Consider the following 57,671-nt stretch of genomic DNA (forward strand, 5'->3'; position numbering starts at 1 on the left):
GGCGGCGCGCAGCCGCCCGCCGAACGCCTCGCGCAGCTTGGTGTAGACGAGCTTGTCGGCGGCGGCGTGCTGGGCCTTGAGGGCGAACGGCACGGACGCGGTGCCGGTGCGGCGGAAGTTGTCCTGGGAGGTCTTGGCGTAGTCGCGGGCGATCCCGGCCGCCCACTGGAAGATCTTGTACTTGGCGCCGCCGCCCTCGCGGGCCTTCTGCGCGACCCCGTTGTAGACCTTCTCGAAGATCCGCGGCACGCCGCACATATAGGTGGGCCGGACGACCGGCAGATTCTCAATGATCTTGTCGACCCGGCCGTCCACGGCCGTCGTGTGTCCGACGTAGATCTGCCCCGCCGTCAGCACCTTGCCGAAGACATGCGCGAGGGGCAGCCACAGGTACTGCATGTCGTCCGGGTAGAGCAGCCCCTCCTGGGTGCCGATGGCGATCGCCATGTAGGACCAGGAGTCATGCGCCAGCCGTACGCCCTTGGGGCGGCCGGTGGTACCGGAGGTGTAGATGAGCGTCGCCAGCTGGTCGGCGCGCAGCGCGTCCGTCCGCTCCCGTACGGCGTCGGGGTGCTGGGCCAGGTGCGCCGCGCCGCGCTTCTCCAGCTCGGCGAGGGAGAGCACCCAGCCCTCCGGGTCGCCCCCCGAGGGGGTCGCGTCCTCGGCCTCGATCACCACCACATGGGCGAGGTCGGGCAGCTCGTCGCGCTTCTCACGGACCTTGGCGAGCTGGGCGCCGTCCTCGGCGATCAGGACCCGGCTGCCGGAGTCGGCGAGGATGAAGGCGGTCTCCTCGGCGTTGGTGCTCGGGTAGACCGTGGTGGTCGCCGCGCCCGCGCACAGCACACCGAGGTCGCCGAGGATCCATTCGACACGCGTCGAGGAGGCGAGCGCCACCCGCTCCTCGGGATGGACGCCGAGGGTGATCAGCCCGGCGGCGATGGCGAAGACCCGGTCCGCGCTTTCGCGCCAGGTCAGCGGGCGCCACTCGTCCGGGCCCCGGCCGGAGGCGGGCGGCACCGGATAGCGGTACGCCTCCTTGTCCGGTGTCGCCGCGACGCGCTGGAGGAAATGCGTCGCCAGGGACGGCGGCCGGTTCTCGAGCAGATTCTGGGTGTCGGTCACGGCATCCTCCGGGGCCCGCCTCAGTGCTTGGTGACTCGCGAGTAACCTTCGCGTGGCGATCAGCGTAAGGGCCGGAACCGTACTGCGTAAGGGGTTCCGGGCCTCGTAATTCGAATGAGGAAGACTTCCCCGTCCATCGAGCGTCACACGACAACGGGCCCGGCGCCTCCTTAAGCGCCGGGCCCGTTTCGACTACGACTACTTCTTCCCCTTGCTGTCGCCGCCGCCCGCGTCGTCGGAGGACAGCACCGCGATGAAGGCCTCCTGCGGCACCTCCACGCTGCCGACCATCTTCATCCGCTTCTTGCCTTCCTTCTGCTTCTCCAGCAGCTTCCGCTTACGGGAGATGTCACCGCCGTAGCACTTGGCGAGGACGTCCTTGCGGATGGCGCGGACGGTCTCGCGGGCGATGACCCGGGAGCCGATGGCGGCCTGGATCGGCACCTCGAAGCTCTGCCGCGGGATCAGCTCGCGCAGCTTGGCGACCAGCCGGACGCCGTACGCGTACGCCTTGTCCTTGTGGGTGATCGCGGAGAACGCGTCGACCTTGTCGCCGTGCAGCAGGATGTCGACCTTGACCAGGTCGGAGGCCTGCTCACCGGTGGGCTCGTAGTCGAGCGAGGCGTAACCGCGGGTCTTGGACTTCAGCTGGTCGAAGAAGTCGAAGACGACCTCGGCGAGCGGGAGCGTGTAGCGGATCTCCACCCGGTCCTCGGAGAGGTAGTCCATGCCGAGGAGCACGCCGCGGCGGTTCTGGCACAGCTCCATGATCGCGCCGATGAACTCGCTCGGGGCGAGGATCGTGCCCCGGACGACCGGCTCGTGCACCTTGTCGACCTTGCCCGCGGGGAACTCACTGGGGTTGGTCACCGTGTGCTCGGCGCCGTCCTCCATGTCCACCCGGTAGACCACGTTGGGCGCGGTGGCGATCAGGTCGAGGTTGAACTCGCGCTCCAGGCGCTCGCGGATGACCTCCAGGTGCAGCAGCCCGAGGAAGCCGACCCGGAAGCCGAAGCCGAGGGCGGCGGAGGTCTCCGGCTCGTAGACCAGCGCGGCGTCGTTGAGCTGGAGCTTGTCCAGGGCCTCGCGCAGCACCGGATAGTCCGAGCCGTCCAGCGGGTACAGGCCCGAGAACACCATCGGCTTGGGGTCCTTGTAGCCGCCCAGCGGCTCCTCGGCGCCCTTGGTGAACTGGGTGATCGTGTCGCCGACCTTGGACTGGCGGACGTCCTTCACACCGGTGATCAGATAGCCCACCTCGCCGACGGACAGGCCGTCGGAGGCGGTCATCTCGGGTGAGTTGGTGCCGATCTCCAGCAGCTCGTGGGCGGCGCCGGTGGACATCATCCTGATGCGCTCACGCTTGCTGAGCTTGCCGTCCACGACCTTCACGTACGTCACGACACCGCGGTACGCGTCATAGACGGAGTCGAAGATCATCGCGCGGGCGGGCGCGTCCTTGACCCCCACGGGCGGCGGGACCAGCCGCACCACCGTGTCCAACAGCTCGTCCACGCCCTCGCCGGTCTTGGCGGAGACCTTGAGCACGTCGGAGGGGTCGCAGCCGATGAGGTGCGCCAGCTCGGCGGCGAACTTCTCGGGCTGGGCGGCCGGGAGGTCGATCTTGTTGAGGACCGGGATGATCGTGAGGTCGTGCTCCATCGCCAGATAGAGGTTGGCGAGGGTCTGGGCCTCGATGCCCTGGGCCGCGTCGACCAGCAGGACGCAGCCCTCACAGGCCGCCAGCGAACGCGAGACCTCGTAGGTGAAGTCCACGTGGCCAGGGGTGTCGATCATGTTGAGCACATGGGTGACCGGCTGCGGCTCGCTCTGCTCCTCGGTCAACGCCCAGGGCAGCCGGACCGCCTGGGACTTGATCGTGATGCCGCGCTCGCGCTCGATGTCCATGCGGTCGAGGTACTGCGCGCGCATCTGTCGCTGCTCGACCACACCGGTCAGCTGAAGCATGCGGTCGGCAAGCGTCGACTTGCCGTGGTCGATATGCGCGATGATGCAGAAGTTACGGATCAGAGCCGGGTCGGTACGGCTCGGCTCCGGCACATTGGTAGGGGTCGCGGGCACGCAGCGTCCTGTGTCTAGGCGGGACTCGGTCTTCTCGGTTTGTCCATGGTCCCATGAACGGCGACCGCTTCCGGGTTTGGGAGGCCAGCAGCGCTGCTGGTAATCTGGCCGACTGTGTCTTACGCGACCCTCTCGCGCGGGACGCGAACGCACGACAGACAGCGAAACCATCGAACCTGCGAAGGCTCTTTCACGTGGCGAACATCAAGTCCCAGATCAAGCGGAACAAGACGAACGAGAAGGCGCGACTGCGCAACAAGGCCGTCAAGTCCGAGCTGAAGACCGCCATCCGCCGGACCCGCGAGGCCGTGGCCGCCGGTGACGCCGAGAAGGCCACCGCCGCCGCCCGCGCCGCCGCGCGCAAGCTGGACAAGGCCGTCAGCAAGGGCGTGCTCCACAAGAACAACGCCGCCAACAAGAAGTCGGCCATCGCGCAGCAGATCGCCGGCCTCAAGGGCTGACTCTTCCGGGCCACCCGCACGGGTGACCCACCGGGGCGACTCCTCGCCCCCACCCCGCCGTGGGGAACATCCGAGCCCTCTACCTCGGATCACGGACAGCCTTCGTAGTACGCCACGCTACGTTCAATGCCCCCGGGCCCACTCCGGGGGCATTGCTGTATCCAGATGCTCCCTGCGCAGCGGGGGGAATTTGGTGTTTCCGCGGGTATGTTCACGTCATGTCGATACCGGGGGATACACCCAATCCGTACGGGCCGCCGCCGCAGCCACCTCAGCCGCCGCTCCCGCCCCAGCAGGCCCCTCAGCCGCATGTTCCGGCATATGCGCAGCCGACCATGCCGGGAGTGCCAGGCCCACCCCCGGGGCCCGTGGGCGGCGGGTACGGGGCGTACGGAGCGCCCTCCCCGATGCCGCCCGGGCCCGGTGTCGGTACTGCTCGCGGAAAGGGCTGGCTGTGGGCGCTCGGCGGGGCAGTCGTCGCCTCGGCGGTCTGGGCGGGCGTGCTGTTCGCGACCGGAGGGTTCGACGGTGAGCCGGACGCCGACCTCGCGGGCTACGGCTACACCAGCAATCTGTGCGCCTCGACGGACGTCGAGGCCATCGAGGACGCCGGATACGAGCAGAAGGACTCCACCAGCTCGTCGAATCCCCGGCACAGCTCCTCCCGGGCCCCGGCCCTGGACTCTATGAACTGCAGCATCGACTTCGAGCCGACCGACGCGTCCACCAGCGACTACTCCTCGGAATGGCTGTCCACGACGGCCGGTCTCCACCGGAAGACCGACCCGGAGCCGGAGTTCGAGGCCCAGTACCGGCAGTACGAGGACCAGCGGACCGCCAGCTCCTCCTACAAGGTGAGCGAGGTGGACGGCCTCGGCGACGAGGCGTACGTCGTCACCCAGCAGAGCACCGGCAGCAGCGACACCGGGGCGTATGTGATCCTCGGCGTGCGGGAGGGCTGGATGACCTACCAGTCGACGTGGTCGGAGTACGTATCCAGCTCGTCGAGCGCCGACCCCATGACGACGGAGGAGGCCACCGAGATGCTCGAAAAGAGCGCCCGGGCGACCCTGGCGAAGCTGAAGGAGTAGGCCGAACCGGGGCTTCTGGAGCTACTTAGCGGCCCGCGCGGGCGGCACGGGCGATGGCGACGACGGCCTTCTCCAGGGCGTATTCGGGGTCGTCCCCGCCGCCCTTGACGCCCGCGTCGGCCTCGGCGACCGCGCGCAGCGCGACCGATACCCCGTCCGCCGACCAGCCGCGCATCTGCTGCCGCACCCGGTCGATCTTCCAGGGCGGCATGCCCAGCTCACGGGCGAGATCACCGGGGCGGGCACCGCGCGGGGCGGAGGCCAGCTTGCCGATGGCGCGGACGCCCTGGGCCAGGGCGCTGGTGATCAGCACCGGGGCGACGCCCGTGGCCATGGCCCAGCGCAGCGCCTCCAGCGCCTCGGCCGCCCGCCCCTCGACGGCACGGTCGGCGACGGTGAAGCTGGACGCCTCGGCCCGGCCCGTGTAGTAGCGGCCGACGACGGCCTCGTCGATCGTGCCCTCGACATCGGCCGAGAGCTGGGACACCGCGCTGGCCAGCTCGCGCAGATCGCTCCCGATGGCGTCCACCAGCGCCTGACAGGCCTCAGGTGTCGCGGACCGGCCGCCGGTACGGAACTCCGACCGGACGAACGCCAGCCGGTCGGCGGGCTTGGTCATCTTCGGGCACGCCACCTCGCGCGCCCCGGCCTTGCGGGCGGCGTCGAGCAGCCCCTTGCCCTTGGCGCCACCGGCGTGCAGCAGCACCAGGGTGATCTCCTCGGCGGGGGCGCCGAGGTAGCCCTTCACATCCTTGATCGTGTCGGCCGACAGATCCTGTGCGTTGCGCACCACCACGACCTTGCGCTCCGCGAAGAGCGACGGGCTGGTCAGCTCGGCGAGGGTGCCGGGCTGCAGGGCGTCGGGCGTGAGGTCGCGCACATCGGTGTCGGGGTCGGCGGCACGGGCGGCCGCCACCACCTGCTGCACGGCGCGGTCGAGCAGCAGATCCTCCTGGCCCACGGCAAGGGTCAGCGGGGCGAGGGGGTCGTCGGATGTCGTCTTCCTGGCCATCGCGGACAGCATCCCACGGACCGCCGACAGCCCGGACTTCCGTGCCGTCCGTGCCGTCCGTATGCCCGACAATGTTCCGGTGATGGATGGAGGACTGAACGGCGTGCGCCATGTGCTGGTACTGCCCGAACGCGACGCGGCCGAGGAGGTGGCCGAGGCGCTGCCCGAACGCTTCGGCATCGCGGAGGAGCCCCAGCTGGTGCGCGACGCCCTGGCAGGTGAGGACGACGCCGAGGACGCCCAGTGGCTGGTGGTCGTCGAGGACCCCGCCGCGCGGCTGGACCCGGCCGCGCTGGACGCCTTCGCCGAGGAGTACGAAGGCTGGCTGGAGACCGACTGACCGCCGTTCCCTGGCGCAGCCGCCGTCCTGAAGCAGCCGCCGTCCGCTGCCCGCCCGTTCGCTACCCGGTGACCAGCGCCAGCGCGAAGCCGTCGTACCCCTTCTCGCCGACTGTCTGCACCGCCGTCGCCGTCAGCCGGGGCTCCCTTGCGATCAGCTCCGTGAAGCGCCGTACGCCCTGGACGCGGGGGTCCGTGCTGGCGGGGTCGGCCACCTCCCCGTCCCGCACCACGTTGTCCCCGATGATGAGGCTGCCGGGCCGGGTGAGCCGCAGCGCCCAGGCGAGGTAGTCGGGGTTGCCGGGCTTGTCGGCGTCGATGAAAACCACGTCGAAGGGGCCGTGCCCCTCCTCGGCCAGCCGGGGCAGCGACTCCAGCGCCCGGCCGGTGCGGATCTCGACGACCTCGCCCAGCCCCGCCCGCTCCACATTGGCCCGCGCCACCTCCGCGCACCGGGGGTCGGCCTCCAGGGTCACCAGCCGCCCGCCGTCGGGCAGCGCCCTGGCCAGCCAGATCGTGCTGTACCCGCCCAGGGTGCCGATCTCCAGGATCGTGCGCGCCCCCTGGATCCGGGCCAGTAGCTGCAGCAGCTTTCCCTGATTGGGGGCCACCTGATGCGGCGGCAGCCCGGCGGCCGCGCTGTGCTCCAGGGCGGCGTCCAGGGCCGGATCCGACGGCGCCAGAAGGCCGTTGAAGTAGTCATCGACCTTGGTCCACTGTGCGAGCGACATGAACGAGCTTCCTTTCGGAACCGGTTGAGTCCGCCCCTGGAACCTACTGGCACCCGGCGCCCCCAGCTCCCGCCTCTCCCTCTACTCCCACCAGCCACCGCCCGCAGTCGCGGGCCGGTCACCGCGATCGGCCCGTCCCGGTCGGTCCGCAGCACGGCGGCACCCCGGGTTTCCAGGGCCGCGACGGTACGAGGTGATGGATGTCCATACGGGTTGTCCGCGCCGCAGGAGATCAGGGCGATCCGTGGGCGCAGCCGGTGGATCAGCCGTGGGTCCTGGTAGGCCGAGCCATGGTGGGCGACCTTGAGCACATCCACCGGGGGCAGCGCCGGATGTGCCGTCAACAGCGCCTGCTGGGCGGGGGGTTCCAGATCGCCGAGGAGCAGCAGGGTCAGGCCCGCCGTACGGACCAGCAGGGTCACACTCGCGTCGTTCGGCCCCTCCAGTGGCGGGGCGGCGGCCGGGTTGGCGGGGCCTGGCCACAGGACCTCCCAGGACAGCGAGCCCGACCGGCGCCGCTCCCCCGGCACGGCCGTCACCACGGGCACCCGTGCCGCCGCGGCCAGGCGCCGCACGGCCGCGGCCTGGCCGGGCGGTTCCGCCAGGCCGGTCGTCTCGATCGCCCCCACCGAGCGGCCGCGCAGCGCCCCGGGCAGCCCGGCCACGTGGTCGGCGTGGAAGTGAGTGAGGACGAGGAGCGGGACGCGGACCACGCCCAGCGTCCGCAGACAGCGGTCGACGGCCCGTGGTTCGGGACCGGCGTCCACGACGACGGCCGTGCCGGGGCCCGCCGCCAGGACCAGGGCGTCCCCCTGGCCCACGTCGCAGGCCACCATGCGCCAACCGGGCGGCGGCCACCCGGTGATGACCCGGGTCAGCGGCGCGGGCCGGACCACCGCGAGCAGCAGGAGCAGCGCGCAGGCCGCCCCTAGCCACCGGTGCCGCAGCAGGTGGCGCCCCAGGAGGACGGCGACCAGGGTGACCGCCGCCAGCAGCAGCCCACCGGGCCAGCCGCCCGGCCAGCCCGCCTCCGCGCCGGGTAGCCCCGCGCCGGTCCTGGCCACCCCGGCGATCCACTCGGCAGGCCAGCCCGCGGGCCAGGCAATCCACCGGGCGACCGGAAGCGCGAGCGGGGCCACCGCGAGCGCGGCGGAGCCGAGGATCATGGCGGGTCCCACCGCCAGCTCGGCGAAGAGATTGCAGGGGATCGCCACCAGGCTCACCCGCGCGGCCATCATCACCACCACCGGGGCGCATACCGCCTGCGCCGCGGCGGCGGCCGCCAGCATCTCGGCGGGCCGGGGTGGCACTCCACGGCGCCGCAGGGCGGCGCTCCACCCCGGTGCGAAGGTGAGCAGCGCGCCGGTGGCCAGGACGGACAGCAGGAACCCATAGCTCCGGGCCAGCCACGGGTCGTACAGCAGCAGCGCGAGGACCGCGGCGGCCAGGGCCGGGAGCAGGGAGCGGCGGCGCCCGGTGCCGATGGCCAGCAGCGTGATCAGGCCGCATGCCGCCGCCCGCAGCACGCTGGGGTCGGGTCTGCAGACGATCACGAAGCCGAGGGTGATCGCGCCGCCGAACAGGGCCGTCGTCCGGAGCCGTATGCCGAGCGCTGCGGCCAGCCCGCGCCGCTCGGCCCGCGCGGCGAGGTGGGGAGGGCCGGTCAGCAGTGCCAGCAGCAGCGTGAGGTTGCTCCCGGAGACGGCCAGCAGATGCGTCATGTCCGTGGCCCGGAACGCCTCGTCGAGGTCCGGCGGTACCCGTGAGGTGTCCCCCACGACCAGCCCCGGCAGCAGCGCCCGCGCGTCCGGGGACAGCCCGTCGGTCGCCGTCCGCAGCCCGGCGCGCAACCGGCCCGCGAACCGCTGGACCGAGCTGGGCGCCCCGATGACGCGCGGCGGCCCGCCACCACCGCGCACCACCGCCGCGACCCGGTCTCCCTCGTGCAGCGGTGGCGCCAGGCGGCCGTGCACCCGCAGCCGCGTGGACGGCAGCAGCCGCAGCCACGCCGCGCGCTGCCGGGCCTCCGGGCGGACCGTGACCAGGACCGGGGCCCGGGTGTCCGTCGTCGTGCCGTCGGGCCCGGTGATCCTGGTGGCCTCGGCCTCGACCACCACCGAGACGGGCGCCAGCGCGGCCCCGCGCACCCGGGGGCGGCTGAGCCTCGGATCGCGCGTGACCGTCACCTCGGCCGTCGCCTCGGCGAACTCCCCGGCCAGCGCCGGGACCGGTCCGCGCCGCACATCCGCCGCGTGCAGCGCGGCGACCGCCCCTGCTGTGGCCCCGCACAGCAGGACCGCCGCCACGGCCCCCGCCGTCCGCCGACGGGTCCGGCCCATGGCGGCCCGGCGCCGACGGATCCCGTACAGCAGGACGGCCGCCGCCAGGAAGGCTCCCGCGCAGGCCACGGCCACCGTGCGGCCCGATGTGCCCAAGGCGATCGCCCCCGCGGCCCAGGCCGCCAGCGCGGGCGGCACCAGGCGGAGGTCCGCCGGGCCCTCCTGGCGGGGATCGGACGCCCCGCGCGGAGAGGCGGCGGCCGCGTGCACCTCGGCACGGGTGCGGGTGGTTGGTAGGGACGTCATGGCTGAACCAGCGGGCGGAGATCGGCGAACCGGCGGTCGCCGATGCCGTTGACCTCGCGAAGCTCATCGATGGAGCGGAATCCGCCGTGCTGGGTGCGGTAGTCGAGGATGTGGCGGGCCAGGACCGGGCCGACCCCCGGCAGGGTGTCGAGCTGTTCCGCCGTCGCCGAGTTGAGGCTGATCACCCCGGCGGCCGGTGCGGCGGGTCCGGGCCCTGCTCCTGGTCCGGGGACCGGGCCGGTGGCGGCGGGGCCTGCCGGGGCCTGGTTCGCCGGGGCGCCGACCACGATCTGCTCACCGTCCACCAGGGGTCGGGCGCGGTTCAGTCCGCTCGTGTCCGCGCCCGGCCGCGCCCCGCCCGCCGCCTTGAGCGCGTCGGCGACCCGTGCCCCGGACGGCAGTTGGCGCAGCCCCGGATGGCGGACCTTGCCCGTCACATCGACCACGACCGACCGACCGCCGCCCGCCCCGGCGGCTGGACGCACCCCGTCCGTCGGTCCGGGGCTGGCGGCCGCCGCGCGCGCGGGCTCGGGCTCGGGCGCCCGCACGGTCTGCGGGCGGCCGCTCCAGAAGTGGTAGACGGCGAAGGCCACCGCGACGACGAGGGCGACCGCGAGCGCGGCGACGGTCCGTAACTCCATGCCGCAGCGCAGCTGAAGCCACAACGGAAGGCGTTCGCGCAGCGCCAGCCACATCCGTTCACGGCGGCGAAGCGGCGAGCCGGACCCGCGGCCGGTGTTCTCCTCGGGGGCGTCCTCGTCCCCGCCGTCCGGCACGGCCCAACGCGGCGCGCGCCGCCGGGCCTGGCCGCCGGACTCCCGTCCCGAGGGCACGCCCACGTCGTCGACCGAGCCGACACCCGCTCCCAACGCGGCCGTCGGCTCCACGCCCGGAACGGCGGCCGCTCCCGACCCCCGGACGGACGCCCGCCTCGACCCCGGCGCCACCCCCGAACCGGGTGCCGGATTCGGAGGGGCGACCGGGCTTGGAGACGGCTCCGGAACTGGCACGGTCCCCCGACTCGCAGCAGGCCCCGCACCCTTGGCGGCCGCCCGCCTCGACGCAAACACCGCCCCCAGGTCAGACACGCCTCCCACGCCCAAGTCCGCCCGGCCAAACCCGGACGCCTGCCCCGAGGCGGGCACCGCACCCGAGACCGAGGCCGCCCCTGAGCCAGATGCCCGGCCCGCCCCAAACGCCTGGACCGGAACGGACGCCGGAACCGGGGCGGACGCCAGAACCGAGGACTTGGTCGAGGTCCAAGCGGACGCCGGAGCCGAAGCAGACCCTGGGCCCGGGGTGGGGACTGGGCTTGCGGCGGGCGCCGAAGCCGAATCGAGCACGGCTGGAGCGAAAGCCGGACCCCGAGCGGGCGCCGGGACTGAAGCGGGGGCTGGGCCTGCGGCGGATGCCGGACTGGAAGCGGGCGCCGGGGCTGAGGCAGAACCCGGGTCCCGAGCAGGCAGCGGGATCGGAGCGGACGCTGGGCGGGAGGCAGGAGCCGAAGCCGAGCCAGGAGCAGAAACCCGACCCCAGGCAGGCACCGAACCTGGAGCAGGCACCAGGCTGGCGGCAGGCGCCTGAGCCGAACCGGACACCGTGCCAGGAGTAGGGGCGCGACTCCACACGGGCACCGGGCCGCGAGCAGAGACCGGACCCCAAGCAGGCACCGAGACCGGAGCGGGCACCAGGCTGGCGGCGGGCGCCGCAGCCGAACCGGACGCCGGGCCAGGAGCAGAGGCCCCACCCCGAGCAGGCAGCGGGCCAGGAGCAGAGGGCCGGGTGGGAGGCGGGGGTGGCTGTGTGGCGGGGGGTGTTGGGGGGTTGGGGCTTCGGATCGGTGGGGTGGGGAAGAGGGCCGCCGCGCGGGCGTGGCGGGGTGGTGGGGCCGGGCAGCGCGGGGCCGTGAGACGGCGGTGGGGGCGGGCCTCGCGGTGGCGGCCTCGGGCCGGGCGGGCGATAACTGTGTGTGATCGGGTCCTCATGCCACCCGACGGTAGGCACCTGCGCCCGATCCCGCTGAGCGGTCCCGGATTCCGGGGATAACCCGGGGTTTGTGGAAAAGTCCGTCACCCGGGCAGGTGATCAGCGCGGCGAGACCACCGCGCCCAGCAGCCCCGGCCCGGTGTGCGCCCCGATCACCGCGCCCACCTCGCTCACGTACAGCTCCACGAGCCCCGGCACCCGCTCCCGCAGCCGCTCCGCAAGGGCGGTCGCGCGCTCGGGCGCCGCGAGGTGCTGGACGGCGATGTCCACCGGGCTCCGGCCCGCCCGCTCCACCACGATCTCCTCGAGCCGGGCGATCGCCTTGGAGGCGGTGCGGACCTTCTCCCGCAGTTCGATCCGGCCCTCATCGACCTGGAGCAGCGGTTTGACCGCGAGTGCGGAGCCGAGGAGGGCCTGCGCCGCGCCGATGCGGCCGCCACGGCGCAGATAGTCGAGGGTGTCGACGTAGAAGTAGGCGGCGGTGCCGTCGGCCCGCTTCTGGGCCGCCGCGACCGCCTCGTCCAGCGTGCCGCCGCCCTCCGCGGCCCCGGCCGCCGCCAGGGCGCAGAAGCCGAGCGCCATCGCGACCATGCCGCTGTCCACCACCCGCACCGGTACGGGCGCGTCCTGCGCGGCGAGCACCGCCGCGTCGTAGGTGCCGGAGATCTCGGCGGACAGATGCAGCGAGACGATGCCGGTCGCGCCCTCCGCCGCTGCCGCGCGGTAGGCGTCCGCGAAGGTCTCCGGGCTGGGCCGGGACGTGGTCACCGGCTTGCGCTTCTGCAGGGCCTCCGCGAGTGACAGGGCCGAGACCTCGGTCCCTTCCTCCAGTGCCCGGTCTCCGAGCACCACCGTCAGCGGGACGGCGGTGATGCGATGCCGCTCCATCGCCTCCTGCGGCAGGTAAGCCGTTGAATCGGTCACGATCGCGACATGGCGGGACATGACTGGGAGATTATCCGGGGAGGCCCCGGGCCGACAGCGCGACCCCACCGACGATCACCGACCCTACCGGTAAGTCCGTGGTCAGGCGGTGTTCTCGGGGCGGGCGGACTTCTGCCAGGAGTACGGCTGCGGCCGCGGCGCGGTCCCCAGGGAAGGCGGTTCCTGCTGGGGTGCTTCCTGCCGGGGCGATTCCTGGCGCGGCGATTCCTGGCGCGGCTGTTCCTGCCGGGACGCGCGCTCGCCCGCGGGCTCCGGCGCCGGCTCGGCCACGGTCCAGTGCCGCAGCGCCCCCGCCTCCATCTCGATCTCGCGTCCCAGCGCGTCCAGCTCGTCGTGGGCGAACCGCTGGGCCCGCTCCCGCACCGCCCACCGCAGCGAGTCCGCGGAGTGCGTGATCCGCTCCGTACGCTCCCGCAGCTCCGGGAGCAGGGCGGCGAGGCGGGCCCGGTCGGGCTCCCGCTCCAGCCGCTTGAGGTCGTCGTCCAGCTCGCGGCCGTGTTCGCCGAGCCGCCGGAACAGGTCCAACGACTCCACCACGGAGCGGTCTTGGCCCGCCACCGCCTGCAGGGCCTGCTCGGTGGCGGACATCGACGAACGCAGCGACAGCCGCAGCTCGGCCAGCTCACCGGCCGCGCCCGGGCGGGAGAACTGGCGGGCCCGGAGCCGGGTGTCCTCGACCGTGCGGCGGGCCTGGTCCACGGTGCGGTCGAGACCGCGCTTGGCCGTCCTGACCACCCGCACGGTGACATAAGCGCCGGTCACCATGAACATGATGAAAAGCAGCAACAGGATCCAGATGGCTTCCATGTGCGCTCCTTCGGGCGGCGGTCACCGCGGTGGCAGCTGTCCTCCCAGCGTAAACGGACCGGGCGGGCCGAGGGTTCCTGACGAACCCCCAGCCCGCCCTTACGGGTATCCCCCGAGCCCCGAGCGGTCAGGCCGGAACGATGTTCACCAGCTTCGGCGCCCGCACGATCACCTTGCGGATGCCCGCGCCGTCCAGCGCCGCGACCACCGCCGGGTCACCCAGGGCCAGCGCCTCCAGCTCCTCGTCGGAGACCGACGGGGCGACCTCCAGCCGGGCCTTGACCTTGCCCTTGATCTGGACGACGCAGGTCACCGTCTCGTCCACGACGTACGCCGGATCGGCGACCGGGAAGGGCTCGTGGACGACCGACGCCTCGTGCCCCAGCTTGCGCCACAGCTCCTCGGCGATGTGCGGGGCCAGCGGCGCGATCAGCAGCACCATCCGCTCGGCGACCGAGCGCGGCACCTCGCGCACCTTGGTGACGTGGTTGTTCAGCTCGGTGATCTTGGCGATGGCGGTGTTGAAGCGCAGCCCCACCATGTCCTGTCGGACCCCGTCGATCGCCTTGTGCAGGGCGCGCAGCGTGTCCTCGTCGGGCTCCGCGTCGACGACGGTGACCTCGCCGGAGGCCTCGTCCACGACGTTCCGCCACAGCCGCTGCAGCAGCCGGTACTGGCCGACGACCGCGCGGGTGTCCCACGGGCGCGAGACGTCCAGCGGGCCCATGGCCATCTCGTACAGGCGCAGCGTGTCCGCCCCGTACTCGGCGCAGATCTCGTCCGGGGTGACAGCGTTCTTCAGGGACTTGCCCATCTTGCCCAGCAGACGGGTGACCTTCTCGCCCTCGTACCAGTACGCCCCGTCGCGCTCCTCGACCTCGGCGGCCGGGACGGCGATGCCGCGGCTGTCCCGGTAGACGTAGGCCTGGATCATGCCCTGGTTGTACAGCTTGTGGAACGGCTCGGCCGACGAGACATGGCCCAGGTCGAACAGCACCTTGGACCAGAAGCGGGCGTACAGCAGGTGCAGCACCGCGTGCTCGGCGCCGCCGACGTACAGGTCGACACCGCCGTGCGGCTGCCCGTCGCGCGGACCCATCCAGTAGCGCTCGGTGCCGGGGTCGACCAGCCGCTCGCCGTTGTTCGGGTCCAGGTAGCGCAGCTCGTACCAGCAGGAGCCCGCCCAGTTGGGCATGGTGTTGGTCTCGCGGCGGTACGGGCGCGTGCCCCGCCCGTCGCCCAGGTCCAGCTCCACGTGGACCCACTCCTCGTTCCGGGACAGCGGGGTCTCCGGGGAGGTGTCGGCGTCGTCGGGGTCGAAGGTGCGCGGCGAGTAGTCCTCGACCTCGGGCAGCTCCAGCGGCAGCATCGACTCGGGCAGCGGGTGGGCCACGCCGTCCTCGTCGTAGACGATCGGGAAGGGCTCGCCCCAGTAGCGCTGGCGGCTGAACAGCCAGTCGCGCAGCCGGAAGTTGACGGTGCCCTCACCGATGGAGCGGGCCTCCAGCCATTCGGTGATCCGGGCCTTGGCCTCGGTCACGCCCAGGCCGTCCAGCGAGATGCCGTCACCCGCCGAGTTGACGATCTTGGCGTCGTACGAGGCGAAAGCGTCGTCCCAGGTCGACGGGTCGGTACCGCGATCGTCAGAGGGCTCGACGACGCAGCGCATCGGCAGCTCGAAGGCGCGGGCGAAGGCGAAGTCACGGCCGTCGTGCGCCGGGACGGCCATGATCGCGCCGGTGCCGTAGCCCATCAGCACGTAGTCGGCGATGAAGACCGGCACCCGGTCGCCGCTGACCGGGTTGATCGCGTACGCACCGGTGAAGACGCCGGTCTTGTCCTTCGCCTCTGCCTGCCGCTCGACATCCGACTTGGCCGCGGCCTGCTTGCGGTACGCGTCCACAGCGGCGGCCGGGGTGGCGTGGCCCCCGGTCCACACGTCGTGGGTGTCCTCGGGCCAGGCGGCCGGGACGATGGAGTCGACCAGGTCGTGCTCGGGCGCCAGCACCATGTAGGTCGCGCCGAACAGGGTGTCCTGGCGGGTGGTGAAGACCGTGATCTTCGCGTCGGCGTGGTCCTGCACCGGGAAGTCCACCCGGGCGCCCTCGCTGCGGCCGATCCAGTTGCGCTGCTGCAGCTTGATGGCCTCGGGCCAGTCCAGCGCGTCCAGGTCGTCCAGCAGCCGGTCCGCGTAGGCGGTGATCCGCATGTTCCACTGGCGCAGCTTGGCCTTGAAGACCGGGAAGTTGCCGCGCTCGGAGCGGCCGTCCGCGGTGACCTCCTCGTTGGCCAGCACGGTGCCCAGGCCGGGGCACCAGTTGACGGGCGCGTCCGAGGCGTACGCCAGGCGGTAGCCGCCCAGGACGTCCGCCCGCTCGGCCTCGGTCAGCGCGTCCCAGGGGCGCCCGTCGGGGGTGGCGCGCTCACCGGAGGCGAACTGCTCCACCAGGATGTCGATCGGCCGCGCGGTCTTCGCCTCCGGGTCGTACCAGGAATTGAAGATCTGCAGGAAGATCCACTGGGTCCACTTGTAGTAGTCCGGGTCGATCGTGGCGAAGGAGCGGCGCGGGTCGTGGCCCAGGCCCAGCTGTCGCAGCTGGCGCCGCATGTTGATGATGTTGGCGTCGGTGCTGGCCCGGGGGTGGGTGCCGGTCTGCACCGCGTACTGCTCGGCGGGCAGGCCGAAGGCGTCGAAGCCCAGGGTGTGCAGGACGTTGTGGCCCGTCATGCGGTGGTAGCGGGCGTACACATCGGTGGCGATGTAGCCCAGCGGATGGCCCACGTGCAGCCCCGCACCCGAGGGGTACGGGAACATGTCCATGACGAACTTCTTCGGGCGGGCGACGACGTCGGCGTCACCGGTCAGGTCCCCGCCCGGGTTGGGAGCGTTGTACGTGCCGTTCGCGTCCCAGAAGTCCTGCCAGCGGGCCTCGATGTCAGCGGCCAGCGCGGCCGTGTAGCGGTGCGGCGCGGCCACCTCGGCTGCGGCATTGGTCTCGCTCATGATCCTCAAAGCTCCATTGGTCGTCTCTGCCCGCGGTACAGGCCGATTCCCTCTTGTCCGGTGAAACAAAAAGGCCCCTCACACAGGAGGGGACGCCGCGCCGATGCCGACCGAAGATGATCGCGGTCGGGACTGATCAGCGCGGCCCGCTAAGCAGAAGGCGTACGGCACGCATGGGGTCAGGTTACCGCAGGGCACCGAGGACCCGCATCGAGGTTGTACGCGAGTGGGGCGCGAGCGAGGAAACGAGAAGCGGGCCGTCCGCTTCGGACGGCCCGCTCCTGGGATTGTGGAGCTAAGGAGAATTGAACTCCTGACCTCCTGCATGCCATGCAGGCGCTCTACCAACTGAGCTATAGCCCCAGGTCTTGCTGTTCCGCCCGGGTTTCCTGTCCGGTTCCCCTCGGCGGCATCGCCTACATTACACGGACGCCCCGGGCTTTAGCCAAATCGATTGCCGCGCGGGTCCTGACCAGTGCCCTCACGCCGTCGCGAACGAGTAGAAACGCTTCAGCGTGCAGTGCTCTTCGAGGAGCCGACCGTAGATCGGCTCGCCCTCCAGCTCCCGGTAGGTCTCGATCGGGTCGCCCTTGATGATCAGCGCCTGGGCGCACTCCGCGCACCAGTACTGGTAGTCGGAGTTGAGCGGCTCCATGTCGCGGACGATGGGTGTGCCGCCGCCACACCAGTCACATTTCCGGCTGTGTGCTCCCATGTCACTCAGCTCCAGCTGTGGCCGCAGGCCGTACACACGTAGGAAACACCGCCGTTGTCACCGAGTACCTGAGCCACATGACCGGAGCCGCAGGCCGGGCATTCGATGCCCTCCCGAGCTGCCTCGGAAAGGTCCTCGAACGCGTCGAGGATGCTGGTCGGCATCCCACCCGTCCCTCCCCATCGGACTATCGGCCCTGCGCCCCCGCCGGCGGTCCGATTCTGCCACGGGGCGACGCCCAGGTCAGCGGAGATGCGAACAGACGCCTCACCAGACTCATCAGCGCCTCGCACACCGCCACTTCCGCCGAGCCTCGCGCGCTCGGGCGGTGTCGTCCAACCTACCCAGGAAGATCGCACCGAACCCAGCCACCCCGGCGACAGGCCGAGTTGAGCCGACGTCAACAGGGGGCGGCCACAGGCGAGACGGGCCACGCACACACGCCGCGCGCACAAAAGCGGCGATCCCGCCTCCCGGTGAGGGAGACGGGATCGCCGCCATCTGTGGAGCTAAGGAGAATTGAACTCCTGACCTCCTGCATGCCATGCAGGCGCTCTACCAACTGAGCTATAGCCCCGCTGCTCTCCGCGCCGCTGCGCTTCGAACAAGAAGGAGCTTAGCCGGTGACCAGCCGGAAAAGGAAATCGGGCCGGGAGGGGGCCGCCGGTCGTCGCTTAGGCGTCGTCACCGAGGACGGGCTCGGGGAGCGATCCGGCGTTGTGCTCCAGCAGCCGCCAGCCGCGCGCGCCCTCGCCCAGCACCGACCAGCAGCAGTTCGAGAGGCCGCCGAGCGCCTCCCAGGTGTGCGGCTCCAAGCCGAGCAGCCGCCCGATGGTGGTGCGGATCGTGCCGCCGTGACTGACCACCACGAGGGTGCCGCCGTCGGGCAGCTTCTCGGCGGCCTCCAGCACGACCGGCGCCGCCCGGTCGGCGACCTCGGACTCCAGCTCGCCGCCGCCGCGCCGCACCGGCTCGCCGCGCTTCCACGCCGCGTACTGGTCGCCGAACCGCTCGATGATCTCCTCGTGCGTGAGCCCCTGCCACTCACCGGCGTAGGTCTCCCGCAGCCCCGCGTAGTGGTCGACCGTGAGCCCGGTCACGGTCGCCAGCTCGGCGGCGGTCGCCACGACCCGCTTGAGGTCGGAGGCGACGATCGCGTCCGGCCGCAGCCCGGCCAGCAGCCGGGCCGCGCGGTGGGCCTGGGCGACGCCGGTGTCGGTCAGCTCGATGTCCAGCGAGCCCTGGAAACGGCGCTCGATGTTCCAGGCCGTCTGGCCGTGCCGCCACAGGACTATGCGGCGGCCGCGGCCGCTCATGGTGCCGTTCAGCTCAGCTCACCGCCCGCACCGCCGTCCGGGCCCTGCGCCTGCGCGTACTCCTCCGCCTTGCCGCGGGTGGCCTGGGCGTCGGCCGGAAGCTCCAGCTGCGGGCAGTCCTTCCACAGCCGCTCCAGGGCGTAGAAGACGCGCTCCTCGCTGTGCTGGACGTGCACCACGATGTCCACGTAGTCCAGCAGCACCCAGCGGGCCTCGCGGTCGCCCTCGCGGCGCACCGGCTTGGCACCCAGGTCCTTGTTCAGCCGCTCCTCGATCTCGTCGACGATCGACTTGACCTGGCGGTCGTTGGGCGCCGAGGCCAGCAGGAAGGCGTCGGTGATCGAGAGCACGTCGCTGACGTCGTACGCGATGATGTCGTGCGCGAGCTTGTCGGCGGCTGCCTGGGCGGCGGCGTTGATGAGCTCGATGGAGCGGTCCGTGGCGGTCACAAGCGAGGCTTTCCGGTCGGTGGGGACCCTCAGGGTCTGGCCCCCCAAGGGTCTCACGCCCCACCGACACGGCTCGCGGCCATTACCCCGTGACCGCCGTGACACCGGTTACGGAGGCCGCGACTCAGCCCTGGGGGTCGTAATCCGCGCCGAGGACCACCGTCACATCCGCGTTGGCCGCGCCCTTGCCCTTGGCGACCGAGGTCGCGGGCAGTCCGAGGGTCTTGGCGACCTCCTTGGCCTGCCCGGCCTGCTTGGCGTCCGCGTACGTCACCCGCGAGGTCTGCTGCGGAGAGCCGCCCTCGGTGGCCGCGACGACCGTGAAACCGCCGTTGACCAGCGCGACCCGGGCGGCGCCCGACGCGTCCTGGCCACCGCCCGCGCTGGTCACGCTCACCCGCGCCGCGGAGCCCGGGTCGGTGTTCTTGACCGTGCCGCCGAGGACGCTCTTGACGACCCGGTCGGTCGCCCGGGCACTGAGCGTGCCGTCGCTCTGGACCGGCAGCATCATCGTGTCGTAGTCACCGCCCTTGGCCTGTCCGGCGAGCCGCGCAAGCGAGGCGCCGAGCTGCTGCTCGGACAGCGACGGGTCGGGGATCTGGGCCAGCTGCTCGACGGTCTTGGTAGCGCCGCCCGTATCGCTGGAGACCTTCTTCAGGGAGGCGTCCATGACCTGGCCGAACCGCGCGAGCTGCTTGGTCTGCGCCTCGCCCGGGGCCCGGTAGGTGGCGTACGCCACCGCCGCCTGGCCGCTCAGCACCTGCTCCTTGCCACGCTTGACCAGCGGGTCCTCGCCCTTCCGGGCCGCCGGGACGGTGGTGTCGGTGTCCAGGGTGATGCTGCCGACCAGCTCGACGAGGTTCTCCAGATAGGGCGTGTCCAGCCGCCAGGTGCCCTGGATCTTCGAGCCCAGCAGGGTGGACAGGGAGTCCCGGGTGGCGTCCGAGCCCTCGTCGGTCACCGACTTGCCGAGCGTGGTGGAACCGCCGTCCTCGGTGGAGACGGACAGGTCGTTCGGCAGCAGGACGGTGGTGCCCTTCTTGGTGGTCTCGTTGTCCACCAGCAGCGCGGTGGACGTACGGCCGCCCTTCAGCTCCCGCAGATGGACGACGATCACATCCCGCTTCTGCGGCCCCCCGGCCGCCGCCTGGGCATCGCCGTCGGCGGAGAGACCGGGCAGCTTGCCCGCGTACCAGAGGTAGCCGACCCCGCCCACGGCGGCGAGGACCAGCACCGTGACGAGCGCGACGAACCGGTTGCGGCCCTTGCGGCGGCGCTCGTCACGCCGCTCGGAGCGGGTCTCGGCGAACTTCAGCCAGTCGATGACGTCTTCGGAGTCCTCGTCGGGCTCCTCCACGAAGGAGAACTGCTCGGTGCGGTACTCCGGATCCGTGCCGGGCTTGCCCGCGCCGCCGGGCTTCCGGGGGCCGTCCGGAGACGGGGCCGAGGGGGCCGGGGCGGGGGCGGGGGCGCCGCGGGACGGCTCCTGCCCGGCCAGCTCGGCCAGCTCCTCGTACGGGTTCGGCTCGTCCTCCTCGGCCGGTGCGACCGGGGCGCCCGGTGCGGCCGGGGCGGCCGGGGCGGGGGCAGCGGGTGCGGCAGGCGCGGCGTAGCCGTAGCCCTGCTGCCCGTACTGGTCCTGCTGCTGGACGTCCTGCGGATAGTGCTGCTGCTGTCCGTAGTACGGGTCGTACGGCTGCTGCGTCTGCGGATACTGCGTCTGCGCCTGCTGGGCCTGCTGTGTCTGCTGCGCCTGGCCGTACGGGTCGTAGCCGTATCCGTAGCCGTCCTGCTGCCCCTGCTGCTGCCCGTAGTACGACGACGGGTCGTAACCCTGCTGCGTCCCCGGAGGCTGGTACACCGGCTGCCCATAGGCGTCGTAGCCGTAGATCTGCGGCTCCTGGGCATACGGATCCCGTGCGTACGGGTCGTACGGGTCCTGTCCGTCGTTCACCGGTACCCCTTCAGCAGTCGTGCCGGTACAGCTCTCGCTTGTCGATGTACCGCACCACACCGTCCGGCACCAGGTACCAGACGGGTTCGCCGTGTGCGACACGCGCCCGGCAGTCCGACGACGAGATCGCCAGCGCCGGAACCTCGACCAGCGACACCCCGCCCTCCGGCAGTCCCGGGTCGGCCAGTATGTGCCCGGGACGCGTCACGCCGATGAAGTGGGCGAGCGAGAACAGCACTTCGGCGTCGCGCCACGTGAGGATCTGGGCGAGCGCGTCCGCTCCGGTGATGAAGAACAGGTCCGCGTCACCGTTGAGCGCGCGCAGATCCCGGAGCGTGTCCGTGGTGTACGTCGCGCCGCCGCGATCGATGTCGATACGGCTGACCGAGAACTGCGGGTTCGACGCGGTCGCGATGACCGTCATCAGATAGCGGTCCTCGGCCGGGGAAACCTTTTTGTGGCTCTTCTGCCACGGCTGCCCGGTCGGTACGAACACGACCTCGTCCAGGTGGAACTGCGACGCCACCTCACTCGCCGCGACCAGGTGACCGTGGTGGATCGGGTCGAACGTCCCGCCCATCACACCGAGCCGCCGCTTGGCGGGCCCCTTCTCCTCTTCCATGCGTGCAGACCCTACTGGGCCCGGCTCGAAACCGGGGCCCGAAGAGGCAACGGCCCAGGTCAGCGGTCCCGGTTGAAGCGGGTGGTGATCCACAGCAGCAGGAACAGGATGACCAGAGCGGCACCGCCGGTCATGTAGGGGCTGATGCTCGGGTGGGTGTCCACGTGCTCACCGCCCCCGCTCGCCAGGGTGGTCAGGGCGGCATGTGCGGTGCTGAAAGCGCTCATCGCAGGCGATACCTATCCGGGTCTCGGCGTCACGTCACGTCCGCAACATCGTATGCGAGCCGGATTCCGGGGCTGCTCTCAGTGTGCCCTTCGGCCCGCCCTCAGTCCTGTTTGTACCCCCGCAGCAGGAACCACGCGACCAGGACGGATCCCACGACGCCTACGACGATGACCGTGCGCAGCAGCGCTCCCGGTCCCTGGTCCTTGGAAGTGGCGGCGAGCACGGTGGTGAGGCCAGTCATATCGGGCATGTCTCCACGCTAGACCCCCGCCCGGCAGGGCCTAAGGTGGGGTCCACCAGGGGGGACGGACACGGCCGAGGCACTGCGGGAACAGTCCGCACGAGGGGGACGGATGAGCGACAGCCATACCCATGGGACCGGCGACGGGAGCGGCGCCGGAGAGGGACGCGAGCATGTGCCCAGCCGCGAGAGGCGGCGGTTCCCGGGCATTTCCTCACGCGCGTACGAACATCCGGCCGACCGCTCGGCGCTGATCGCGCTGCGCAAGCTGACCGGCTTCGACACCGTCTTCAAGGCGCTCAGCGGGCTGCTGCCCGAGCGCAGTCTGCGGCTGCTGTACCTGTCCGATTCGGTGCGGGTCAGCGACCGGCAGTTCGCCCACCTCCACGACATGCTGCGGGACGCCTGCTACATCCTGGACCTGGAGCAGGTCCCGGCGATGTACGTCACCCAGGACCCGAAGCCGAACGCGATGTGCATCGGCATGGACGCGCCGATCATCGTGCTGACCACCGGGCTGGTGGAACTGCTCGACGCGGAGGAGATGCGGGCGGTCATCGGCCATGAGGTGGGCCACGCGCTGTCGGGGCACTCCGTCTACCGGACGATACTGCTGTTCCTGACGAACCTCGCCCTGAAGGTCGCCTGGATTCCGCTCGGCAATGTGGCGGTGCTGGCCCTGGTGACGGCGCTGCGCGAGTGGTTCCGCAAGTCGGAGCTGTCGGCGGACCGGGCGGGGCTGCTGGTCGGGCAGGACCTGCGGGCCTCGATGCGCGGGCTGATGAAGCTCGCGGGCGGCCACCATCTGCACGAGATGAACGTGGACGCCTTCCTGGAGCAGGCCGAGGAGTACGAATCCAGCGGGGATCTGCGGGACTCCGTACTCAAGATCCTGAACATGCTGCCGCGCAGCCACCCGTTCACCACCGTGCGCGCCGCCGAGCTGAAGGAGTGGGCCGCGAGCCGGGACTTCCAGCGGCTCATGGACGGCCACTACCCGCGCCGCGACGAGGACAAGGACACCTCGGTCGGCGACTCGTTCCGGGAGTCGGCCAGCCACTACGCGGAGTCGGTCCGCACCAGCAAGGACCCGCTGATCGCGTTCGTACGGGACGTGGCGGGCGGCGCCGGGGACCTGGGCGGCAAGCTGCGCGACCGGTTCACCGGCGGCGGCAGGCCTGGCGGGGACACCGCCGAGGGCACGCCCCCACGGGACACCCAGGACGGCGGGGAGGGCCGGGAGGGCTCCTCAGGGCCCTCAGGGTCCTCAGAGGACGAGCCGCCCCGGAGCTGACGCGCGGGGCGCTAGGGAGTGGGATGCGTCCCCGGGGAGAGCACGCCGCAGAGGGAGACCGGGGTGCGGCCCGGGGCGTACGGGTCGGTGCCGGTCGGGGCGTCGTTGCGGACGCTCTGCCCGGCCACCAGCGGCCGCAGATACCCGGAGGCGTTCGCGGCGCACGCCTGCGGGCCCGCCAGCACGGAGCTGTGCACCAGCTCCACCCGGTGGTCGCGCAGATCCCCGCGATCGAAGCGGAACCGGGTCTCCCGGCGGACCGTGAACAGCGAGGCGTGGTCCCGGGCCCGCTCGTGGGCCCGCTGGATCGCGTAGACGAAGACGTGGTCGGCGCTGACCTCCAGGGTCGAGGGGGTGCGCTCGACGACCGTCAGCGAGCCGCGCACCCGCACCGGCGCGTTGGCCAGCGTCACCTCGGCCGGGCTGAAGCGGGTCAGCCAGCCGGTGGCCGCGTGGCGGCCGTCGTCGACCGGGTGCTCGAAGCTCTGGTCGAACTGGAGCTGCTGGGCGGGATCGAGCAGCAGCCGCACCGCCTGCACCGGGCCGCCGGTGAGCACACCCGGGTCGAGGGTGGACTTCACCACGTAGTCCTTGGCCGTGGTGAGCGCCGTCATCACCTGGCTCTCGGAGAAGCCCTGGGTGCGCCGCACGGCGGGCAGGGTGACCCCCTCGGCGCCGACGCGGAACTCGGCGGCCGGGCTCTCCCGGAACAGCTCCGCGGGCCGCCCGCCGGGCACCTCACCGCGCGGCGAGAGCGGCACCACGCTGCTGCGCAGCGGCTCGACGGCCTGCGGCTCGGGGGCCTGGTAGGGGTGGCGTACGCCCATGTAGACGGCCGCGGCGAAGGCGAAGGCGATCAGCAGGACGAGGACGACGGCCTGCCGCGACGCCCCGGCGCGGGCCCAGGCGCGGCGGCTGCGCACCGCGCGGGAGTGGTCGTCCATGCGCTCCTGGGCGGAGAACTCCTGGAGCCGGGCAGCACGAACGAACGACTCGTCGAATACGACGGAGCGGTACTCGTCCTCACCACCTCCCGGGACGCCCTCGGGTGTCCCCTCGGGAGGGTCTCCACGCCCGGTCATACCTCAAGAGTAGGTCGCCGGGGGCAGCGGTAAACGCGGTGGTACTCCACAACTGCGCGCACAGTGCGGAGGAAACGCCGCATACGGCGCGACGTGCTACGCGGACGTGACACAGGTGTGACGGACGGCGCCGTCACGGGGAGCGCGGTACGACGGAGGCGGGCGCCTCCTGCTCGGCCGCCGTGGACGGCAGGCTGCCGGGCCGCCCCACGGGCGTGCCGTCGACCCCGCTGGTGGCGGGCGGCGGGGCCGGGTCCTGGCGGTTGCCCGAGGTGCCCCGGTAGACCGCCGTGAAGGCCAGCGCGACCACCCCGATGCCCATCAGGACGGCCAGCAGCCAGGCCACCGGGCGGTGCCAGCGGGCATGGCCGCGATAGGGCCGCCCGGCGCTCCCGTAGCGCCCGTACGGGCCGTAGGCGCCGTCCAGCTCCCGGCCCGGGCCGAAGCGGCCGTCCGGGTCGGCGTAGTCGTCGTACGGGCCGTCCCCGAACTCGCCGTCGCCCTCCGGACCGTACCCGTCGTCGAACAGCTCGTCCTCGGGGGACACCCCGGCCCGGCTGCGCCGGGAGGCCTCGGCCTCGGCGCGGGCCTGCGCGGCGGCCAGCATGCGTTCGATGGCGGTGGGTTCATGGATGACGGCGGACCGTACGAAGTCCTCGTCGAAGACCACGGTGGCGAACTCGTCGTTCGCCTCCCCGTGGCTGCGGTCGTCGGGCTCGTCGCCGTTCGGGAACGGCTTGCCCCCCACGTCGTCCGGCACCCATTCAGAGTAGACCGGACGGGTCAATTTGGGCAGGGCGAAATGGTATTCGGGGGAAGATCCCCCCGGTGGCCTCCGGGTTCGCCCATCCCCCGAACGGGTGACTCAGCGGGTGTGTCCATCGCCGGTGACGATGTACTTGGTCGACGTCAGCTCGGGCAGCCCCATCGGTCCCCGGGCGTGGAGCTTCTGGGTGGAGATGCCGATCTCGGCGCCGAAGCCGAACTGGCTGCCGTCCGTGAAGCGGGTGGACGCGTTCACGGCGACCGTCGTGGAATCCACCAATTGGGTGAAGCGGCGGGCGGCCGCCTGGGACGTCGTGACGATCGCCTCGGTGTGACCGGAGGACCACAGGCCGATGTGGGCCACCGCGGCCTCCAGGGAGTCCACGACCGCCGCGGCGATGTCGTACGACAGGTACTCGGTCTCCCAGTCCTCCATCGCCGCCGGGACGACCGTGGCCTTCGTCCCCTCGGCCTCGGCCAGCGCCAGCACCCGCTCATCGGCGTGCACCGTGACACCGGCCGCCGCCAGCGCCTCCAGGGCGCGCGGCAGGAACTCCGCGGCGATGTCCTGGTGCACCAGCAGCGTCTCCGCCGCGTTGCACACGCTGGGGCGCTGGGCCTTGGAGTTCACCAGGATGTCCACGGCCATGTCGAGGTCGGCTTGGGCGTCCACGTACACATGGCAGTTGCCGGTGCCGGTCTCGATGACCGGAACGGTCGACTCCTCGACCACCGTGCGGATCAGCGAGGCGCCGCCGCGCGGAATCAGCACATCCACCAGACCGCGGGCGCGCATCAGCTCGCGCACCGACTCCCGGCTCTCCCCCGGCACCAACTGGATCGCGTCCGCGGGCAGCCCGGCGCCGCCCACGGCGTCGCGCAACACCTTCACCAGCGCGCTGTTCGAGTGGTACGCCGACGAAGAGCCGCGCAGCAGGACGGCGTTGCCCGACTTCAGGCACAGCGCCGCGGCGTCCACGGTGACGTTCGGGCGGGCCTCATAGATGATGCCGACGACGCCCAGCGGGACGCGCACCTGGCGCAGGTCGATGCCGTTGGGCAGCGTCGAGCCGCGCACCACCTCGCCGACCGGATCGGGCAGCGCGACCACGTCGCGCACATCGGAGGCGATGGCCCGCACCCGCTCCGGGGTGAGGGTCAGCCGGTCGACGATGGCCTCGCTCGTGCCCGCCTCCCGGGCCCGCTCCACATCGGTGGCGTTGGCCTCGATGATCTCCTTCGTCCGCACCTCCAGCGCGTCGGCCATCGCCAGCAGCGCGTCGTCCTTGCGGGCGCGCGGCACGGGGGCGAGGTCGACGGCCGCGGCTCGCGCCCGATAGGCGGTCTGGAGGACGGGAGACTTCGGCCAGGGGTCGGTGAGCGGCGACGTGGGTGCGCTGGTCATGCACGCAGCCTACTGAGCCGAGCGCGGCGACCCCTGCGGTATTCCGCTCTTCGAGATGGCCTTCTCATATCTCGAAGAGCCACCCGCGGTCACGTCCGCTCAGAACGGGTGCACGCCCACCGGGGAGGCCGGTGGCGGCCCGTAACCCTCCGCGATGCGCTGGTGATACGTATCACGGTCGATGACCTCAAGGCCCACGATCTCCCACGGAGGCAGCTTGGCCGTGGAACGGTGCTCGCCCCACAGCCGCAGCGCCACCGCCGCGGCGTCGTGCAGATCGCGCGCCTCTTCCCAGTAACGGATCTCGGCGTGATCGTTGGCGTAGCGGCTGGTCAGCAGGAAGGGGTGGTCGTGGGCCAGCTGCTCCAGCGCCCGCCGAACCTCCCGCAGCGGCGCCTCGGCACCCGAGACGCTCAGAGTGATGTGCCACAGCCGGGACAGCTCGACGGGTCGCTTGCTCTGCGCCGTCGCGTCCTCCGTCCCGGCATCGCCCGTCGCGGCGCCGTTCGCGCCGACACCGTTCAACCCGACACTGGTCAGGGTGCGCTCCGCCGCCCCTCGGGGCGGCGCCCCCGGGCGCCCTCGTCTCACCGGCGGCCTCCTGTAGCTCGCTGCTCCGCTCACGCGCGGGCGGAGCACTGTGGCGGTGGTGCTGTACGTCCACCGCGGGCCCGCTGCCCGCGCGACCCCGTTGAACAAAGTTGACCAGTCCTCGCGCGGCGGCGGGGCGTTTTTGCGGAAGGTAAGCCCCCCTTTTTTTGGGGCTCGGCTCGCCTCCGGGGCGCAAAAGCCGGTGTCGACGGTCGACGTGCTCGGTCGCTCACGCGGCGGAGCCGCATATCGATACGAGCCCTCGCTCCCTGCGCGCGCTCTCCCTTTCGACACCGGCGCGCCTTCGGCTCGCCCCCAGCTACCGCTGGGAGGTGCCCCCAGCCGGTCAGACGGGGTTACCGGAGCGCCGGACGCGTCCAAGAGGCCCGAGCGGAGCGTTATCGGTGGCGGTGGAGCACCACCAGATCGTCCCGGTGCACGACCTCGCGCTCGTACGCGGGGCCCAGCTCGCGGGCGAGGTCGCGGGTCGAGCGGCCGATCAGCCGTGGGATCTCCTTGGCGTCGAAGTTCACCAGCCCACGCGCCACCGCGCGGCCCTCCGTGTCGCGCAGCTCGACCGGGTCACCGGCGGTGAACTCGCCCTCCACCGCCGCGATCCCCGCGGGCAGCAGCGAGGTGCGGCGCTCCACGACGGCCCGCACCGCCCCGTCGTCCAGGGTGAGCGAGCCGCGGGGCTCCGAGGCGTGGGCGAGCCACAGGAGCCGGTCGGCCGAGCGGCGGCCGGTGCGGTGGAAGTACGTACCGGTGGGGCGGCCCAGCAGGGCGTCCCCGGCCCGGCTGGCGGAGGTGAGCACCACGGGGACCCCGGCCGCGGCGGCGATCCGGGCGGCCTCGACCTTGGTGACCATGCCGCCGGTGCCGACCCCGGAGCGGCCCGCGCTGCCGATCGAGACCCCGGCGAGGTCCGCCGGGCTCTTGACCTCGCCGATGCGCGAGGTGCCGGGGGTCCTGGGGTCGCCGTCGTAGAGCCCGTCCACATCGGAGAGCAGCACCAGCAGATCCGCGCGTACGAGATGGGCGACCAGGGCGGCGAGCCGGTCGTTGTCCCCGAACCGGATCTCGTCGGTGGCCACGGTGTCGTTCTCGTTGACGATCGGCAGCGCGCCCATGGCCAGCAGCTGGTCCAGGGTCCGGGTGGCGTTGCGGTAGTGGGCGCGGCGGCTGGTGTCGTCCGTGGTGAGCAGCACCTGGCCGACCCGGCGCCCGTAGCGCGCGAAGGAGGCGGTGTAGCGGGCCACCAGCAGGCCCTGTCCGACGCTGGCCGCGGCCTGCTGGCGGGCCAGGTCGCGGGGGCGCTTGTCCAGGCCCAGGGGGGCGAGTCCGGCGGCGATGGCCCCGGAGGAGACCAGGACTATTTCCTTGCCGATCGCGGACCCTGGCCCGGCACCGGCCCCGCTCGCGTCCTGGTCGAGCACCTTCGCCAGCACGTCGACCAGCGCGTCAACCCGGTCCGCGTCCAGACCCCCCGCCGCGGTGGTGAGGGAAGACGAACCGATCTTGACCACGATCCTGCGGGCCGCGGCCACCTCGTCCCGTACCGCCGACCCGTCCTGCTCTGTCACGCCTCTCCCCTGCTCATCCCGGGATGCTCCCCGGCTCTCACGCGCACCTCGCGGAACGCGTGTCCCGCACACTCACATCATGACAAGGGGGCAATCTACGTGAGCCGGGCCCCGGCTCACCCGGCCTTTTCTCCGCGCCGCGAACCCCCGGGAGATCGTTTGGAGCCGTTTCGGGGCGGTTGGCACCTGCGCGGATTGTCACCGGGCCAGAGAGCGGCATACGGTCAGGGGTCCCCCCACACGTCCACCGCCCTCCCGCCAGGAGCCCATCCCGTGCCCTCTGCTGGATTCGCCCCACGCCGGGTCGTACAGCTGACGGCGCTGCTAGCCATGGTGGTGTTCTTCACCACACAGCTCGTCGGCGCCGTGCTCCCGAACGTACCGCTCTTCATCGCCGCCTCGGCGTGCGGCCTCGCCCTCGACCTCTTCCTGCAGCACAAGCAGCCCGGACTGCTGTCACTGCTGGGCAAGGTGCGCTTCGACATCACGGTGCGCCAGCTGTTCCGCGACATGCTCATCATGGTCGGGCTGCTGCGGATCGAGGGAATCAATCCACTGCACGAGCAGGCGCCGCTGACCGTCGGGCTGCTGCTGTTCTACGTAGTGCACTTCGCCTGCCAGGCGGCCGCCATAATGGTGCGCCGCACCCGGCAGCTGCCGTTCGTCACGCGCAACATCGACGCGTCCGCGCTGCGGCTGAGCGAGGCCCCGCCGCGGCTGTTCGCCCGCCAGCACGGCCGCCGGATACTGCGGCTCGCCGCCCCCGCCACCGCCGGACTGCTGCTGACGGCCGGCACCAAGAACGGCGTCTGGGGGGCCGTCGGCCTCGCGATCGCCCTGCTGATCGGCATCGCCGGCACCGTCCACCTGGCCACCTGGCTGCTGCCGCGCAAGCGCGCGGTGAGCGAGGCGAAGGCCCTGGAGTGGCTCGACACCTGGCTGGCCGACTACCAGCCGACCGTGGGCATGTACTTCTCCGGTGGCACCAGCTCCGCGTACCAGGCGAACATGTGGCTCTCCACCCTCGCCGCGCTCGACGGCAACCCCATCATCGTGCTGCGCGAGCGGTTCATGGTGCAGAAGATCGACGCGACGGACGTCCCGATCGTCTGCCTCCCCAAGGTCGCCCATCTGATGCGCATCGAGCACTCGACGCTCAAGGTGCTGCTGCACCCGGCCAACTCGGGCAAGACCTCGCAGGTGCTGCGGATCCCCTCGATCAAGCACGCGTTCATCAACCACGGCGAGAGCGACAAGCTCTCCAGCTGCAACCCGTACGCCAAGGCGTACGACGAGGTGTGGGTCGCGGGCCCGGCCGCGCGCGACCGCTACCAGCTCGCCGACATCGGCGTCGAGGACAAGGACGTGGTGGAGGTCGGCCGCCCGCAGCTGGCGCCGATCCGCCCCTACGCGGGCGTCCCGACCGGTGAGTACACCACCGTGCTGTACGCGCCGACCTGGGAGGGCTGGGACGGCAACCCGGGCAACACCTCGGTCATCCTGGCGGGCGAGAACATCGTCCGCGAACTCCTCGCCGACCCCAAGGTGCGGCTGCTGTACAAGCCGCACCCGATGACCGGCTCCGTCGACCGGCGGGCCGGGCGCGCCAACGACCGCATCAAGGCGATGATCGCCGAGGCGAACACCCAGCGCGGCGGGGCCCGTCCGCCCGCCGAGGCCGCGACCGAGCTGAACCGGCGCGCCGAGGAGCTGAACCAGCTCACCAGCACGGCCTTCCGCCGCAGCGCCGACGAGATCGAGCGCATGCGGCTCCAGGGCACCCCGGACGACAACCGCGCCGCGGGCGTCGCGGCGGCCACCGCCGCCTGGGAGAGCGCCTACTGGGCGTCGCTGCCGGAGTGGGAGCACCAGGTCGTCACCGGCCCGCGGCCCGCCATCTTCACCTGCTTCAACCAGGCCGATGTGCTGATCAGCGATGTGTCGAGCGTCGTCTCGGACTACCTGACCAGCGAGAAGCCGTACGCGGTGGCGAACACCAGCGGGCTGACGGAGGAGGAGTTCCGGGCGAACTTCCCGACGGTGCGCGCCGCCACGATCCTTAACGCCGAGGCGTCGGAGGTTCCGGAGCTGCTGGAGGCCGTCCGCGAGCCCGAGAAGGACACCCTCGCGGCCGCCCGCGCCGAGCTGAAGGTGCATCTGCTCGGGCCGTCCGACCCGCCGTCCCTGGTGCGCTTCGACCAGGCCGCGCAGACGCTGGCCCGGCTGGCCGACGAGCGGCGGGCGCGGATGGCGACCCGGCTGGCCGACGAGATCCCGTCGCAGCGCGAGGCCCGGGACGCGGCCGAGGAGACCGAGCTGGAGGCCGGACCGTCGGAGCCGGAGGAGACGGCGAACGTCTGAGCCCGCCGTCCGAGACGGCTGAGGCGCCGCAGCGCGCGTAAGGGCCCGGGAGCATCGCTCCCGGGCCCTTTGCCGTGGCACCGGCCGCTCGCGGCCGACAGGGGCCGTCAGGGCGCGCGACGGAGGCAGTCCACCCGCGCCCGCGCCCTCAAGCCGCCTAGAACGGCTTGAACGACTCGTACTCCTCGTCCGCGTCGTCCCGCTCCGCGTCCCGGTCGCGGCGCCGCTGCGCCGCCGGGCGGGGAGTCTCGAACCGGTGGTCCTCACCTCGGCGGCCCAGCATCTCGGCGCCCGACGCGAGCGTCGGCTCCCAGTCGAAGACGACCGCGTTCTCCTCGGGGCCGATGACGACCTCGTCGCCCGCGCGGGCGCCCGCCTTCATCAGCTCCTCCTCGACGCCGAGCCGGTTCAGCCGGTCGGCGAGATAGCCGACGGCCTCGTCGTTGGCGAAGTCGGTCTGCCGGACCCAGCGTTCCGGCTTCTCGCCCACGACGCGGTAGAAACCGTCCTCCGCGACGACCCTGAAGCCCGCGTCGTCCACGGCCTTCGGGCGGATGACGATCCTGGTCGCCTCCTCCTTCGGCTTGGCCGCCCGCGCCGTCCCGACGATGTCGGCGAGGGCGAACGACAGCTCCCGCAAGCCGAGGTGGGCGACGGCCGAGACCTCGAAGACCTGGTAGCCGCGGGCCTCCAGGTCCGGGCGGATCATGTCGGCGAGGTCCTTGCCGTCCGGGATGTCGACCTTGTTGAGGACGACGAGCCGGGGCCGGTCCTCCAGACCGCCGTACTCGGCGAGTTCGGCCTCGATGACGTCGAGGTCGGTCAGCGGGTCGCGCTCGGACTCCAGCACCGCGGTGTCCAGGATGTGCACCAGCACCGAGCAGCGCTCGACATGGCGCAGGAACTCCAGCCCCAGGCCCTTGCCCTGGCTGGCGCCCGGGATCAGACCGGGCACGTCCGCGATGGTGTAGACGGTCGAACCGGCCGTCACCACGCCGAGGTTGGGCACCAGGGTGGTGAAGGGGTAGTCGGCGATCTTCGGCTTGGCGGCCGAGAGCACCGAGATCAGCGACGACTTACCGGCGCTCGGGTAGCCGACGAGGGCCACGTCCGCGACGGTCTTCAGCTCCAGGACGACGTCCCCGGTGTGGCCCGGCTCGCCCAGCAGCGCGAAGCCGGGGGCCTTCCTGCGGGCCGACGCCAGGGCCGCGTTGCCGAGGCCGCCGCGGCCGCCCTGGGCGGCGATGTAGGTGGTGCCCTCGCCGATCAGGTCGGCGAGCACGTCGCCCTTCTTGTCGAGGACGACGGTGCCGTCCGGAACCGGCAGGATCAGGTCGCTGCCGTCCTTGCCGGAGCGGTTGCCGCCCTCGCCGGGCTTGCCGTTGGTGGCCTTGCGGTGCGGGCTGTGGTGGTACTCGAGCAACGTGGTGACCGACTGGTCGACGACCAGGATCACATCGCCGCCCCGGCCACCGTTACCGCCGTCCGGGCCGCCGAGCGGCTTGAACTTCTCGCGGTGCACGGAGGCGCAGCCGTGGCCTCCGTTACCCGCGGCGACGTGCAGCTCGACGCGGTCCACGAAGGTGGTCATGACGGGTGCCTCCAGTTACGTACGGGGTCGATGTGTCGTCGTTACCTGCGTAACAGGCACAACGCGCCGAGGGCGGACCCGCTTCCCCGTCACGGGAAAGAGCGGTCCGCCCTCGGAAAGGTGTGTGGCGTCGTGCCGGGGCCGAGATTACTCGGCGACCGGGACGATGTTCACGACCTTGCGGCCACGGTGGGTGCCGAACTGCACCGCACCGGCGGCCAGCGCGAACAGCGTGTCGTCGCCGCCGCGGCCGACGCCCGTGCCCGGGTGGAAGTGCGTGCCGCGCTGGCGGACGAGGATCTCACCCGCGTTGACGGCCTGGCCGCCGAAGCGCTTGACCCCGAGCCGCTGGGCGTTGGAGTCGCGACCGTTCCGAGTGGACGATGCGCCCTTCTTGTGTGCCATGTCTCCTCAGTCCCTTACTTCGCAGCCGAGTCGATGCCGGTGATCTTCAGCGCGGTGTGCAGCTGGCGGTGGCCGATCCGCTTCCGGTAACCGGTCTTGTTCTTGTACTTCAGGATGTCGATCTTGGCACCCTTGTGGTGGTCAACGACCTCGGCGTGAACCTTCACACCGGCCAGGACCCACGGGTCGCTGGTGACGGCATCGCCGTCGACAACGAGCAGAGTCGAGAGCTCGACGGTGTCGCCGACCTTGCTGGTTCCAATGCGGTCGACCTCGATGACATCGCCCACGGCTACCTTCTGCTGGCGGCCGCCGGTGCGCACGATTGCGTACACGCGGTTCTCACTCTCTCGCTAGTAAACGGGACCTCTGATGCCAGCCGCTCTCCATGACCCCACGAAGGTCATGACAACCGAGTGATGCCTCGCGGTTCAGCGTGGTTCAGCATCGGCCGAGCGGCCTCTCCCGCAGGGCGGGAGGGATGTGCTCAGGGGCTTGGCGTAGGACGCCGAGGGTCAAGGTTACCAGAGCCCGGAGGCCGCCCACGCACCTGCGCAGGCGGCCTCCGGACGCTCGTATCCGGCTCAGTCGTCGGCGGAGGCCGAGACCGACTGCGGCGTCTGCTGCTCCGCCGCCGCGGTCTTCTTCGACGCCGCCTTCTTGGTGGTCGTCTTCTTCGCCGTCGTCTTCTTCGCGGTCGTCTTCTTGGCCGTCGTCGTCTTCGACGCGGTCTTCTTGGCGGCCGTCTTCTTGGCGGGTGCCTTCTTCGCGGGCGCCTTCTTGGCGGCCGTCTTACGGGCCGTCTTCTTCGCCGGTGCCTTGGCCTCGCCGTCCTCCGGAGCCTCGGCCCCGCCCTCGGCCTCACCGTCGGCGGACGCCGCCACCGGCTCACCGGCCTCCGGCTTCGCCTCCGTGGGGGCGCTGACGACCACCACGGCGGCGTCCTCGGAGCCCGTGGGCGAGCCCGCCGGAGCGGACACCTTACGGGTCGCCCGGCGGCGCGCACGCGGCGCGGGAGCGGCCTCCGGCTCGGGGGCCGCCTCCGGCTCGGCGGCCGGAGCGGCGGCCTCGGGCGCCTCGGCGGGCACCTCCGGCTTCGGCTCGTCCGCCGCCACGACCACGGCCTCCGGCTGCGCGGCGCTCTTCGGGGCGCCCGCCGGGGCGGACACCTTGCGGGTCGCCCGGCGCCGGCTACGCCCACGGCCCGCGGCGGCCTCGGCCTCGGCGGCGCTGCTGTACAGCTCCTCGTCGGCCGCGAAGACCGGCTCTGGGAGCGCCTTCGGCTCCGCGACCTCCGCCGCGACCTCCTCGGCGGCCTCGGCGACCGTCTCGGCCTCGGCGGTCTCCTCCGGCGCGGGCGCCTGCTGGCCACCGGCCGCCGACGACTTCTTCTTCTTGCGCTTGCCGCCGCCACCGCCGCCGACCGCCGCCGGCTGGTCCATGTGGACGATCACGCCGCGGCCGTTGCAGTGGACGCAGGACTCGGAGAACGACTCCAGCAGGCCCTGTCCGACCCGCTTACGGGTCATCTGGACCAGGCCCAGCGAGGTGACCTCGGCCACCTGGTGCTTCGTACGGTCGCGGCCCAGACACTCCAGCAGCCGCCGCAGCACCAGATCGCGGTTGGACTCCAGCACCATGTCGATGAAGTCGATCACGATGATGCCGCCGAGGTCGCGCAGCCGCAGCTGGCGCACGATCTCCTCGGCCGCCTCCAGGTTGTTCCTGGTGACCGTCTCCTCCAGGTTGCCGCCCTGGCCGGTGAACTTGCCGGTGTTGACGTCGACCACGACCATCGCCTCGGTCCGGTCGATCACCAGGGAGCCGCCGCTGGGCAGCCAGACCTTGCGGTCCAGCGCCTTCATCAGCTGCTCGTCGATCCGGTACGTGGCGAAGACGTCGACGTCCGAGTTCCACTTCTGGAGCCGGTCGACGAGGTCGGGCGCGACGTGCTGGACGTAGCCGTGGATGGTCTGCCAGGCGTCCTCGCCGCTGACGATGACCTTGGAGAAGTCCTCGTTGAAGATGTCGCGGACGACCCGGACGGTCATGTCCGGCTCCCCGTAGAGGAGCGTCGGCGCGTTCCCGCTCTTCGCCTTCTTCTTGATCTCTTCCCACTGGGCCTGCAGCCGCTGGACGTCGCGGGCCAGCTCGTCCTCGCTCGCGCCCTCCGCGGCGGTGCGCACGATGACGCCCGCGTCCTCGGGGACGATCTTCTTGAGGATCTGCTTCAGCCGGGCGCGCTCGGTGTCGGGCAGCTTGCGGCTGATGCCCGTCATGGAGCCCTCGGGCACGTACACCAGGTAGCGGCCGGGCAGGGAGACCTGGCTGGTCAGCCGGGCGCCCTTGTGGCCGATCGGGTCCTTGGTGACCTGGACGAGCACGGACTGCCCGGACTTCAGGGCGGTCTCGATGCGGCGCGGACCACCGGTGAGCCCCAGCGCCTCGAAGTTGACCTCGCCCGCGTACAGCACGGCGTTGCGGCCCTTGCCGATGTCGACGAAGGCGGCCTCCATCGACGGCAGCACGTTCTGGACCTTGCCCAGGTAGACGTTGCCGACGTAGCTGGTGGCCTGCTCCTTGTTGACGAAGTGCTCGACGAGGACGTTGTCCTCCAGCACGCCGATCTGGGTGCGCTCGCCGTTCTGCCGGACGACCATCACCCGCTCGACCGCCTCACGGCGGGCCAGGAACTCGGCCTCGGTGATGATCGGCACCCGGCGGCGGCCCTGCTCGCGCCCCTCGCGGCGGCGCTGCTTCTTCGCCTCCAGACGCGTCGAGCCCTTGATCGACTGCACCTCGTCCGAGCTGGACTCGGTGTCCTTCGCGCGCCGCTCGCGCGGTTCCCGGACCTTGACGACCGTACGCTCCGGGTCGTCACCACCCGACTCCCCCTCGGCGCCGTCCCCGCTGCGACGGCGGCGACGGCGGCGGCGACGGCTGCTGCTGGAGCTGCCACCGCCGGACTCACCGGCCTCGGCGCCGTCCTCGTCGGCGCCCGGCTCCTCGCCGGTCTCGCCGTCGGCCTGCGCCTCGTCCTCGTCAGCGGCGCCGTCCTCGCCCTCGGAACGGCCCTCGGCGCCCTCGGCGTCGGCGGCCTCGCCCCGGCGGCGGCGACGGCCACCACGGCGACGGCGGCGGGCCGGGCGGTCGCCCGACTCCTCGTCGCCCTGCTCACGGTCGGCCGCACGGCCGTCCTGCTCGGTCTCCTCGGCGGCAGCGGCGGGCTCCTCGGCCTCCGCCGGGCGCTCCTCGACCGGCTCGCCCCGGCGGCGACGGCGACGGCGGCCGCCCGCGGCGGGGGCCACCGGCTCGGCGGCCGGGGTCTTGTCCTGCGCGGCGGTCTCCTCGGCCTCTTCGGCCTCGTCGGTCTCTTCCGCGGCGGACGCGGCGGCCTCGGCGGCGGCGCTCTCCGGGGTCTGGAAGACCGGCTCGGTGAAGACCGGCGCCTGGAACACCGCTGTCGGCGGGCGCACGGCCCGGCGACGGCCACCGCGCGGCGCGGTCTCCGGCTCGGCCTCGGGCTCGGCGGCCTCGGCGGCGGCCTGCGGCTCGGGCTGCTGCTCCTCGGCGGCGGCCGTCTTGCGCGTGGCACGGCGGCGGCGGGCGCGCGGCGCCTCCTCGGTGCTCTCCTCCGCAGCGGCCGCGGCGGGCTGCTCGGGGGTCGGCTCTTCGGCGGCCGCTGTGGCCTCGGCCTCGGCGGCGGCCGTCTTACGGGTCGCACGGCGGCGGGTGCGGGCGGGCGGCGCGGCCTCGGCGGAGGCCTCGGCCTCTGCGGCAGCGGGCTCGGCCGGGGTGGCCTCGGCGCCCGTCTCGTCGGCGGCGGTCTGCTCGGCGCCGGACTGCGGCGCACCGGCCGCGGCGGTCGCCTTACGGGCGGCACGGCGGCGCGTACGGGCACGGGGCGCCTCGTCGGCCGGGGCGTCGGCTGCGACTGCGGCTGGGGCGGTGTCCTCGTCGCCACTGCCACCAGCGGCCGCCGCAGACGACGCGTCCACGTCGGCGGGCTCCGTCTGCGGGGCGCCCTCCGGAGCGACGGCCTTGCGGGTGGCCCGGCGGCGCGTACGGGCGGGCGGCGCGGCCTCGGCGGCGGGCTCCGGCTCGGCGGCCGGTTCCGCGGCCGCCACGGTCTCTTCCGCCGGCACCACGGTCTCGGCGGCCTCCGGCGCACCGGCCGGGGCGGTCACCTTGCGGGTGGCCCGGCGGCGCCCACGGGCGGGCGGCGCGGGCTCGGCGGCGGGCTCCGGCTCGGCGGCCGGGGCCTCGGCGGGCTCGGCGGCCCGGGGGGCGTCGGCCGTAACGACGGTCTCCGCGGTCTCCGGCGCACCGGCCGGGGCGGCGGTCTTACGCGTCGCACGGCGGCGCCCACGGGCGGGCGGCGCGGCGGAAGCGGTGTCACCGTCGGAAGCGTCGGAGGTGGCGGAAGCGGTGGAGACGGCGGACGCCTCCGCGGCGGCCACAGCGGCGCCGGCGGCGATCGACTCGGCCGGTATGGCCGGTACCGCAGGAGTGGTGACCTCGGCGTCGCTCACGCCGCCGACCGGCGGACCGGCGGGGCGGGAGGCGGCGCGGCGGCGGCGCGGCGGCAGGGTGTCGCTGGGTGAGGTGGCATCCCCGGAGGCGGCGGCGCGTGGCGCGGCTTGTGCCTGGGGCTGGATAGGTTCGGTCGGCTCAATGGGCTCGAGCATGCGGGCGGTTCTCCCGTCACGCTCCCGGGCGCCGCGCCTGCTTCCGGCTGAACCCCACGCGCTGCGCGGGTTCCGCCGTCCGGGGCGCGGGCGCCGCACGGGAGCTGTCGTATCGCTCGCCGGGCCGGTTTTCAGGGCCGGGACCGGCGAAAGTCTCCTGGTCAGTGCGCCTGCCGGACCCGGGTGGCTCCCAAGTGCCTGGGCGGCGCATCGACGGCGGTCCTTACGCGGAACCTTCCGGCGCCACCATCGCGGCGGTCAGCTCGGCGGCCGTGGGTGGGGCGGCCTGAACTGCCTCGCGATCGGGCGCGAGCGGGTCGGTCACCGTGCCGGACTCCTCATCGAGCAGCCCCTGCGCCAGCCTGGTCACCGCTGCGGGGACCGGCGGCGCCAGGTCGGCCGTGGCGCGGAGACCGGACAGGACGTCGTCGGGTCGCACGGCAGGTGTCAGATGCCGTACTACCAGCCGCAGTATCGCACAGCCATCGTCGCCAGGCCTATCGCCCCGACCTGCGGACGCTTCCAGGCGGGCCACCGCGGCCCGGGCGTCGAAGGTGCGCATGCCGCTTTTCGTCCGGCGCTCGACCTCGACGGTCTCGGCCTCCAGGAAGGCGGCCACGGCCCGTTCGGCCTCCGCCGGGGCGACCCGGTCGAGCCGGATCTCCCATACGGACGCCTGGAGCCGGTCGGCGAGCCCGGAGGTACGGGATTCGACGGCGTCGGTGACATCGAGCCCGTCGGGCAGCGACTCGTTGAGCAGCGTCCGCAGCGCCTCGGGGTCCCGCGCCTCGGTGAGCTGGATCTCCAGGTACTCGGCCTCACTGCCGGTGCCGGTGGGTGCGGCATTGGCGTACGACACCTTGGGGTGCGGGGTGAAGCCCGCCGAGTACGCCATGGGCACCTCGGCGCGGCGCAGCGCCCGCTCGAAGGCGCGCTGGAAGTCGCGGTGGCTGGTGAACCGGAGGCGGCCGCGCTTGGTGTAGCGCAAACGGATGCGCTGCACCGCGGGTGCGGGCGGCGGGCCTTCGGGCTGTCGCTTGCCCAGGGGACTGTCTCCTTGTGCATCTTCGCTTTTCGGCGCACGGGCCTCAGCGGGCCCGTGCGCCTTCCAGCGTACTTTGTGACCGGTCGGTTGCCCGAGGGCTACTTCACCGAGAGCGGCAGCAGCTTGCGGCCGGTGGGGCCGATCTGGATGGACGTGTCCATCTGCGGGCAGACGCCGCAGTCGAAGCACGGGGTCCAGCGGCAGTCCTCGACCTCGGTCTCGTCGAGCGAGTCCTGCCAGTCCTCCCACAGCCAGTCCTTGTCGAGACCGGAGTCGAGGTGGTCCCAGGGCAGGACTTCCTCATAGGTGCGCTCGCGGGTGGTGTACCAGTCGACGTCAAGACCGACCTCGGGCAGGGTGCGCTCGGCGCACTCCATCCAGCGGTCGTAACTGAAGTGCTCGCGCCAGCCGTCGAAGCGGCCGCCGTCCTCGTAGACGGCGCGGATGACCGCGCCCACCCGGCGGTCGCCGCGCGAGAGCAGGCCCTCGACGATGCCGGGCTTGCCGTCGTGGTAGCGGAAGCCGATCGAGCGGCCGTACTTCTTGTCGCCGCGGATCCGCTCGCGCAGCTTCTCCAGCCGGGCGTCGGTGTCCTCGGCGCTGAGCTGCGCCGCCCACTGGAACGGGGTGTGCGGCTTGGGGACGAAACCGCCGATAGAGACGGTGCAGCGGATGTCGTTCTTGCCGGACACCTCCCGGCCCTTGGCGATCACCTTGGTCGCCATCTCGGCGATCTGCAGCACGTCCTCGTCGGTCTCGGTCGGCAGGCCGCACATGAAGTACAGCTTCACCTGCCGCCAGCCGTTGCCGTACGCGGTGGACACCGTACGGATGAGGTCCTCTTCCGAGACCATCTTGTTGATGACCTTACGGATGCGCTCGGAGCCGCCCTCGGGGGCGAAGGTGAGGCCCGAGCGGCGGCCGTTGCGGGTCAGCTCGTTGGCCAGGTCGATGTTGAAGGCGTCCACCCGGGTCGACGGGAGGGACAGGCCGATCTTGTCTTCCTCGTACCGGTCGGCGAGGCCCTTGGCGACATCGCCGATCTCGGTGTGGTCGGCGGAGGAGAGCGACAGCAGGCCGACCTCCTCGAAACCGGTGGCCTTGAGGCCCTTGTCGACCATCTCGCCGATGCCGGTGATGGAGCGCTCGCGCACCGGGCGGGTGATCATGCCCGCCTGGCAGAAGCGGCAGCCGCGGGTGCAGCCGCGGAAGATCTCCACCGACATCCGCTCGTGCACGGTCTCGGCGAGCGGCACGAGCGGCTGCTTCGGGTACGGCCACTCGTCCAGGTCCATGACGGTGTGCTTGGAGACGCGCCACGGCACGCCCGAGCGGTTCGGGATGACGCGCGAGATCCGGCCGTCGGCCAGGTACTCCACGTCGTAGAACTTCGGCACGTAGATGCTGCCGGTGCGGGCGAGGCGGAACAGCAGCTCGTCGCGGCCGCCGGGGCGGTCCTCGGCCTTCCAGGCCCGGATGATCTCGGTCATCTCCAGGACGGCCTGCTCGCCGTCGCCGATCACCGCGCAGTCGATGAAGTCCGCGATCGGCTCCGGGTTGAACGCGGCGTGGCCGCCCGCGACCACGACCGGGTGGTCGACGGTGCGGTCGGCGGCGTCCAGCGGGATACCGGCGAGGTCGAGCGCGGTGAGCAGGTTGGTGTAGCCCAGCTCGGTCGAGAAGGAGACGCCGAAGACGTCGAAGGCGGACACCGGGCGGTGCGCGTCCACGGTGAACTGCGGCACCTTGTGCTCGCGCATCAGCTCTTCGAGGTCTGGCCAGACGCTGTACGTACGCTCGGCGAGCACGCCCTCGCGCTCGTTGAGCACCTCGTAGAGGATCATGACGCCCTGGTTGGGCAGCCCGACCTCGTAGGCGTCCGGGTACATGAGCGCCCAGCGGACGTCGCACTCGTCCCAGCTTTTGACCGTGGAGTTCAGTTCACCGCCGACGTACTGGATCGGCTTCTGCACATGGGGGAGCAGGGCCTCGAGCTGTGGGAAGACCGACTCGACAGACATCAGTAACCTTCGTGCGCGGACAGGGGTGACCCTCAAGCGTACCGGTCCCGTCCGGGCCGCTACGCCACGGTCAGTTCTGCAGAGCCGCCCGGTGCTCGTTACGGGAGACCTCGGCCCACAGACCGGGCAGTTCGCGCTCGCGGGTGGCCGCGATGGCCTCCTCGCGGCCGTAGATCAGGCCGACGGTGAAGGTGGACTCCCCCGCCGCGTTCGCCTGGATGGCCAGCTCGCGCAGCGCCTCCCGTGCGACCACGCTGTCCTGGTGGTCGCCGAGCAGCTCCTGCACCTCGGTCATGAGCCCCGCGAACGCCTTCGCGGGCGCACCGAGCGCCGGGCGGGCGGCCTCGGCGGCGTAGCGGGCCCGCTTGGCGTCCTTGCGGGCCTCGTGCAGGACGACGTCGCGCTCGGGCCCCGAGGGGGCGTCCAGGACCGGCTCCAGGCGGTCCGCGAGCCGTTCGTAGTCGCGCAGCACGGCCTTGCGGATCACCTCGGCGGCCGGGCGGGCGGCGGCCTGGCGCAGCGGCGGGGCGGCCAGGAGTGCGTCGAGGGCCCCGAGCAGCGCGAGATAGCGCTCGCCGTCCAGGACGCCGATCAGCCGGTCGCGGGAACCGGTGCGGCGGGCGTGCGACCAGATCTCCAGCCGGGCGGCGACGGGGCCGAGCCGCAGCTCTACGGGGACCTCGGCGAGCCGTTCGCCGAGGCGCGCGGTGAGCACTTCGCGGTCCCGGTCGATGCCCAACTCGGCGGCCAGCCACTTCAGCTCGGCGCCGATGGGGTCGGTGACGGTGCGGTCCAGCACCTTGCGGTACGAGCGGAAGGCGCTGCGCAGGCGGCGGGTGGCGACCCGCATGCGGTGCACGGAGTCGGGGGTGTCCAGGCGTACGGCGGGGTCGAGGGTGACGATCGTGGTGATCTGGCGGCGTACGTAGTCCAGGACGGTGTCACCGGCGGTGGCCTCGGCCTTCTTGGCAGCCTTCTTGGCGGCCTTCTTCTTCGCGGCGTCCTTCTTTCCCGGCTTGCCGGACTTCTTCTCCGGCTTCTCTCCGCGCGGGCCGGTCTCGGCCAGGGCGCGGGCGAGCTTGGAGGGGAGGTCGGCGCGGCGCAGCCCGGCGTCCGTCAGATACGGCTCCAGGGTGTCGAGCAGCGCGGGGTCGCCGCCCTCGGCCAGCTCCACTTCGACCTCGGTCCAGCTCACCGGGTCGCCGGGGGCCGGGGTCAGCCGCCGTGCGGTGACCCGGTCGGCGGACAGCTCGGCGAGCAGCGTGCCGTCGTTGTCGACGAGATGGTGTACGTGCCGCTCCGAGAGCAGGTGGACCAGCGGTACGAGGCCGGTGTCGCGGACGCGGGAGCGTACGAGGCCCGCGAGGTGCGGGGGCAGCGCGTCCGAGAGCGGGGCGCGGATCTCGTCCCGTACGTCGGGGCCCACCGGCAGCTTGAGGTGCCAGCCCGCGTCGTCGCCCCCGGTGCGGCGGCGCAGGGTGATGCCGTCGGCGGCGAGCCGCTGCCCGGGGGTGTCGTAGTACGTGGCGTCGAGCGTGACGGTGCCCTGGTCCCTGACCTGCGCGATTCCGGCGACCCCGGCCAGCTCGGGAAGGGCGCCGGCCAGGGCGCCGTCATCGGTGGTCTCGTACTTGCGTTCGATCTCCCGCATCATGTCCACCATGGCGTGAATGTAGTCGCCCGGGACGATTCGCGGGAGCCCCCCGCGTCCGGATCAGGCCGATACGGGCCTTTGCACCCGGATGGACTGGAGCAGCCCGATTCCGATCCATACGGCGAACATCGACGAGCCGCCGTACGAGACGAAGGGCAGCGGCAGACCGGCGACCGGCATGATGCCCAGCGTCATCCCGATGTTCTCGAACGACTGGAACGCGAACCAGGCGATGATCCCGGCCGCGACGACCGTCCCGTACAGCTCGGTGGTCCCCCGGGCGATCCGGCAGGCGCGCCACAGGACGACGCCCAGCAGCACGATGATCAGGCCCGCGCCGAGGAAGCCCAGCTCCTCCCCCGCGACCGTGAAGACGAAGTCCGTCTGCTGCTCGGGCACGAACTGGCCGGTGGTCTGGGTGCCGTGGAAGAGCCCCTTGCCGGTGAGGCCGCCCGAGCCGATCGCGATGCGCGCCTGGTTGGTGTTGTAGCCGACGCCCGCCGGGTCCAGAGCGGGGTTGGCGAAGGCGGCGAAGCGGTCGATCTGGTACTGGTCGAGGACGTGCAGCTGCCAGATCAGCAGCGCACCGATCACCGCGGTGGCGATCAGTCCGGCGACCCAGCGGTTGGACGCGCCGGAGGAGAGGAGCACCGCGAGCACGATCACCGCCATGACCATCACCGAGCCGAGGTCCGGCATCAGCATCACGATCGCGATGGGCAGTGCGGCCAGGCCGAGCGCCTGGACGACGGTGCGGTGGTCCGGACTGAGCCGGTCGCCCGCGTCGACGCGGGCGGCCAGCAGCATCGCCATGCCCAGGATGATCGTGATCTTGGCGAACTCGCCGGGCTGGAGGGAGAACCCGGCACCGATCACGATCCACGCGTGCGCGCCGTTGATGGTCGAGCCCAGCGGGGTGAGCACGGCGAGGACGAGGATGACGGACAGGCCGTACAGCACCGGCACCGCGCCGCGCAGGGTGCGGTGGCCGAGCCAGACGGTGCCGATCGCGAGCAGCAGCCCGATCCCGGTGTTCAGCGCGTGCCGCACCAGGAAGTAGTACGGATCGCCCTGGTTCAGCTCGGTGCGGTTGCGGGTCGCCGAGTAGACCAGCGCGGCGCCGATCGCGGACAGGGCGAGGCAGCTGAGCAGCAGCACCCAGTCCAGGCGGCGTACGAGCGAGTCGCGCGCCATGAGCTTGCGCCAGGTGCTGCGCTCGGGGGCGAAGCGGGGGACGGAGTAGCCGTGGGTCGAGGCGCTCACTGCCGCTCACCTCCCCGCCGCCTGGTCTCGCCCAGCAGGGCGAACGGCTTGCCCACCGGCTGGGCCTCGATCGAGCCGTCGGAGGAGATCTTGGGGAGGTCGGCCTGCGGCGTGGGCAGCAGCGCCTTCTTCTCGTTGATCCCGCCCTTGGCGTCGACCCCGTAGAGCGCGTTGTAGATCTTGCGCACGGCCGGGCCCGAGGCACCGGAGCCGGTGCCGCCCTGGGAGATCGTCATGACGACCGAGTAGTCCTTGGTGTACGTCGCGAACCAGGAGGTGGTCTGCTTGCCGTAGACCTCCGCGGTACCGGTCTTGGCGTGCATCGGGATCTTGTCCTGCGGCCAGCCCTGGAACCGCCAGGCGGCGGTGCCCCGGGTGGCGACGCCCGCGAGCGCCTGGTCGATCCGCTCGTGCGTGTCGCCCTTCATCGGCAGCTTGCCGTGCGAGGTGGGCTTGATCTCCTGGATGTGCTTGCCGTCCGGGCTGACGATCGCCTTGCCGACGGTCGGGTCGTAGAGCGTGCCGCCGTTGCTGATCGCCGCGTAGATGGTGGCCATCTGGATCGGGGTGACGAGGGTGTCGCCCTGGCCGATCGAGTAGTTGACGGAGTCACCGGCGCGCATCTTCATGCCTTCGAGGCAGTTCTCGTAGGAGAGCCGCTGGGTGTAGCTGCCGTCCTTCTTGCCGTTCTTGCACCAGGCGTCCTTGTTGGCCTTCCAGAAGTCCTTCTTCCACTGGCGGTCCGGGACCCGGCCGCTGACCTCGTTGGGGAGGTCGACGCCGGTCTCCTTGCCGAGGCCGAACTGGTGGGCGGTCTTGTAGAACCAGTCCCCCGCGTTCTTCTTGGGCTTGTTGCCGCCGTCCTTCTTCCACTGCTCGTAGGCGAGGCGGTAGAAGACGGTGTCGCAGGAGACCTCCAGCGCGCGGCCGAGGCTGATGCCGCCGTGGTTCTCGGACTCGAAGTTCTTGAAGACCTGGCCGCCGATGTTGAACGAGCTGGTGCAGGCGTAGGGCCCGTCGAACCCGTACCCGGCGTTGACCGCGGCGGTCGTCGGGATCACCTTGAAGATCGAGCCGGGGGCCGCCTGGCCCTGGATCGCCCGGTTCAGCAGCGGGTAGTTGCTGTCCTTGCCGGTGAGCTTCTTGTAGTCCTTGCCGGAGATGCCGCCGACCCAGGCGTTGGGGTCGTACGACGGGTTGGACGCCATCGCCACCACCCGGCCGGTCTTGGCCTCCATGACCACGACCGAGCCCGAGTCCGCCTTGTACTTCGTGCCGGTGTTCCGGTCGTACTGCTTGCGGGCGTCCTTCATCGCCTGCTCCAGCTCCTTCTCCGCGACCGCCTGGACGCGTGAGTCGAGGCTGGTGACGACGTTGTCGCCGGGCCGGGCCCGCTGGCTCTCCCGCTGGCCGATGACGCGGCCGAGGTTGTCGACCTCGTAGCGGGTCACCCCGGCCTTGCCGCGCAGCTTGCTGTCGTACTCGCTCTCCAGCCCGTTGGAGCCGACCTGGTCGGAGCGGAGCAGCGGCGACTTGGTGTGCTCGGCCTTCTTGATCTGCTCGTCGGTGACCGGCGAGAGGTAGCCGAGCACCTGGGCGGCGTTGGAACCGGCCGGGGCGGCGTAGCGGCGGACGGCGGTGGGCTCGGCGCTGATCCCGGGGAAGTCCTCTTCGCGCTCGCGGATCTGGAGCGCCTGCTTGGCGCTGGCCTCGTCGGTGATCGGGATGGGCTGGTACGGGGAGCCGTTCCAGCAGGGCTGCGGGGTCTCGGCGTCGCACAGCCGGACCTTGTCCTTGACGTCCTTGGGCTTCATGCGGAGGACGCCCGCGAGCCGGGTGAGGACGGCCTCGCCGTCGTCCGGCTCCTTCATCAGCGCGGTGCGGCTGGCGGAGACGACGAGCCGGGTCTCGTTGTCGGCGAGGGGCACTCCGCGGGCGTCCAGTATCGAGCCGCGGACGGCCGGGTGGACGACCTGCTGGACGTGGTTGTTGGCGGCCTTCTCGGTGTATTCGTCGCCGTTGCGGATCTGCAGGTACCAGAGACGTCCGCCGAGGGTGAGCAGCAGCGAGAAGACGATGATCTGGATGGCGACGAGGCGGACGGTGACCCGGGGAGTCCGCCCGGTCTCCGGGATATTGCTCATGGCGCTCCGTTGAGGGTGGAGGCGGGAGACGGGAGGGCTGCGGCGGCCGGGCGGAGGACGGCGGCGCTCGGCGGAAGGGGGCTGCTCACAGGCGCTTGACCCCCTTGAGCTTGATACGGCCGTCCTTGATCCGGCCGGTCCGCTTCGTCGCCTTCGTCAGCAGGCCACCGCCCTGGGCGCCGAACCGGGCGGCCCGGCCGGTGCGGCGGAACCGGCTCATCCGCCCGGCCCGGACGCTGCCCGCCGAGGTGATCCAGCGGGTGCCGCTCTCGGTGCCGGTGCCGCCGGAGCTGTCGGCCATCCGGTCGTTCTCCCCGCGTCTGGCCAGCCCCATGATCAGCGGCACCGTGAAGGGCGCCAGCAGCAGGTCGTACAGGGCGGCCGTGAACAGCAGCTGGCCCAGGCCCACATGGCGGGCCGCGTCGTCGCCGACGAGGATGCCGACCCCCGCGTACAGCAGGGTGGCACCGATGGCCGCCGCGACGACCACCACCATCGGCCCGGTGGCCGACCGGAGCTGGCCGCTCTCGGGCTTGGCGAGCCCCGCCAGATAGCCGACGACGCACAGCACCAGGGCATAGCGCCCGGCGGCGTGGTCGGCGGGCGGGGCGAGGTCGGCGAGCAGTCCGGCGCCGAAGCCGATCAGGGCGCCGCCGGTGTGGCCGTAGACCAGCGCGAGGCCGAGGACGACGAGCAGCAGCAGATCGGGGACGGCACCGGGCAGCTGCAGCCGGGCGAGGACGCAGATCTGGACGACGAGGGCGACGACGACGAGGACGGTCGACAGGACGACACGGTTGAGGCGCAGCATCGGTCAGCTCCTGTTGGCCGGGTTCGTGGCGGTGGCGGAGGGGGTGGCCGTGACAGTGACCGTGGGCGCCGGCTTGGGCTTCGCGGGCTTGGGCGGCAGCACGGTGTCGCGCGGGTTGGAGCGCGGCGGCTGGACGACCACGCCGACGATGTCCAGCCTGCTGAAGCGGACGTAGGGGCGCACCTGCAGAGTGCGGGTGAGGTCGCCGCCGGTGGGGTCGACGCGGACCACCTTGCCGACCGGGACGCCGGGCACGAACGGCTTGTCCGCCTGGGAGCCGAAGGTGACCAGCCGGTCGCCCTTCTTGATCTTCGCCTTGCCGTTGAGGAGCTGGACGTGCAGGGAGCGGTCGCCGCGGCCGGTGGCGAAGCCCAGCTCGCTGGACTTCTCCATCCGGGTGCCGACGGTGAAGTCGGGGTCGATGGCGAGCAGCACGGTGGAGGTGGAGGGGCCGACCGTGGTGACCCGGCCGACGAGTCCGTCGCCGTTGATGACCGTCTGGTCGCGCTGGATGCCGTCGTCGCTGCCGATGTCGAGGGTGACGGTCCAGGAGAAGCCCTGGGCGGCGCCGATGCCGATGACCTCGGCGCCCTTGATGCCGTACTGGCCGGTGCCCGCGACCCGGCGCAGCTTGTCGAGTTCCACCGACCGGGCGCGGTTGCGGTCGTCGCTGCCGAGCCGCTGCCTGAGTCTGGTGTTCTCCTGCTCCAGTTGACTGATCCGGGAGTGCCGCGCGTCGGAGTCCCGGATGGCGGCCACGGCGTTACCGACGGGATCGACGGCGTGCGCGACGCCGTCCTCCACCGGGCCGAAGGCGGAAGCGGCGCCCTGCCGGGCGCCGTCGAGGGGCGAGTCCTCGCCGCCGCGGATGTCCACCGTGATCAGTGCGAACGCGATGGCGATCAGCAGCACCAGGAGCAGCCGGCTCTCTCGTGTGTCCCTCACGTGCGGCGACGTGCCTTCCTCGTCGAAGTCGGACCGGTCCCGATCTCGTTGTGGCCGTCCGGTCCTTAAGGAGCCTTATGCCTGTATATCAGCGGATCCGCCGATGCGCCGTACGGGCGACACACCGCCCGCACGGCCGATCCGCCTGGTTGTCATCTGCGCGGCTGGGCGTCCAGCACCTGCTGGAGCGCCTCGAATTCCTCCACGCACTTACCGGAGCCGAGCGCCACCGAATCCAGCGGATCCTCGGCGATGTGGATGGGCATGCCGGTCTCGCGGCGGAGCCGCTCGTCGAGGCCGCGGAGCAGCGCGCCGCCGCCGGTGAGCACGATGCCGCGGTCCATGACGTCGCCGGACAGCTCCGGCGGGCACTTGTCGAGCGTGGTCTTGACCGCGTCGACGATCGAGTTGACCGGCTCCTCCATGGCCTTGCGGACCTCGGCGGCGGAGATCACGACCGTCTTGGGGAGCCCGCTGACCAGGTCACGGCCGCGGATCTCGGTGTGCTCCTCTTCCTCGCTCTCGAACGCGGAGCCGATCGTGATCTTGATGTTCTCGGCGGTGCGCTCGCCAAGGAGGAGGCTGTACTCCTTCTTGATGTGCTGGATGATCGCGTTGTCCAGCTCGTCGCCGGCGACCCGGATCGACTGGGCGGTGACGATGCCGCCGAGCGAGATCACGGCGACCTCGGTGGTGCCGCCGCCGATGTCCACCACCATGTTGCCGGTGGCCTCGTGGACCGGCAGCCCGGAGCCGATGGCCGCGGCCATGGGCTCTTCGATGATGTGCACCTGGCGGGCGCCCGCCTGCGTGGACGCCTCGATGACGGCGCGGCGCTCGACTCCGGTGATACCGGACGGAACGCACACGACCACCCGGGGACGGGCCAGATAGCGGCGCTTATGGATCTTCAGAATGAAGTACCGCAGCATCCGCTCGGTGATCTCGAAGTCGGCGATAACGCCGTCCTTGAGCGGACGCACGGCGACGATGTTGCCAGGGGTGCGGCCGATCATCTTCTTTGCCTCGGCGCCCACGGCGAGAATTCCGCCGGTGTTGGTGTTGATGGCGACGACGGATGGCTCGTTGAGGACGATCCCGCGGCCCCTGACGTACACCAGCGTGTTGGCGGTCCCGAGGTCGACAGCCATGTCACGGCCGATGAACGACATGTTGTTCCCCATGAGGATACGTCAGGCCTTCCCTGCTGGAGCGATTGCTTGCTTGAGGTCGGCAGGATGTGGTGCGCTGCGAGGCGCGGAAGCTTCATCGTAGTCACGCCCGCGCGAACACGCTGCGGGGGTCCTCCGCCATTGTCAGCAGAACACGAGCCCGCCCCCTCTAATGGTGACGTCGTGTCGCGGAGATGCGTTCCCCCGATCGGCTCGCATATGCCAAGAGGCGGCCGATAAATTCGACCGCCCCCAGGTCAGCAGGGGTGTGACCAGCTGATGATCGATCAGGACAAGATCAGGCGAGATCAGGCGAGACCGGGAAAGAAAATCTTGATTTCCCGCTCGGACGACTCTTCGGAGTCCGAGGCATGGATCAGATTTTCCCGAACGATGGTGCCGAAATCGCCACGGATGGAACCGGGCGCCGCGGCGATCGGGTCGGTCGGCCCGGCCAGCGCCCGGACGCCCTCGATCACGCGCTCGCCCTCGACGACCAGCGCCACGACCGGGCCGGAGGACATGAACTCCACCAGGGGCTCGTAAAAGGGCTTGCCGACGTGCTCCGCGTAGTGCTGCTCCAGAAGCTCACGGCCCAGCTGGCGCAGCTCCAGGGCGGAGATCGTCCAGCCCGCCTTCTGCTCGATCCGGCCGAGAATCTCGCCCACCAGACCACGTCGTACGGCGTCGGGCTTGAGAAGGACGAGCGTGCGCTGGCTCACGGTGCGGGCTCCTTTGGCAGTGACATGGAAAAAGTGGCATGCGGGTGAAGCTGTGCGGCTGAGGCTACATGGGTGATCGTCGCCCACGTCACGCAGCGTCAGGCGAGGCGGCGGAGGCCGCGGCGAACCGCTCCTTCGCCTGGTCGACCTTCCGGCCGAAGTGGACCGAGGCCCACCACAGCGCGGCGAACACCACGCCGAGGATGAACATGGTGGTCACGACGAAGCCGCTCAGCACCAGTCCGATCTGCAGGGCCCAGCCGATCTGCACCGCCCCGGGACGGCTCAGCATCCCGCACAGCAGTACACACAGTGCCATGGCGATACCGCAGACCGTCCACACGGTCCCCATCGACAGGCCGGACACCTTCATCGCGACCAGCCCCGCGAAGCCGATCACGAAGAACTCACCGATCAGAGTGGAGGCGCACAGCGTCCGCATTTCAGCCCTTTCCCAGAAGCAGCCGGGCCTCGCCGACCGTGATGACCGACCCGGTGACCAGCACCCCCGCACCAGCGTATTCGCCCTCCTCCTCGGCGAGGGTGATCGCGGCCTCCAGGGCGTCGTCCAGCCGGGGCTCGACCTGCACCCGCTCGGAGCCGAACACCTCGACGGCGAGCCCGGCCAACTCATCGGCGTCCATCGCGCGATGGCTGGAATTACGGGTCACCACGATTTCGGCGAAAATCGGCTCAAAGGCTTCCAATAGCCCACGAACGTCCTTGCCGTCGCTGGCCCCGACCACACCGATCAGCCGACTGAAGTCGAACGCCTCGGTGACCGCCTCGGCCGCCGCCCGGGCGCCGCCGGGGTTGTGCGCGGCGTCCAGCACCACGGTCGGACTGCGGCGCACCACCTCCATCCGGCCCGGGGAGCTGACGGAGGCGAACGCGGAGCGGATGGTGTCCAGGTCGAGCGGCCGGGCGTGCTGGGAGCCGACGCCGAAGAACGCCTCGACGGCCGAGAGCGCCACCGCCGCGTTGTGCGCCTGGTGGGCGCCGTGCAGCGGGAGGAAGATCTCGGGGTACTCACCGCCGAGGCCGCGCAGCGTCAGCAGCTGGCCGCCGACCGCCACCTCGCGGGAGACCACCCCGAACTCCATGCCCTCGCGGGCCACCGTGGCATCCACCTCGACGGCGCGCTTGAGCACCACGGACGCGGCCTCCACGGGCTGCTGCGCGAGCACCACCGTGGCGTCCTGCTTCACTATCCCGGACTTCTCGGCCGCGATCTCCGCCGGAGTGGTGCCGAGCCGGTCGGTGTGGTCCAGGGAGATCGGCATGATCACCGCGACGTCCGCGTCGATCACATTGGTGGCGTCCCAGGTGCCGCCCATGCCGACCTCGACGACCGCGATGTCCACCGGGGCGTCCGCGAAGGCCGCGTACGCCATGCCGGTGAGCACCTCGAAGAACGACAGCCGGTACTCCTGCCGGTCGTCGACCATCTGGATGTACGGCGCGATGTCCTCGTAGGTCTCGATGAAGCGCTCGGCCGAGATCGGCGCCCCGTCCAGGCTGATCCGCTCGGTGACGGACTGCACGTGCGGGCTCGTGTAGCGGCCGGTGCGCAGCTCGAAGGAGCCCAGCAGCGCTTCGATCATGCGGGCCGTGCTGGTCTTGCCGTTCGTCCCGGTGATGTGGATCGAGGGATAGGCGCGGTGCGGCGAACCGAGGATGTCCAGCAGGGCCTCGACGCGCACCAGCGAGGGGTCGAGCTTGGTCTCGCCCCACCGCGTGGCCAGCTCCTCCTCCACCTCGCGCAGCCTGCGGTCCACCTCGGGATCGGAGGGCCGGGCCGGAATGCCGTCGCCCTCCGGCGGACCCGACTGCGCGCGCAGCGTCCGGCTGCCGGCCTCGATCACCGCCAGATCGGGGTCACGGTCCGTCTCGGCTCCGACGATGTCATCGAAATCATCGGGTTCGTTCTGTTCGTCCGGTTCGTTCTGGGGGCGCTCGCTCACGGAAGCCAGTCTACGAGCCGCCCCTGGCAGGACGCGGAAGCGCCCATGCGGTCCCGGGAGGGAGCCCTCAGGACGCCGCCCCGCTCTTCACCGCGGCGGACATCATCGACTTGGCGATCGGCCCGGCCAGGCCGCCGCCGGAGATGTCCGCGCGCGGGGCGTCGCTGTCCTCGACCACCACCGCGACCGCGATCTTGTGGCCGCTGCCGTCATCCGCGTAACTCACGAACCACGCGAACGGATTACCGCTGTTGTTCTCGCCGTGCTGCGCGGTGCCGGTCTTGCCGCCGACCTGCATCCCGGGTATCCGCGCGTTGGTGCCCGTGCCCTTCTCCACGACCGTCCGCATCGCCGACCGCAGCTCCTCCGCCGTGGACTTCGACATCGCCTGGGTGAAGGTCTCCGGGTCGGTCTGGTCCAGCGCGGTCGCGTTGCCGTCCGTCGTGCGGTCCACCTCGTACGGCTTCATCAGCTTGCCGTCGTCCGCGATGGCCGAGGTGACCATCGCCATCTGCAGCGGCGTCGCGGTCACGTCGAACTGGCCCATGCCCGTCAGCGCCGTCTGGGACTTGTCCATCCCGCTCGGATACACGCTCTTCGCGGCGCGCACCGGGATGTCCAGCTTGGAGTCGTCGAAGCCCAGCTTCTTGGCCTCGTCCCCCAGCTTGTCCTCGCCCAGGTCCACGGCCAGCTTCGCGAAGACCGTATTGCACGAGTACTGCAAGGCCGTGCGGATCGTCGCGTTCTTACAGGGCGCCGACGCGTTCTCGTTCTTCATGTCGGTGACCGTGCCCGGCAGCCGGTACGGGTCCGGGCTCTTGGTCGGCTCGTCCACCGACGGATACAGCCCGTCCTCCAGGGCGGCCGCCGCGACCACCAGCTTGAAGGCCGACCCCGGCGGATACGTCTGACGCAGCGCCCGGTTCAGCATCGGCTGATCCTTGTCCTTGGTCAGCTTCAGCCACTCCTTCTGGTCCGAGGTGTCGGACCCGGCGAAGGCGGCCGGGTTGTACGAAGGCGTGCTGGCCAGGGCGCGCACCGCGCCGGTCTCCGGGTCGATCGCCACGGCCGCGCCGGTGTTGTTCCCCAGCCCCTTGTACGCGGCCTTCTGCACGGCCGGGTCGATCGTGGTCATCACGTCGCCCGGCTTGGACGGCTCCCGGGTCAGCGCCTCAAGGGGGTTCTTCAGCCGGGAGTCGGATCCGTCGAGCACCGACCGGTCCAGGGCCTCCAGCTGGTTGCTGCCGTACGACTGCGAGGCATAGCCGGTGACCGGGGCGTAGACCTTCCCATCGTGGTAGGTCCGCTTGAACTTCAGATCGCCGGAGGTGGCGGTGGAGCCGGTGATGGGCTTCCCACCGGCCATGATGTTGCCCAGCGGGTTGGCGTACTGGCTGATGGACGTCCGCTGGTTGTGGGAGTCGTCCCGGAAGCCGGGGCCCTCCACCACCTGGACATAGGTGACCCAGCCGAGCAGGGCCAGCACCAGCAGCAGGGAGAAGACCGAGGCGCGCCGCAGCGGTTTGTTCATGGGAGGGGGGAACTCCTTCCGGGACGTACGGGTGGATAACTCCCGGACGGCGACCATGGGTTCCCGGCCAGGCGCACGGATGGCCTCCCGCGGGCCCACTGTGGGACATCGCACACCGGACCGGGGCACTCCGGGAAGCACGGAGCGCCCCCGCCGGGAAGGGCGGGAGCGCTCGGTACCAGCCCAGGGTCAGCCCTGGGGTCAGGCCTGGGGCAGGGACGCCAACTGCGCGGTGATCCTGGCGATGTCGGCCTCGGCGGTCGACTGCCGGGCCCGGATCTTCTCCACCACGTGGTCGGGCGCCTTGGCCAGGAACCCGTCGTTGGACAGCTTGGCCGTGGTCTGCGCCTTGTCCTTCTCGGCCGCGGCGAGGTCCTTGGCCAGCCGCTTGCGCTCGGCCTCGACGTCGATCGCGCCGGACAGGTCCAGGGCCACGGTCGCGCCCGCCACCGGCAGCGAGGCGGTGGCGGTGAAGTCGTCCCCGGCGGGCTGGAGGCGCAGCAGGGAGCGCATCGCGTCCTCGTGCGCCGCGAGCGACGTACCGGACAGTTCGAGCCGGGCCGGAACCTTCTGGCCGGGCTGGAGGCCCTGGTCGGCGCGGAACCGGCGGACCTCGGTGACCACCTGCTGAAGGTTCTCGATCTCCCGCTCGGCCGCCTCGTCGCGGAAGCCGCTGTCCTTCGGCCAGTCGGCGATGACGACCGACTCCTGGCCGGTGAGCGCGGTCCACAGCTTCTCGGTGACGAACGGGACCACGGGGTGCAGCAGCCGCAGCGTGACGTCCAGGACCTCACCGAGGACGCGCCGCGAGGCGTCGGCCTCCGGGCCGCCCTTCTGGAAGGTGGTCTTGGACAGCTCGACGTACCAGTCGAAGACCTCGTCCCACGCGAAGTGGAAGAGCGTGTCCGAGAGCTTCGCGAACTGGTAGTCGTCGTAGAACGCGTCGACGTCCGCGACGACCTCGTTGAGCCGGGACAGGATCCAGCGGTCGGTGGCCGACTGCCGCTCGGGGGCGGGCAGTTCACCCTCGACCGTCGCGCCGTTCATCAGCGCGAAGCGGGTCGCGTTCCAGATCTTGTTGGCGAAGTTACGGGACGCCTGGACCCAGTCCTCGCCGATCGGCACGTCCACCCCGGGGTTGGCACCGCGGGCGAGGGTGAAGCGGACGGCGTCGGAGCCGTAGGCGTCCATCCAGTCCAGCGGATTGACCGCGTTCCCGAAGGACTTGGACATCTTCTTGCCGAACTGGTCGCGGACCATCCCGTGCAGGGCGATGGTGTGGAACGGCGGGGTGCCGTCCATCGCGTACAGGCCGAACATCATCATCCGGGCGACCCAGAAGAAGAGGATGTCGTAGCCGGTGACCAGCACCGAGTTCGGATAGAACTTCGCCAGGCTGTCGGTCTGCTCCGGCCAGCCCAGCGTGGAGAACGGCCACAGGCCGGAGGAGAACCAGGTGTCCAGGACATCGCTGTCCTGGCGCCAGCCCTCGCCGCCCGGAGGCTCCTCGTCCGGTCCGACGCAGACGACCTCGCCGTTCGGCCCGTACCAGACCGGGATCCGGTGGCCCCACCACAGCTGGCGCGAGATGCACCAGTCGTGGAGGTTGTCGACCCAGTCGAAGTAGCGCTTCGACATGTCCTCGGGGTGGATCTTGACCCGGCCGTCGCGGACGGCGTCGCCCGCCTCCTTGGCCAGCGGGCCGACCTTGACCCACCACTGCATGGACAGCCGCGGCTCGATCGTGGTCTTGCAGCGCGAGCAGTGGCCCACGGAGTGGGTGTACGGGCGCTTCTCGGCCACGATCCGGCCCTCGGCGCGCAGCGCGCCGACGATGGCGCTGCGCGCCTCCAGCCGGTCCAGGCCCTGGAAGGGGCCGTGCGCGGTGATGATCGCGTGCTCGTCCATGACGGCGAGGTTCGGCAGGCCGTGGCGCTGCCCGATCTCGAAGTCGTTCGGGTCGTGGGCCGGGGTGACCTTGACCGCGCCGGTGCCGAACTCCGGGTCGACGTGCTCGTCGGCGACGACCGGGATACGGCGGCCGGTGAGCGGCAGCTCGATCTCGGTGCCGACCAGGTGCCGGTAGCGCTCGTCGTCGGGGTGGACGGCGACCGCGGTGTCGCCGAGCATCGTCTCGGCGCGGGTCGTGGCGACGACGATCGAGTCGTCGCCCTCGCCGTACCGGATCGAGACCAGCTCGCCGTCGTCGTCCTGGTACTCCACCTCGATGTCGGAGATGGCCGTGAGACAGCGGGGGCACCAATTGATGATGCGCTCGGCGCGGTAGATCAGCTCATCGTCGTAGAGCTTCTTGAAGATGGTCTGGACGGACTTGGACAGCCCGTCGTCCATGGTGAACCGCTCGCGATCCCAGGCGACGCCGTCGCCCAGCCGCCGCATCTGGCCGGAGATCTGCCCGCCGGACTCGTTCTTCCACTGCCACACGCGCTCGATGAACGCCTCGCGGCCCAGGTCGTGCCGGGAGGCGCCCTCCTTGGCCAGCTCGCGCTCGACCACGTTCTGGGTGGCGATACCGGCGTGGTCCATGCCCGGCTGCCACAGCGTCTCGTAGCCCTGCATCCGCTTGCGGCGGGTGAGCGCGTCGATGAGCGTGTGCTCGAAGGCGTGGCCCAGGTGGAGCGATCCGGTCACATTGGGCGGCGGGATGACGATCGTGTACGGCTCTTTGCCGCTCTTGGCGTCCGCCTCGAAGTAACCGCGCTCTACCCAGCGCTCGTACAGCTGCCCCTCTACGTCGGCCGGCGCGTACTGGGTCGGCAGTTCAGGGTGGCTGTTCGGCCCGCTGTCGGGGCGCTGCTGAGAGTTCTCGGTCACCCCCGCAGTCTAAAGGGCGCCCGGACTCCGTTACGAACCCGTTGCGGCCCCGCCGCAACGCCGCCGAGGCGCGTCGGGAAGGATGTTCGGGACCTGTCATGCGCTTCTAGGAGAGGCACGATGAGCTATCAGCAGCCGCCGCCGCAGCCCGGTCCCTACGGGGGACAGCCGGGCCCTCACGGCGCCGGCCAGCCGCCAGTGCCGAATCCGTACGCGCAGCCCGGCGGCTACGGTCACCCGCAGCCGGGACAGCAGCCGGGACAGCAGGGCGGTTACGCGGGCCCCAACCCGTACAGCGGCGGCAGCCCGTACGGCGGCGCCCCGGCCAACCCCTACGGCCAGCAGCCCCCGCAGGCCCCGCAGGGCCCGCAGCAGGGTTTCTACGGCGGCCAGCCGACGCCGCCGCCCGCCGCGCCCGGTGGCCGCGGCAAGGGCCGGACCGTCGGCCTGGCGGTGGGCGCGCTGGTGGTCGTGGGCGCGCTGACGGCGGGGGCGTTCCTGCTGTTCGGCGGCGACAGCGGCCCGTACAAGCTCACGACCCCGAAGACGGTCGCCGAGGAGTACCAGCGCCAGGGCAGCGGCACGGACGACGGCGATCTGTCGGCGGCGGGCAAGAAGGACCTCCAGCAGGTCCCGGTGGTCAAGGACCCGCACCTGGTGGCGGCCGACTACCAGACCGACGGCAAGGAGATGCTGAAGTTCACCGGGGTCTGGGGCGAGGTGACCGACCCGAAGCGGGGCGCGGACCTCGCCCTGGCGGTCATCGTCAAGGCGCTCCAGGACAACGGCACGGCCCAAGCGAGCGGCACGCCCCAGGAGTTCTCGCCGGACGGCTTCGACGGGGACGTCATGAAGTGCCAGTCCCTGAAGTTCACGTCGGATCAGGGATCCATGGAGGCACCCGCCTGCGTCTGGGGCGACAAGAGCACTCTGGGCGTCGCGGTGCTGGCGGACCCGGCGGGGGCCGTTCTCGGCGGCAGCATGTCGCTGAAGGACGCCGCGGGGCTGACCGCCAAGGTGCGCGAGGACGCACGCGTCGAGATCGACAAATAGCCACAACTAGCTCCAACAGCACAACCTAACGAGGGAAAAGATGAGCTACAACCAGCCGGGCCCCTACGGCCAGCAGCCCCAGCAGCCTGGTCCCTACGGACAAGGCGGTGCCGCCGGCCAGCCCGGTTACGGCTACCCGCAGCAGCCGCCCCAGCAGCCCGGCCCGTACGGTCAGCCGCAGCAGCCCGGCTACGGTCACCCGCAGCAGCCCGGCCAGCCGCAGCAGCCGTACGGTCAGCAGCCCTATGGCCAGCAGCCGTACGGCCAGCCGGGCATGCCGGGGCCGTACCAGCCGGGCCCGGGCCAGGACGGCGGCAAGAAGAAGGGCCTGGCGATCGCCATCGGCGCGGTGGTCGTGGTGGCCGCGGTGATCGGCGGCGTCATGGTGTTCAGCGGGGGCGACAGCGGCGGCGACGTCGCCGATGACGGCAAGCGGTACAAGATCACCACCCCGGAGACGGTCGTCACCGAGTACACCAAGCAGGCAGGCAGCGAGGACTCGATGTCCTCCAGCGACACCAGTGACTTCGAGAAGTTCGGCGTGCAGGACCCGAAGGGCACGGGTGCGACCTACCGGGCCGGGTCCGGGATGACCCAGAAGCAGCTGCAGTTCAAGGGCGTCTGGGGCGAGGTGGAGGACCCCGAGGCGGTCGTCGACGGAGCCTTCTCGAAGATCGCGAACGAGGCCACCAAGGACTCGACCGGCAGCAGCGGCGAGAAGGCCGAACTCGTCGGCAGCCCCGAGAAGGTGACTCCCGCCGGGACGGACGACGCCATCGTCAAGTGCCAGAAGGCCAAGATCACCCTTGGTTCCGGCGCCAGCGCGAGTGGCGTGGGCGGCAAGAGCTTCACCGTTCCGATCTGCATGTGGGGCGACCACAGCACAGTCGCCTTCGTGACCTTGACCGACGCCGCCGCCATGCTCTCCGGCGGGGACATGTCGCTCGACCAGGCCGGGGACGTCGTCGCGAAGCTCCGCAAGGACGTCCGCGTCGAGATCCCCAAGTAGCGGCTCCGCGCCGCCCCCGTCCCCGCACCGCCCACCGTCCGGAG

The 57,671-nt window shown here is 71.5% G+C and carries 46 protein-coding genes and 2 tRNA genes (1 of these 48 cut by a window edge); 7 read left to right on the forward strand and 41 right to left on the reverse strand.

From position 1 onward, the window contains the following. Positions 1-1,125, reverse strand: the 5' portion of a protein-coding gene (locus ACFV9T_RS01620; protein WP_385436073.1) for an AMP-dependent synthetase/ligase. The gene continues 765 nt to the left of window position 1, outside the view; only the first 1,125 of its 1,890 coding nucleotides appear in the window; it begins with the start codon at positions 1,123-1,125; its stop codon lies beyond the left edge, outside the window. Between the two features lie 198 nt (positions 1,126-1,323). After that, on the reverse strand, positions 1,324-3,207 hold the full coding sequence (gene lepA / locus ACFV9T_RS01625; RefSeq protein WP_385436074.1) for a translation elongation factor 4: 1,884 nt from the start codon (positions 3,205-3,207) through the stop codon (positions 1,324-1,326). A gap of 194 nt (positions 3,208-3,401) precedes the next feature. On the opposite strand from lepA, the gene rpsT reads away from it, so the two are divergent. Together rpsT and ACFV9T_RS01635 are read left to right on the forward strand one after the other, a co-directional pair. Next, positions 3,402-3,668, forward strand: coding sequence for a 30S ribosomal protein S20 (gene rpsT, locus ACFV9T_RS01630; protein ID WP_385436075.1), 267 nt, complete (start codon positions 3,402-3,404; stop codon positions 3,666-3,668). Positions 3,669-4,003: 335 nt separating this feature from the next. Then, complete coding sequence (locus tag ACFV9T_RS01635) at positions 4,004-4,759, forward strand: hypothetical protein (RefSeq protein ID WP_385436076.1); 756 nt, start codon at positions 4,004-4,006, stop codon at positions 4,757-4,759. 25 nt (positions 4,760-4,784) lie between these two features. Here the strand turns inward: ACFV9T_RS01635 and holA are convergent, their stop codons facing one another. After that, on the reverse strand, positions 4,785-5,771 hold the full coding sequence (gene holA, locus ACFV9T_RS01640) for a DNA polymerase III subunit delta (RefSeq protein WP_385436077.1): 987 nt from the start codon (positions 5,769-5,771) through the stop codon (positions 4,785-4,787). A 94-nt stretch (positions 5,772-5,865) separates the two neighbouring features. Between holA and ACFV9T_RS01645 the strand changes: the two genes are divergently transcribed. Further along, positions 5,866-6,111, forward strand: coding sequence for a hypothetical protein (locus ACFV9T_RS01645; protein WP_385436129.1), 246 nt, complete (start codon positions 5,866-5,868; stop codon positions 6,109-6,111). A 61-nt stretch (positions 6,112-6,172) separates the two neighbouring features. On the opposite strand, the gene ACFV9T_RS01650 is transcribed toward ACFV9T_RS01645, so the two are convergent. The 16 genes from ACFV9T_RS01650 to ACFV9T_RS01725 all read right to left on the reverse strand — a co-directional run bounded on the left by ACFV9T_RS01650 (position 6,173) and on the right by ACFV9T_RS01725 (position 21,702). After that, the gene (locus ACFV9T_RS01650) at positions 6,173-6,700 is read right to left on the reverse strand and encodes an O-methyltransferase (RefSeq protein ID WP_385436130.1); all 528 of its coding nucleotides are present in this window, start codon (positions 6,698-6,700) and stop codon (positions 6,173-6,175) included. After that, positions 6,583-9,426 carry a ComEC/Rec2 family competence protein gene (locus ACFV9T_RS01655; RefSeq protein ID WP_385436078.1) on the reverse strand — a complete coding sequence of 948 codons (2,844 nt, stop codon included), beginning with the start codon at positions 9,424-9,426 and terminating at the stop codon, positions 6,583-6,585. Before ACFV9T_RS01655 ends, ACFV9T_RS01650 begins: the two co-directional genes overlap by 118 nt. Next, positions 9,423-10,313 carry a helix-hairpin-helix domain-containing protein gene (locus tag ACFV9T_RS01660; RefSeq protein WP_385436079.1) on the reverse strand — a complete coding sequence of 297 codons (891 nt, stop codon included), beginning with the start codon at positions 10,311-10,313 and terminating at the stop codon, positions 9,423-9,425. The genes ACFV9T_RS01655 and ACFV9T_RS01660 overlap by 4 nt, the downstream gene beginning before the upstream one ends. A 1,198-nt stretch (positions 10,314-11,511) precedes the next feature. Continuing rightward, entirely contained in the window at positions 11,512-12,357 is an 846-nt protein-coding gene (locus ACFV9T_RS01665; RefSeq protein WP_385436080.1) for a DegV family protein, read from the reverse strand. An 81-nt stretch (positions 12,358-12,438) separates the two neighbouring features. Continuing rightward, positions 12,439-13,164 (reverse strand): hypothetical protein, encoded by a 726-nt coding sequence (locus ACFV9T_RS01670; protein ID WP_385436081.1) that lies wholly within the window; start codon positions 13,162-13,164, stop codon positions 12,439-12,441. 127 nt (positions 13,165-13,291) lie between these two features. Beyond that, positions 13,292-16,168, reverse strand: a complete 2,877-nt coding sequence (gene leuS, locus ACFV9T_RS01675) for a leucine--tRNA ligase (RefSeq protein ID WP_385436082.1) — start codon at positions 16,166-16,168, stop codon at positions 13,292-13,294. A 290-nt stretch (positions 16,169-16,458) separates the two neighbouring features. Then, a tRNA-Ala gene (locus ACFV9T_RS01680) sits at positions 16,459-16,531 on the reverse strand. Positions 16,532-16,649: 118 nt separating this feature from the next. After that, positions 16,650-16,883 (reverse strand): hypothetical protein, encoded by a 234-nt coding sequence (locus tag ACFV9T_RS01685; RefSeq protein WP_009717962.1) that lies wholly within the window; start codon positions 16,881-16,883, stop codon positions 16,650-16,652. 5 nt (positions 16,884-16,888) lie between these two features. Then, a complete protein-coding gene (locus ACFV9T_RS01690) occupies positions 16,889-17,047 on the reverse strand; it encodes a hypothetical protein (RefSeq protein ID WP_385436083.1) in 159 nt (52 codons plus the stop codon). Between the two features lie 340 nt (positions 17,048-17,387). After that, positions 17,388-17,460, reverse strand: a tRNA-Ala gene (locus tag ACFV9T_RS01695). Positions 17,461-17,557: 97 nt separating this feature from the next. Further along, on the reverse strand, positions 17,558-18,211 hold the full coding sequence (locus ACFV9T_RS01700) for a histidine phosphatase family protein (protein WP_385436131.1): 654 nt from the start codon (positions 18,209-18,211) through the stop codon (positions 17,558-17,560). Continuing rightward, positions 18,208-18,648: a ribosome silencing factor gene (gene rsfS / locus ACFV9T_RS01705; protein ID WP_385436084.1), complete on the reverse strand. Its 441-nt coding sequence runs from the start codon at positions 18,646-18,648 to the stop codon at positions 18,208-18,210. The genes ACFV9T_RS01700 and rsfS overlap by 4 nt, the downstream gene beginning before the upstream one ends. A 124-nt stretch (positions 18,649-18,772) precedes the next feature. Continuing rightward, a complete protein-coding gene (locus ACFV9T_RS01710; protein WP_385436085.1) occupies positions 18,773-20,602 on the reverse strand; it encodes an LCP family protein in 1,830 nt (609 codons plus the stop codon). A gap of 10 nt (positions 20,603-20,612) precedes the next feature. After that, positions 20,613-21,224: a nicotinate-nucleotide adenylyltransferase gene (nadD, locus tag ACFV9T_RS01715; protein WP_009717958.1), complete on the reverse strand. Its 612-nt coding sequence runs from the start codon at positions 21,222-21,224 to the stop codon at positions 20,613-20,615. 59 nt (positions 21,225-21,283) lie between these two features. Next, a complete protein-coding gene (locus ACFV9T_RS01720; RefSeq protein WP_385436086.1) occupies positions 21,284-21,451 on the reverse strand; it encodes a hypothetical protein in 168 nt (55 codons plus the stop codon). 101 nt (positions 21,452-21,552) lie between these two features. Then, positions 21,553-21,702: a hypothetical protein gene (locus ACFV9T_RS01725; RefSeq protein WP_385436134.1), complete on the reverse strand. Its 150-nt coding sequence runs from the start codon at positions 21,700-21,702 to the stop codon at positions 21,553-21,555. 103 nt (positions 21,703-21,805) lie between these two features. On the opposite strand from ACFV9T_RS01725, the gene ACFV9T_RS01730 reads away from it, so the two are divergent. Next, the gene (locus ACFV9T_RS01730) at positions 21,806-22,987 is read left to right on the forward strand and encodes a M48 family metallopeptidase (RefSeq protein ID WP_385436087.1); all 1,182 of its coding nucleotides are present in this window, start codon (positions 21,806-21,808) and stop codon (positions 22,985-22,987) included. A gap of 11 nt (positions 22,988-22,998) precedes the next feature. On the opposite strand, the gene ACFV9T_RS01735 is transcribed toward ACFV9T_RS01730, so the two are convergent. From ACFV9T_RS01735 to proB, 5 genes are all read right to left on the reverse strand, one after another. Beyond that, complete coding sequence (locus ACFV9T_RS01735; RefSeq protein WP_385436088.1) at positions 22,999-24,069, reverse strand: hypothetical protein; 1,071 nt, start codon at positions 24,067-24,069, stop codon at positions 22,999-23,001. Positions 24,070-24,202: 133 nt separating this feature from the next. Beyond that, a complete protein-coding gene (locus ACFV9T_RS01740) occupies positions 24,203-24,829 on the reverse strand; it encodes a hypothetical protein (protein WP_385436089.1) in 627 nt (208 codons plus the stop codon). Positions 24,830-24,934: 105 nt separating this feature from the next. Then, positions 24,935-26,239: a glutamate-5-semialdehyde dehydrogenase gene (locus ACFV9T_RS01745; RefSeq protein ID WP_385436090.1), complete on the reverse strand. Its 1,305-nt coding sequence runs from the start codon at positions 26,237-26,239 to the stop codon at positions 24,935-24,937. 99 nt (positions 26,240-26,338) lie between these two features. Further along, on the reverse strand, positions 26,339-26,830 hold the full coding sequence (locus ACFV9T_RS01750; protein WP_385436091.1) for a hypothetical protein: 492 nt from the start codon (positions 26,828-26,830) through the stop codon (positions 26,339-26,341). Positions 26,831-27,228: 398 nt separating this feature from the next. Continuing rightward, positions 27,229-28,377, reverse strand: coding sequence for a glutamate 5-kinase (gene proB, locus ACFV9T_RS01755; protein ID WP_385436132.1), 1,149 nt, complete (start codon positions 28,375-28,377; stop codon positions 27,229-27,231). Between the two features lie 309 nt (positions 28,378-28,686). Here proB and ACFV9T_RS01760 point away from each other — a divergent pair, with 309 nt between their 5' ends. Continuing rightward, positions 28,687-30,774 carry a hypothetical protein gene (locus ACFV9T_RS01760; protein ID WP_385436092.1) on the forward strand — a complete coding sequence of 696 codons (2,088 nt, stop codon included), beginning with the start codon at positions 28,687-28,689 and terminating at the stop codon, positions 30,772-30,774. A gap of 157 nt (positions 30,775-30,931) precedes the next feature. On the opposite strand, the gene obgE is transcribed toward ACFV9T_RS01760, so the two are convergent. The 17 genes from obgE to ACFV9T_RS01845 form a co-directional block, all read right to left on the reverse strand. Then, positions 30,932-32,365 (reverse strand): GTPase ObgE, encoded by a 1,434-nt coding sequence (gene obgE / locus ACFV9T_RS01765; protein ID WP_385436093.1) that lies wholly within the window; start codon positions 32,363-32,365, stop codon positions 30,932-30,934. Between the two features lie 147 nt (positions 32,366-32,512). Further along, positions 32,513-32,770 (reverse strand): 50S ribosomal protein L27, encoded by a 258-nt coding sequence (gene rpmA / locus ACFV9T_RS01770; protein ID WP_009717948.1) that lies wholly within the window; start codon positions 32,768-32,770, stop codon positions 32,513-32,515. A 14-nt stretch (positions 32,771-32,784) separates the two neighbouring features. Further along, positions 32,785-33,105, reverse strand: coding sequence for a 50S ribosomal protein L21 (rplU, locus tag ACFV9T_RS01775; RefSeq protein WP_009717947.1), 321 nt, complete (start codon positions 33,103-33,105; stop codon positions 32,785-32,787). A 249-nt stretch (positions 33,106-33,354) separates the two neighbouring features. After that, positions 33,355-37,458 carry a ribonuclease E/G gene (locus tag ACFV9T_RS01780; RefSeq protein ID WP_385436094.1) on the reverse strand — a complete coding sequence of 1,368 codons (4,104 nt, stop codon included), beginning with the start codon at positions 37,456-37,458 and terminating at the stop codon, positions 33,355-33,357. Positions 37,459-37,681: 223 nt separating this feature from the next. Beyond that, positions 37,682-38,461: a TIGR03936 family radical SAM-associated protein gene (locus tag ACFV9T_RS01785; RefSeq protein WP_385436095.1), complete on the reverse strand. Its 780-nt coding sequence runs from the start codon at positions 38,459-38,461 to the stop codon at positions 37,682-37,684. Positions 38,462-38,601: 140 nt separating this feature from the next. Next, positions 38,602-40,524: a TIGR03960 family B12-binding radical SAM protein gene (locus ACFV9T_RS01790; protein ID WP_385436096.1), complete on the reverse strand. Its 1,923-nt coding sequence runs from the start codon at positions 40,522-40,524 to the stop codon at positions 38,602-38,604. Between the two features lie 70 nt (positions 40,525-40,594). Continuing rightward, positions 40,595-42,187: a CHAD domain-containing protein gene (locus ACFV9T_RS01795; protein ID WP_385436097.1), complete on the reverse strand. Its 1,593-nt coding sequence runs from the start codon at positions 42,185-42,187 to the stop codon at positions 40,595-40,597. A 51-nt stretch (positions 42,188-42,238) separates the two neighbouring features. Then, positions 42,239-43,372, reverse strand: a complete 1,134-nt coding sequence (gene rodA, locus ACFV9T_RS01800; protein WP_385436133.1) for a rod shape-determining protein RodA — start codon at positions 43,370-43,372, stop codon at positions 42,239-42,241. A gap of 65 nt (positions 43,373-43,437) precedes the next feature. Next, positions 43,438-45,585 (reverse strand): penicillin-binding protein 2, encoded by a 2,148-nt coding sequence (gene mrdA, locus ACFV9T_RS01805; protein ID WP_385436098.1) that lies wholly within the window; start codon positions 45,583-45,585, stop codon positions 43,438-43,440. 85 nt (positions 45,586-45,670) lie between these two features. Further along, complete coding sequence (gene mreD, locus ACFV9T_RS01810) at positions 45,671-46,396, reverse strand: rod shape-determining protein MreD (protein ID WP_385436099.1); 726 nt, start codon at positions 46,394-46,396, stop codon at positions 45,671-45,673. Positions 46,397-46,399: 3 nt separating this feature from the next. After that, positions 46,400-47,341 (reverse strand): rod shape-determining protein MreC, encoded by a 942-nt coding sequence (gene mreC / locus ACFV9T_RS01815; protein WP_385436100.1) that lies wholly within the window; start codon positions 47,339-47,341, stop codon positions 46,400-46,402. Between the two features lie 152 nt (positions 47,342-47,493). Beyond that, positions 47,494-48,513 (reverse strand): rod shape-determining protein, encoded by a 1,020-nt coding sequence (locus ACFV9T_RS01820; protein ID WP_039941926.1) that lies wholly within the window; start codon positions 48,511-48,513, stop codon positions 47,494-47,496. Positions 48,514-48,821: 308 nt separating this feature from the next. Continuing rightward, complete coding sequence (ndk, locus tag ACFV9T_RS01825) at positions 48,822-49,235, reverse strand: nucleoside-diphosphate kinase (RefSeq protein WP_385436101.1); 414 nt, start codon at positions 49,233-49,235, stop codon at positions 48,822-48,824. Positions 49,236-49,323: 88 nt separating this feature from the next. Then, complete coding sequence (locus tag ACFV9T_RS01830) at positions 49,324-49,677, reverse strand: DUF4233 domain-containing protein (RefSeq protein WP_385436102.1); 354 nt, start codon at positions 49,675-49,677, stop codon at positions 49,324-49,326. A 1-nt stretch (position 49,678) separates the two neighbouring features. Then, entirely contained in the window at positions 49,679-51,199 is a 1,521-nt protein-coding gene (locus ACFV9T_RS01835) for a bifunctional folylpolyglutamate synthase/dihydrofolate synthase (RefSeq protein ID WP_385436103.1), read from the reverse strand. A gap of 67 nt (positions 51,200-51,266) precedes the next feature. After that, on the reverse strand, positions 51,267-52,730 hold the full coding sequence (locus ACFV9T_RS01840; protein ID WP_385436104.1) for a peptidoglycan D,D-transpeptidase FtsI family protein: 1,464 nt from the start codon (positions 52,728-52,730) through the stop codon (positions 51,267-51,269). 201 nt (positions 52,731-52,931) lie between these two features. Continuing rightward, on the reverse strand, positions 52,932-55,565 hold the full coding sequence (locus ACFV9T_RS01845; protein WP_385436105.1) for a valine--tRNA ligase: 2,634 nt from the start codon (positions 55,563-55,565) through the stop codon (positions 52,932-52,934). A gap of 120 nt (positions 55,566-55,685) precedes the next feature. Here ACFV9T_RS01845 and ACFV9T_RS01850 point away from each other — a divergent pair, with 120 nt between their 5' ends. Beyond that, positions 55,686-56,618, forward strand: a complete 933-nt coding sequence (locus ACFV9T_RS01850; protein WP_385436106.1) for a hypothetical protein — start codon at positions 55,686-55,688, stop codon at positions 56,616-56,618. A 40-nt stretch (positions 56,619-56,658) separates the two neighbouring features. After that, the gene (locus ACFV9T_RS01855; RefSeq protein ID WP_385436107.1) at positions 56,659-57,627 is read left to right on the forward strand and encodes a hypothetical protein; all 969 of its coding nucleotides are present in this window, start codon (positions 56,659-56,661) and stop codon (positions 57,625-57,627) included. The last annotated feature ends 44 nt before the right edge of the window (positions 57,628-57,671 follow it).

The sequence above is a fragment of the Streptomyces sp. NPDC059850 genome (genome assembly GCF_042731515.1).
Lineage (GTDB): Bacteria > Actinomycetota > Actinomycetes > Streptomycetales > Streptomycetaceae > Streptomyces.

Coding starts and splice junctions, on each gene's coding strand:
- ACFV9T_RS01720 (WP_385436086.1), bottom strand. CDS start 21,451: ATGAGCGCTTTCAGCACCGCACATGCCGCCCTGACCACCCTGGCGAGC.
- rodA (WP_385436133.1), bottom strand. CDS start 43,372: ATGGCGCGCGACTCGCTCGTACGCCGCCTGGACTGGGTGCTGCTGCTC.
- nadD (WP_009717958.1), bottom strand. CDS start 21,224: ATGGAAGAGGAGAAGGGGCCCGCCAAGCGGCGGCTCGGTGTGATGGGC.
- ACFV9T_RS01665 (WP_385436080.1), bottom strand. CDS start 12,357: ATGTCCCGCCATGTCGCGATCGTGACCGATTCAACGGCTTACCTGCCG.
- obgE (WP_385436093.1), bottom strand. CDS start 32,365: ATGACCACCTTCGTGGACCGCGTCGAGCTGCACGTCGCCGCGGGTAAC.
- ACFV9T_RS01735 (WP_385436088.1), bottom strand. CDS start 24,069: ATGACCGGGCGTGGAGACCCTCCCGAGGGGACACCCGAGGGCGTCCCG.
- ACFV9T_RS01725 (WP_385436134.1), bottom strand. CDS start 21,702: ATGCCCGATATGACTGGCCTCACCACCGTGCTCGCCGCCACTTCCAAG.
- leuS (WP_385436082.1), bottom strand. CDS start 16,168: ATGAGCGAGACCAATGCCGCAGCCGAGGTGGCCGCGCCGCACCGCTAC.
- ACFV9T_RS01850 (WP_385436106.1), top strand. CDS start 55,686: ATGAGCTATCAGCAGCCGCCGCCGCAGCCCGGTCCCTACGGGGGACAG.
- ACFV9T_RS01745 (WP_385436090.1), bottom strand. CDS start 26,239: ATGACCAGCGCACCCACGTCGCCGCTCACCGACCCCTGGCCGAAGTCT.
- rpmA (WP_009717948.1), bottom strand. CDS start 32,770: ATGGCACACAAGAAGGGCGCATCGTCCACTCGGAACGGTCGCGACTCC.
- ACFV9T_RS01635 (WP_385436076.1), top strand. CDS start 4,004: ATGCCGGGAGTGCCAGGCCCACCCCCGGGGCCCGTGGGCGGCGGGTAC.
- ACFV9T_RS01685 (WP_009717962.1), bottom strand. CDS start 16,883: ATGGGAGCACACAGCCGGAAATGTGACTGGTGTGGCGGCGGCACACCC.
- ACFV9T_RS01830 (WP_385436102.1), bottom strand. CDS start 49,677: ATGCGGACGCTGTGCGCCTCCACTCTGATCGGTGAGTTCTTCGTGATC.
- mrdA (WP_385436098.1), bottom strand. CDS start 45,585: ATGAGCAATATCCCGGAGACCGGGCGGACTCCCCGGGTCACCGTCCGC.
- ACFV9T_RS01730 (WP_385436087.1), top strand. CDS start 21,806: ATGAGCGACAGCCATACCCATGGGACCGGCGACGGGAGCGGCGCCGGA.
- ACFV9T_RS01780 (WP_385436094.1), bottom strand. CDS start 37,458: ATGCTCGAGCCCATTGAGCCGACCGAACCTATCCAGCCCCAGGCACAA.
- ACFV9T_RS01820 (WP_039941926.1), bottom strand. CDS start 48,513: ATGTCGTTCATCGGCCGTGACATGGCTGTCGACCTCGGGACCGCCAAC.
- holA (WP_385436077.1), bottom strand. CDS start 5,771: ATGGCCAGGAAGACGACATCCGACGACCCCCTCGCCCCGCTGACCCTT.
- mreD (WP_385436099.1), bottom strand. CDS start 46,396: ATGCTGCGCCTCAACCGTGTCGTCCTGTCGACCGTCCTCGTCGTCGTC.
- ACFV9T_RS01690 (WP_385436083.1), bottom strand. CDS start 17,047: ATGCCGACCAGCATCCTCGACGCGTTCGAGGACCTTTCCGAGGCAGCT.
- ACFV9T_RS01655 (WP_385436078.1), bottom strand. CDS start 9,426: ATGACGTCCCTACCAACCACCCGCACCCGTGCCGAGGTGCACGCGGCC.
- ACFV9T_RS01840 (WP_385436104.1), bottom strand. CDS start 52,730: ATGAACAAACCGCTGCGGCGCGCCTCGGTCTTCTCCCTGCTGCTGGTG.
- ACFV9T_RS01855 (WP_385436107.1), top strand. CDS start 56,659: ATGAGCTACAACCAGCCGGGCCCCTACGGCCAGCAGCCCCAGCAGCCT.
- ACFV9T_RS01670 (WP_385436081.1), bottom strand. CDS start 13,164: ATGGAAGCCATCTGGATCCTGTTGCTGCTTTTCATCATGTTCATGGTG.
- ACFV9T_RS01795 (WP_385436097.1), bottom strand. CDS start 42,187: ATGGTGGACATGATGCGGGAGATCGAACGCAAGTACGAGACCACCGAT.
- ACFV9T_RS01790 (WP_385436096.1), bottom strand. CDS start 40,524: ATGTCTGTCGAGTCGGTCTTCCCACAGCTCGAGGCCCTGCTCCCCCAT.